Annotated in this window: 37 protein-coding genes, 1 tRNA gene and 1 pseudogene (2 of these 39 cut by a window edge); 22 read left to right on the top strand and 17 right to left on the bottom strand. The window is 71.0% G+C overall.

The annotated features are described in order from the left end of the window. A protein-coding gene (locus CHAN_RS07525; RefSeq protein ID WP_290288143.1) for a peptide MFS transporter crosses the window boundary here: on the bottom strand, positions 1-1,040 show its 5' portion. It extends 577 nt beyond the left edge of the window; only the first 1,040 of its 1,617 coding nucleotides appear in the window; the start codon lies at positions 1,038-1,040; the stop codon falls past the left edge of the window. A 98-nt stretch (positions 1,041-1,138) separates the two neighbouring features. Here CHAN_RS07525 and CHAN_RS07520 point away from each other — a divergent pair, with 98 nt between their 5' ends. The 5 genes from CHAN_RS07520 (at position 1,139) to CHAN_RS07500 (ending at position 8,450) form a co-directional block, all read left to right on the top strand. Beyond that, the gene (locus tag CHAN_RS07520) at positions 1,139-2,554 is read left to right on the top strand and encodes an adenosylmethionine--8-amino-7-oxononanoate transaminase (protein WP_290288141.1); all 1,416 of its coding nucleotides are present in this window, start codon (positions 1,139-1,141) and stop codon (positions 2,552-2,554) included. Beyond that, positions 2,551-3,300, top strand: a complete 750-nt coding sequence (gene bioD, locus CHAN_RS07515; protein ID WP_290288139.1) for an ATP-dependent dethiobiotin synthetase BioD — start codon at positions 2,551-2,553, stop codon at positions 3,298-3,300. The genes CHAN_RS07520 and bioD overlap by 4 nt, the downstream gene beginning before the upstream one ends. A gap of 163 nt (positions 3,301-3,463) precedes the next feature. Continuing rightward, complete coding sequence (locus CHAN_RS07510) at positions 3,464-4,360, top strand: pseudouridine synthase (protein WP_290288136.1); 897 nt, start codon at positions 3,464-3,466, stop codon at positions 4,358-4,360. Between the two features lie 50 nt (positions 4,361-4,410). Beyond that, a complete protein-coding gene (gene der, locus CHAN_RS07505) occupies positions 4,411-6,732 on the top strand; it encodes a bifunctional cytidylate kinase/GTPase Der (RefSeq protein ID WP_290293413.1) in 2,322 nt (773 codons plus the stop codon). A gap of 674 nt (positions 6,733-7,406) precedes the next feature. Then, the gene (locus tag CHAN_RS07500; protein ID WP_290288133.1) at positions 7,407-8,450 is read left to right on the top strand and encodes a PASTA domain-containing protein; all 1,044 of its coding nucleotides are present in this window, start codon (positions 7,407-7,409) and stop codon (positions 8,448-8,450) included. Positions 8,451-8,515: 65 nt separating this feature from the next. On the opposite strand, the gene amrS is transcribed toward CHAN_RS07500, so the two are convergent. Beyond that, positions 8,516-9,649: an AmmeMemoRadiSam system radical SAM enzyme gene (gene amrS, locus CHAN_RS07495; RefSeq protein ID WP_290288130.1), complete on the bottom strand. Its 1,134-nt coding sequence runs from the start codon at positions 9,647-9,649 to the stop codon at positions 8,516-8,518. Then, positions 9,646-11,178, bottom strand: coding sequence for an AmmeMemoRadiSam system protein B (gene amrB / locus CHAN_RS07490; RefSeq protein ID WP_290288128.1), 1,533 nt, complete (start codon positions 11,176-11,178; stop codon positions 9,646-9,648). The genes amrS and amrB overlap by 4 nt, the downstream gene beginning before the upstream one ends. Before the next feature lie 53 nt (positions 11,179-11,231). Between amrB and CHAN_RS07485 the strand changes: the two genes are divergently transcribed. From CHAN_RS07485 to CHAN_RS07475, 3 genes are all read left to right on the top strand, one after another. Next, positions 11,232-14,030 carry a DEAD/DEAH box helicase gene (locus CHAN_RS07485; RefSeq protein ID WP_290288126.1) on the top strand — a complete coding sequence of 933 codons (2,799 nt, stop codon included), beginning with the start codon at positions 11,232-11,234 and terminating at the stop codon, positions 14,028-14,030. A 54-nt stretch (positions 14,031-14,084) separates the two neighbouring features. Further along, positions 14,085-14,161, top strand: a tRNA-Pro gene (locus CHAN_RS07480). A 286-nt stretch (positions 14,162-14,447) separates the two neighbouring features. After that, a complete protein-coding gene (locus CHAN_RS07475; protein ID WP_290288124.1) occupies positions 14,448-15,023 on the top strand; it encodes a maleylpyruvate isomerase N-terminal domain-containing protein in 576 nt (191 codons plus the stop codon). A 64-nt stretch (positions 15,024-15,087) separates the two neighbouring features. Here the strand turns inward: CHAN_RS07475 and CHAN_RS07470 are convergent, their stop codons facing one another. Then, on the bottom strand, positions 15,088-15,768 hold the full coding sequence (locus tag CHAN_RS07470) for a glycoside hydrolase family 25 protein (protein WP_290293410.1): 681 nt from the start codon (positions 15,766-15,768) through the stop codon (positions 15,088-15,090). 19 nt (positions 15,769-15,787) lie between these two features. Continuing rightward, positions 15,788-16,264 (bottom strand): ribonuclease E activity regulator RraA, encoded by a 477-nt coding sequence (gene rraA / locus CHAN_RS07465; RefSeq protein WP_048743097.1) that lies wholly within the window; start codon positions 16,262-16,264, stop codon positions 15,788-15,790. A 208-nt stretch (positions 16,265-16,472) separates the two neighbouring features. Here rraA and secA2 point away from each other — a divergent pair, with 208 nt between their 5' ends. The 5 genes from secA2 (at position 16,473) to CHAN_RS07440 (ending at position 21,585) form a co-directional block, all read left to right on the top strand. Next, positions 16,473-18,749 (top strand): accessory Sec system translocase SecA2, encoded by a 2,277-nt coding sequence (secA2, locus tag CHAN_RS07460; protein ID WP_290288120.1) that lies wholly within the window; start codon positions 16,473-16,475, stop codon positions 18,747-18,749. Positions 18,750-18,896: 147 nt separating this feature from the next. Beyond that, the gene (gene odhI, locus CHAN_RS07455) at positions 18,897-19,325 is read left to right on the top strand and encodes an oxoglutarate dehydrogenase inhibitor Odhl (protein WP_048743101.1); all 429 of its coding nucleotides are present in this window, start codon (positions 18,897-18,899) and stop codon (positions 19,323-19,325) included. Between the two features lie 21 nt (positions 19,326-19,346). Beyond that, the gene (gene ftsR / locus CHAN_RS07450) at positions 19,347-20,096 is read left to right on the top strand and encodes a transcriptional regulator FtsR (RefSeq protein WP_048743103.1); all 750 of its coding nucleotides are present in this window, start codon (positions 19,347-19,349) and stop codon (positions 20,094-20,096) included. A 16-nt stretch (positions 20,097-20,112) separates the two neighbouring features. Further along, complete coding sequence (locus CHAN_RS07445) at positions 20,113-20,721, top strand: bifunctional nuclease family protein (RefSeq protein WP_290288113.1); 609 nt, start codon at positions 20,113-20,115, stop codon at positions 20,719-20,721. Between the two features lie 285 nt (positions 20,722-21,006). Then, entirely contained in the window at positions 21,007-21,585 is a 579-nt protein-coding gene (locus CHAN_RS07440) for a MerR family transcriptional regulator (protein ID WP_048743107.1), read from the top strand. A gap of 60 nt (positions 21,586-21,645) precedes the next feature. Here the strand turns inward: CHAN_RS07440 and CHAN_RS07435 are convergent, their stop codons facing one another. The 6 genes and pseudogenes from CHAN_RS07435 to gnd all read right to left on the bottom strand — a co-directional run bounded on the left by CHAN_RS07435 (position 21,646) and on the right by gnd (position 29,925). Further along, positions 21,646-23,322 carry a vWA domain-containing protein gene (locus CHAN_RS07435; RefSeq protein WP_290288107.1) on the bottom strand — a complete coding sequence of 559 codons (1,677 nt, stop codon included), beginning with the start codon at positions 23,320-23,322 and terminating at the stop codon, positions 21,646-21,648. Between the two features lie 52 nt (positions 23,323-23,374). After that, positions 23,375-24,319: a 3-methyladenine DNA glycosylase gene (locus CHAN_RS07430; RefSeq protein ID WP_290288105.1), complete on the bottom strand. Its 945-nt coding sequence runs from the start codon at positions 24,317-24,319 to the stop codon at positions 23,375-23,377. 296 nt (positions 24,320-24,615) lie between these two features. After that, positions 24,616-25,662, bottom strand: a pseudogene (locus CHAN_RS07425) (hemolysin family protein); the annotation flags it as partial. Beyond that, complete coding sequence (locus CHAN_RS07420; protein ID WP_290288102.1) at positions 25,659-27,044, bottom strand: hemolysin family protein; 1,386 nt, start codon at positions 27,042-27,044, stop codon at positions 25,659-25,661. The gene CHAN_RS07420 and the pseudogene CHAN_RS07425, both read right to left, overlap by 4 nt. A gap of 101 nt (positions 27,045-27,145) precedes the next feature. Further along, positions 27,146-28,408 carry a DEAD/DEAH box helicase gene (locus CHAN_RS07415; RefSeq protein ID WP_290288100.1) on the bottom strand — a complete coding sequence of 421 codons (1,263 nt, stop codon included), beginning with the start codon at positions 28,406-28,408 and terminating at the stop codon, positions 27,146-27,148. A 74-nt stretch (positions 28,409-28,482) separates the two neighbouring features. Further along, complete coding sequence (gnd, locus tag CHAN_RS07410) at positions 28,483-29,925, bottom strand: NADP-dependent phosphogluconate dehydrogenase (protein ID WP_048743115.1); 1,443 nt, start codon at positions 29,923-29,925, stop codon at positions 28,483-28,485. Positions 29,926-29,977: 52 nt separating this feature from the next. Between gnd and CHAN_RS07405 the strand changes: the two genes are divergently transcribed. From CHAN_RS07405 to CHAN_RS07375, 7 genes are all read left to right on the top strand, one after another. Next, the gene (locus CHAN_RS07405; RefSeq protein ID WP_290288094.1) at positions 29,978-31,081 is read left to right on the top strand and encodes an ATP-binding protein; all 1,104 of its coding nucleotides are present in this window, start codon (positions 29,978-29,980) and stop codon (positions 31,079-31,081) included. Between the two features lie 14 nt (positions 31,082-31,095). Beyond that, positions 31,096-34,551 carry a DUF5682 family protein gene (locus CHAN_RS07400; RefSeq protein ID WP_290288092.1) on the top strand — a complete coding sequence of 1,152 codons (3,456 nt, stop codon included), beginning with the start codon at positions 31,096-31,098 and terminating at the stop codon, positions 34,549-34,551. Next, positions 34,548-36,149 carry a hypothetical protein gene (locus CHAN_RS07395; RefSeq protein ID WP_290288089.1) on the top strand — a complete coding sequence of 534 codons (1,602 nt, stop codon included), beginning with the start codon at positions 34,548-34,550 and terminating at the stop codon, positions 36,147-36,149. The genes CHAN_RS07400 and CHAN_RS07395 overlap by 4 nt, the downstream gene beginning before the upstream one ends. Before the next feature lie 98 nt (positions 36,150-36,247). Further along, positions 36,248-37,135, top strand: a complete 888-nt coding sequence (locus tag CHAN_RS07390; protein WP_290288088.1) for a DUF4132 domain-containing protein — start codon at positions 36,248-36,250, stop codon at positions 37,133-37,135. Beyond that, complete coding sequence (locus tag CHAN_RS07385) at positions 37,132-41,622, top strand: ATP-binding protein (RefSeq protein ID WP_290288086.1); 4,491 nt, start codon at positions 37,132-37,134, stop codon at positions 41,620-41,622. The genes CHAN_RS07390 and CHAN_RS07385 overlap by 4 nt, the downstream gene beginning before the upstream one ends. A 163-nt stretch (positions 41,623-41,785) precedes the next feature. Further along, positions 41,786-46,333, top strand: a complete 4,548-nt coding sequence (locus CHAN_RS07380) for a hypothetical protein (protein ID WP_290288083.1) — start codon at positions 41,786-41,788, stop codon at positions 46,331-46,333. Positions 46,334-46,450: 117 nt separating this feature from the next. Beyond that, positions 46,451-46,963: a PaaI family thioesterase gene (locus CHAN_RS07375; RefSeq protein ID WP_053088149.1), complete on the top strand. Its 513-nt coding sequence runs from the start codon at positions 46,451-46,453 to the stop codon at positions 46,961-46,963. 57 nt (positions 46,964-47,020) lie between these two features. Here CHAN_RS07375 and pflA read toward each other — a convergent pair whose 3' ends face one another. The 5 genes from pflA to CHAN_RS07350 all read right to left on the bottom strand — a co-directional run bounded on the left by pflA (position 47,021) and on the right by CHAN_RS07350 (position 53,882). Beyond that, complete coding sequence (gene pflA / locus CHAN_RS07370; protein ID WP_290288076.1) at positions 47,021-47,911, bottom strand: pyruvate formate-lyase-activating protein; 891 nt, start codon at positions 47,909-47,911, stop codon at positions 47,021-47,023. A 6-nt stretch (positions 47,912-47,917) separates the two neighbouring features. Beyond that, complete coding sequence (gene grcA2 / locus CHAN_RS07365) at positions 47,918-48,169, bottom strand: autonomous glycyl radical cofactor GrcA2 (RefSeq protein WP_048743521.1); 252 nt, start codon at positions 48,167-48,169, stop codon at positions 47,918-47,920. Between the two features lie 103 nt (positions 48,170-48,272). Further along, the gene (locus CHAN_RS07360; RefSeq protein ID WP_377748513.1) at positions 48,273-50,384 is read right to left on the bottom strand and encodes a pyruvate formate lyase family protein; all 2,112 of its coding nucleotides are present in this window, start codon (positions 50,382-50,384) and stop codon (positions 48,273-48,275) included. 266 nt (positions 50,385-50,650) lie between these two features. Further along, positions 50,651-52,432 carry an ABC transporter ATP-binding protein gene (locus CHAN_RS07355; protein WP_290288072.1) on the bottom strand — a complete coding sequence of 594 codons (1,782 nt, stop codon included), beginning with the start codon at positions 52,430-52,432 and terminating at the stop codon, positions 50,651-50,653. A 25-nt stretch (positions 52,433-52,457) separates the two neighbouring features. Continuing rightward, positions 52,458-53,882: an NAD(P)/FAD-dependent oxidoreductase gene (locus CHAN_RS07350; RefSeq protein WP_290288070.1), complete on the bottom strand. Its 1,425-nt coding sequence runs from the start codon at positions 53,880-53,882 to the stop codon at positions 52,458-52,460. 105 nt (positions 53,883-53,987) lie between these two features. On the opposite strand from CHAN_RS07350, the gene CHAN_RS07345 reads away from it, so the two are divergent. Further along, on the top strand, positions 53,988-55,349 hold the full coding sequence (locus CHAN_RS07345; protein ID WP_290288068.1) for a class I SAM-dependent methyltransferase: 1,362 nt from the start codon (positions 53,988-53,990) through the stop codon (positions 55,347-55,349). Between the two features lie 141 nt (positions 55,350-55,490). Here the strand turns inward: CHAN_RS07345 and CHAN_RS07340 are convergent, their stop codons facing one another. Continuing rightward, positions 55,491-56,885, bottom strand: coding sequence for an MFS transporter (locus tag CHAN_RS07340; protein WP_290288066.1), 1,395 nt, complete (start codon positions 56,883-56,885; stop codon positions 55,491-55,493). A 304-nt stretch (positions 56,886-57,189) separates the two neighbouring features. Between CHAN_RS07340 and CHAN_RS07335 the strand changes: the two genes are divergently transcribed. Continuing rightward, a protein-coding gene (locus CHAN_RS07335) for an FAD-binding dehydrogenase (RefSeq protein WP_290288056.1) crosses the window boundary here: on the top strand, positions 57,190-57,671 show its start. It continues 1,693 nt past the right edge of the window; only the first 482 of its 2,175 coding nucleotides appear in the window; it begins with the start codon at positions 57,190-57,192; its stop codon lies beyond the right edge, outside the window.

The following is a 57,671-nucleotide window of genomic DNA, read 5'->3' as shown; positions in this document are numbered from 1 at the left end:
GCGGCGGGGGCGGACCAGTCGCCGATGGTGCGGTCGATGCGCAGGTCGGAGTAGACCGCCAGCGCGCCGAAGGCCTGGTTGTGGATGGCCCAGAACGCCACGGCCGCGATGAACAGGGGGATGAACGCCACCACGCGCGAACGCTCGGCGGCGCCGATCTTCGGGTCGAGGATCATCTGCGCGAACAGCGCGACGGTGGCCGCGACGGTGGCGGCGAGCATGACCGTCGGCAAGCGGTGCAGCGGCAGCGCACCCGAGATCGTGAGCCCGGCGACCGTGCCGGCCGCACCCGCCACGGCGAGAAGGGCCAGGGCCAGGCCCCGGCGGCCGATGGGGGACGTCGGCTTTTCGACGGCCACGCGGGCGTCGTCCCGCCACGAGCCGGAGAGACGGCGCCGGTGCCAGTGGTAGTGGACGAGGCCGATGATCATGAGGATCGCCGCGGCCGCGAAGCCGGCGTCATAGCCGTAGGCGACGGACAGCGCGCCGGTGAGCACGGGGCCGAGCAGCCCGCCGACGTTGATGCCGAAGTAGAAGAACTGGAAATCGTTGTCGCGGCGAGGGTCGCCGGATCGGCGGACGCGGCCGAGCATGGTGATGGCGGATGTCTTCAGTGCGCCCGAGCCGGTCGCGACGAGGACCATGCCGACGGCCACGCCCGGCGCGCCGGGGACCAGGGACAGCGTGAGGTGGCCGGCGACGAGCGTCCACGCGCCGGCGAGCAGGGTGCGTTCGGCGCCGAGGATGCGGTCGCCGATCCAGCCGCCGGCGATGGTGCACAGGTACACGAGGCTGCCGTAGGCGCCCATCAGGGCGGTGGCGGTGGTGGTGGGCAGGCCGAGGCCGCCGTCTGTGACGGTGTCGTACAGGTAGTACGCCATGATCGCCTGCATGCCGTAGAAGCTGAACCGCTCCCACGATTCGACGCCGATGATGGCGGGCAGGGCGACGCGGGCCTTCCCGGGTGGCCGGGGAGTGGCGGAGGGGCCCTCCGGTGCGGCCGGAATCGGCCCACTTGAACGCTGTCCAATGCTGGTCATGGACTTATCGTGCTCATCGACGCGTTCCATGGCAAATCATCCCCCAACCTACCCCTGAACGGTGTTCGACAATATCGCCCGGACTAACGTTTCCTTCCATGGCCAACGTCCCCGACACCCCGAACACCACGCCCGCATCCGCCGACATCGCCGCGTTCGACATCGCCGCGTTCGACGCCGCCCACGTGTGGCACCCCTACGGCCCCATGCCCAGCCCCGTCCCGGCGCTGCCGGTGGCGTCGGCGTCCGGGACGAGGCTGACGCTGGCCGACGGACGCGAGCTCATCGACGGCATGAGCAGCTGGTGGGCGGCGTGCCACGGCCATTCGCACCCGCGGTTGGTCGCGGCGGCGCAGCGGCAGGCGGCGACGATGTCGCACGTGATGTTCGGCGGCCTCACCCACGCCCCGGCCGTTGACCTGGCGCGGCGCCTGCTGGAGATGACCGATCCGGTCCTCGATGCGGTGTTCTTCTCCGACTCCGGGTCGGTGTCGGTGGAAGTGGCCGTCAAGATGGCGCTGCAGTACCAGCGCGCCGTCGGCCATCCCGAGCGCAATCGCCTGATGACCTGGCGGGGCGGCTACCACGGCGACACGCGCGCCCCGATGAGCGTCTGCGACCCCGACGGCGGCATGCACTCGCTGTGGGCCGGCGCATGGACGCCGCAGGTGTTCGCCCCGGTACCGCCGCCGCGCGGATCGTCGGAGCGGACGAGGGCCGAGTACCTGGCCGCTTTCGAGGAGCTCGTCGACGACTCCGTCGCCGCGGTCATCGTCGAACCCGTCGTGCAGGGCGCCGGCGGGATGCGGTTCCACGACCATGAGCTGCTCGTCGGCCTGCGCGAGATCTGCGATCGGCATGGGCTGCTGCTCATCGCCGACGAGATCGCCACCGGCTTCGGGCGCACCGGGGATCTCTTCGCCACCGCGGCGGCTGGGGTGACGCCGGATGTGCTGTGCGTGGGCAAGGCGCTCACCGGCGGCTTCCTCTCGCTGGCGGCGACCCTGACCACCCGTGAGGTGGCTTCGGCGATCTCCGGGGGCGAGGGCGGGGGCCTGATGCACGGGCCCACCTTCATGGCCAACCCGCTGGCTTGCGCCATCGCCGCGGAAAACCTGGACATCATCGCCGAGGGGCGGTGGCGCCGCGATGTGCCCCGCATCGAAGCCGGCCTGCGCGCCGGGCTGGAACCGTTGCGCGGCGCTCCCGGAGTCGCCGACGTCCGCGTGCTCGGCGCGATCGGCGTGGTGGAGATGGACCAACCCGTCGACATGGCCCGCGCCACCGCGGCGTGCGTGGCCGAAGGAGTGTGGCTCAGGCCCTTCGGGAAGCTCGTCTACGCCATGCCCATGTACGTCTGCGACGACGCCGAGGTCGCCGCGATCTGCCGCGCCATCGCCGCCATCGTCGAAGCGGAGGGGAAGGCGGAGGCGCAGGTGCACGCCAAGGCCGCCGACGGCGAGACCTCCCCCGATCCCGAAACCACCGACAACCGCGAAGGAGAATCCGCATGACCATCCTGTGCATCACGGGAACGGGCACCGACATCGGCAAGACCATCGCCACCGCCGCCATCGCCGGGCTGTTGCGCTCCTGCGGGAGGCACGTGGTCGTCGTCAAGCCCGCGCAAACGGGATTCCCCGGGACCGGCAACGTGCTGGGGAGGGGCGGGGACCTCGACGACGTCGCCCGGCTGACCGGCGTCGGCGACCTGCACGGATTCGCCCGCTACCCCGAACCGATGGCGCCGCTGGCCGCCGCGCGCCGGGCCGGGCTGCCGCCGCTGCGGCTCGCCGACGCCGCGGAGGGCATTCGCGCGCTCGACGGGCCGGACCGCACCGTGCTCGTCGAAGGCGCGGGCGGGCTGCTGGTCAGGCTCGGCAGCGACCCGACCGAGGGGGACGGGGCCACGAATGACGGAGCCACCCGCGAATGGGGCCTGCCCGAGCTCTCCGCCGAACTTCCCGGCGCGAAGACGGTGGTGGTGACGTCGCTGGGGCTCGGCAGCCTGAACACCGCGGAGCTGACCGTCGAGGTTGCGCGCGGCCGGGGGATGGACGTCATCGGGCTCGTCGGCGGTTCGCTTCCCGAAGGCGACGACCCGATCGTCGCCACCAACCTCGAGGATCTGCCGCACCTGACCGGAACCGACGTGCTCGGGTGCGTGCCCGCCGGATCCGGGGCCCTGGAACGCGATGAATTCCTGGCGGCCGCGCCGGGCTGGTTCACCGAGTCGGGGCGAAGCGCCCTGGTGGGGTAGGCTGGCCCGCGGACATCGCCGTGGGGCGCCCCGACACCGAGTCCCATCCGCCAGGCAACCCGCCGACCGTGATGGGACGCTCGTTCTCCAGAGCCCCGCGACGCACGCCGGCGGCGATCCGCCGGACGCGAAATCCGCACCGCTCAACAGAATGAGGACACCCGTGTCACCCACCGCTCGCCGAGACGGCACACCGGACAAGAACAACAGGGACGGAAACCGCGCCAAGAGGGCCGGGGACTACTACGTCTCCCAGGCCCGCCCCGCACGGCACCAGCACGTCGACCGCAAGCGCGGCGGCAAGAACGCCGGCGGAGCGTCGGACGGAGAGGGCGTGCGCCTGCAGAAGGTGCTGGCCCAGGCCGGCGTCGCCTCCCGCCGCATGGCCGAACGCCTCATCGACGAGGGGCGCGTGGAGGTCGACGGGAAGATCGTCACCCGCCAGGGCGTGCGCGTCGACCCGAACACCGCGATCATCCGCGTCGACGGTTCCCGCGTGGTGGTCAACGAGGACATGCAGTACTTCGTGCTGAACAAGCCCCGCGGCGTGCAGTGCACCATGAGCGACGACCAGGGCCGCCCCTGCGTCGGCGACATCATCGGCGAGAAGGTCTCCGCCGGCCAGCGCCTGTTCCACGTTGGTCGCCTCGACGCGGCGACGGAGGGCCTGCTGCTGCTGACCAACGACGGCGAGCTGGCCAACCGGCTGATGCACCCCAGCTACAACGTGACCAAGACCTACCTGGCCACGGTCAAGGGCGAGGCGGACAACAAGCTCATCCGCGCGCTCACCGAGGGCATCGAGCTTGACGACGGGCCCGCCAAGGCCGATTTCGCCCAGATCATCGATGTGTGGCAGGGGCGTTCCATCGTCCGCGTGGAGCTGCACGAGGGCCGCAAGCACATCGTGCGCCGCATGCTCAAGCACCTGGAATACCCGGTCGAGCGCCTGGTGCGCACGAAGATCCACACCGTCCAGCTGGGCGAGCAGACCCCGGGCGCCCTGCGCGCGCTCAACCGTTCCGAGCTGGCCTCGCTGTACAAGGCGGTGGGGCTGTAGTGGCCGGATACGACGACAACGACCAGACGATCAACGAGGACGGGCGCACCATGAACGATTCCACCGCCGCCGGGGCCCTGCTGCTGGCCATCGACGGCCCGTCCGGCACCGGCAAGTCGACCGTGTCGCGGGCCGTCGCCGAACGACTCGGCGCGAAGTACCTGGACACCGGAGCGATGTACCGCGTGGCCACCCTGTGGGTGCTGCGCGAGGGCATCGACCCCGCCGACGAGGACGCCGTGGTCGCGGCGACCGCCGATCTGCCTTTGACCATCAGCGATGATCCGCGGTCGACGGAGGTGCTCCTCGACGGCGAGGACGTTTCCGGCGAGATCCGCGGCGCCGAGGTCACCCGCAACGTCTCCGCAGTGTCGGCCATCCCGGCGGTGCGCGAAAACCTCGTGGACCTGCAGCGCCGCCTGGCCGCCGAGGCCGGGCGCTGCGTCGTCGAGGGCCGCGACATCGGCACCGTGGTGCTGCCCGACGTGCCGGCGAAGGTCTTCATGACCGCCGCCGCCGAGGTCCGCGCCCGCCGCCGGTACGACCAGGACATCGCCGCCGGCCGCGAAGCGGACTACGACGAGGTCCTCGCCGACGTCGTGCGCCGCGACGAGCTGGACAGCTCCCGCAAAACCTCGCCCCTGCGCCCGGCCGACGACGCCGTGGTGCTGGACACCTCCGAGATGGGCATCGACGAGGTCATCGAGCACATCCTCGACGTCGTCGAAGCCGGCTACCCCGGATCCGTCGACGATGACCCGTTCGACGATGACGGCCACGGTGGTAGCGGCGCCGCTGCCACCGAGTTCGACGGCGACGGCAAGTCCGGCGGCGATTTCGACGGCCACGGTGCCGCCACCGAATTCATCCAGGCCACCGGCGAAGGCGCCCACGAGGACCCCGACGCCGGCCTCGACCGCGCCATCGCCGACCACGAAACGGTCATCGCCGACGCCATCGCCCGCGCCGAAGCCGGCGAACTCGGCGACGACGACGAGGATTGGGACGACCTCGAGGAAGCGTTCGCCGCTCTCGGCGCCGCCGCCGACGAAGACGAGGCGCTGCCGACCGTCGCCATCGTGGGGCGCCCCAACGTGGGCAAATCCACGATGGTCAACCGGTTCATCGGCCGTCGTGAAGCAGTCGTGGAGGACTTCCCCGGAGTCACCCGCGACCGCATCAGCTACCTCGGCGACTGGGCCGGCCGCCGATTCTGGGTGCAGGACACCGGCGGCTGGGACCCCGACGCGAAGGGCCTGCACGCGTCCATCGCGCGGCAGGCCGAAGCGGCGATGGAAACCGCCGACGTGATCATCATGGTCGTCGACACCACCGTCGGCGTCACCGCCACCGACGAGATGATGGCCCGCCGCCTCCAGCGCGCCGAGCAGCCCGTCATCCTCGCGGCCAACAAGTTCGAGTCGGACTCGCAGCTCGGCGACGTCGCGGAGTTCTGGTCGCTCGGCCTGGGCGAACCGCACCCGACGTCCGCGCTGCACGGGCGCGGCAACGCCGACGTGATGGACGAGGTCGTCCGCCTGTTCCCGGAGGTGCCCCGCGCGAAGGCGCAGCCGCAGGGCCCGCGGCGAGTGGCGATCGTCGGCAAGCCGAACGTGGGCAAGTCCTCGCTGCTGAACAAGATCTCCGGCGAGGAACGCGCCGTCGTGTCGGACGTCGCCGGCACCACCGTCGACCCGGTCGACTCGCTGGTGCAGCTGGAGGATTCGGTGTGGCGCTTCGTCGACACCGCCGGCATCCGCAAGAAGACCCGGCAGGCGCAGGGCCATGAGTTCTACGCGTCGCTGCGGACCCGGTCGGCGATCGACAATTCCGAGGTGGTCATCTTCCTCGTGGATTCGTCCGAGCCGATCGCCGAGCAGGACCAGCGCGTGCTGCGCATGATCCTCGACTCCGGCCGCGCCCTGGTGGTCGCGTACAACAAGTGGGACCTCATGGACGAGGACCGCCGCGACCTGCTCGAGCGCGAAATCGACCTGCAGCTGTCGCACGTGCCGTGGGCGCGGCGCGTGAACATTTCGGCGAAGACGGGGCGTGCGCTGCAGAAGCTGGAGCCGGCGATGCTCGAGGCGCTGGATTCGTGGGATCGCCGCATCCCGACCGGCCGCCTGAACACGTGGCTGCGGACCGTGCTGCAGGAGGTGCCGCCGCCGATGCGCGGTGGCCGTCTGCCGCGGGTGCTGTTCGCGACGCAGGCGTCGACGCGGCCGCCGGTGATCGTGCTGTTCACGACCGGTTTCCTCGAGCACGGTTACCGCCGGTTCCTGGAGCGCCGTCTTCGCGAGGAGTTCGGTTTCGAGGGTTCGCCCGTGCGCATCGCCGTGCGCGTGCGCGAGAAGAGGAAGCGCAAGTAGCGCGCGGTTGGGCGCGGGGAGCGGGCGTTGGCTCGTTCCCCGCGCCTTTTCGCTTAACGACGCCCGGCGCCCCGCCCGTTCACCCGCCCGCGCTGGCTCGTCCCCGCGCCTTTTCGCTTTACGACGGTCGGCGCCGAGCCGTTCGCCCGCCCGGCCCGGCCACGTGGGAGCGAGCTTTTGCCCATAATGGCCCTTTTCCGGCGTTGGCCCGGGCCGACCACCGGACTGGCCGCGCCAAGGCTTCTCGTCGCTTTCCCTCGCGCAACATGGGCACCATAAATTCCGTTCATCGTTGATTTTGAAACATGGGGTGGGGGTGCGACCTGGACTTTTGCGTTTCGCGTTGTTTCAAAATGAACGCAAACCGGCGGCGTTGTTGCTGGTGTGACGAAAGCCGGCGGGGTGACCGGGGAACAGGGGCGATCCGTGGCCTAGGGAGGCAGTTGTCGGGCTCGAGCCGATGTGACGGACACATTCGGATCTCAGGCCGCAACGTTGCAGCCCGAACGTGGGGTGTTCGCCGAACCGGCGAAGATTTCCGTCAAGCGCGCGGCCTGCAGGAACGGAGCAGTCGGCGTGCCCGTCAATTGCGCGCGGCCGGGTCGGGCGTGCATTGTGGTGCAACGACCGATGGGGCGCGACCGGCGCTCCGCATGACCAGGAGGCGACCAACGATGGCCGGCAATCGCCACGGGCGAGATCCCTTCGACGATGACCGCACCGAATTCATCGGACGCGATGAACCCACCCAGCGCGCGTGGGGGAGCCGCGACGGTGGCGCGCGTGGCGGCGCCGGCCGCGATGACCAGCCGACGGAGTACATCGGCGGCGCGGGCCGCGGCGATCAGCCGACCGAATTCATCGGGGGTTCCGGTGGCGGCGCGGGCCACGGCTACGGGCCCGGCGAAGACTACGACCCGGACGCCGATTTCGGCGGCACGCAGGGCCGCACCGGCGGTTTCGGCGAAACCCGCCAGACCGGCCGCCCCGACCAGACCGGGCAGACGGGACGGGCAGGGCAGACCGACTCGGGCCAGTATTGGGCGCCGCTGACGCCGGAGGAACGGGGCATCGATCCGCGCGAGGCCCGCGACGCGAACGCCGGCGCCTCCTACGGCGATGCGCGCTACGACGATGGCGCCCGCCGCGACGCCCACGCCGACCGCGATCCGCGCGCCGCCCGCGATTACCGGGACGACGACGATGGCGGCCGCCGCGGCGGTGCCGGCCGGAGCGCGACGATCATCGGCGTGACGGCGATCATCGCGGTCGTCGTGCTGGTGGCGCTGATGTTCCGCTTCCTCTCCGGCGGCGACGACGACAACAAGACCACGGCGACGACCCCGCCGCCGGAGCCGTCGACCTCCTCGGAGACGGTGACGTCGGAGGAACCGACGACGGAGACTTCCGACCCGATGCGCGATGAGCTCGATCGCCTGCGCGACGAGGTCAGCAGCCTGCGCGAAACCCCGCCGGCCATCCCGGGCTTCGGCGGCGGCGAGGCCGTGCAGGCGACGGTGCCGGAGGCGGTGGGCAAGTCCCCGGCGGAGGTCGAGCTTGCTTTGCGACGCGCCGGTTTCGGCAACATCACCATTCTCGACGCCGCCGGAAACCCGACGAACTCGCTGTCGTCGCTGACGGGAAGGGTCGCCACCATCGATCCGCCGGCGGGCACGGCGGTGATGACGGACCAGCCGATCACCATCACGCTGGAGTAGTCGCCGGCTGCCAGGGCCCGACAGCGCACAGTGTCCGACCCCAGAGGCCGATCACGCCGTCACGCTCACCGGCGCCCGATCCGGATGGGGATCCGGCGGGCGCCGAAATCGCCGGGGCCGGCGGCGTCGTAAAGCCCGGGGATCGTCGTGCCGCATTGCGGGCACGACCCGCGGCCCGAGGCATCGGCGACGAGCTGGTAATCGACCATGCGGTACCAGTCGCGGACGATGACGGGCGCGTCGCAGCCGGGGCAGAAGGTGGTGTCGCCGTCCTTGTCGTGGACGTTGCCGGTGTAGACGTGGCGCTCGCCGGCGTCGAGGGCGATCTCGCGCGCCCGGCGCAGCGTGGTCGGCGGGGTCGGGGGCACGTCGCGCATGCGGTTGTCGGGGTGGAATGCGCTGAAGTGGTGGGGGACGTCGGGGCCGAGGTTGTCGACGATCCACTCGGCCATGGCGCGGATTTCGTCGTCGGAGTCGTTGTGGCCGGGGATGAGCAGGGTGGTGATCTCCACCCACGTGTCGGTCCCCGCGAGCCAGATGAGGTTGTCCAGCACGACGTCGAGGTCGGCGCCGGTCAGCCGCTTGTAGAACTCGGGCGTGAAGCCCTTGAGGTCGACGTTGACGGCGTCCATGGCGCCGAAGAATTCCTCGCGGGCGTTGCCGTCGGCGTCTTCGGCGTTGGGGGAGATGTACCCGGCGGTGACGCCGATGGTGCGCACGCCGCGGTCGCGGCAGGCGGCGGCGATGTCGATGGCGTATTCGGCGAAGATCACGGGGTCGTTGTAGGTGAACGCCACGGAGGCGGCGCCGCCCGCGACGGCGGCGTCGGCGATGTCCTCGGGCAGCGCGGCGTCGGTGAGGGTGTCCACCTCGCGCGACGTGGAGATCTCGTGGTTTTGGCAGAACCGGCACCCGAGGTTGCAGCCGGCGGTGCCGAAGCTGAGCACGGACGTGCCGGGCAGGTAGTGGTTGAGGGGCTTCTTCTCGATCGGGTCGAGGCAGAACCCCGACGACCGCCCCCACGTGTCCAGCACCAGCCGCCCGCCGTTGTTGGCGCGGACGAAGCAGAAGCCGCGCTGCCCGTCGCGCATGCGGCAGTGCCGCGGGCACAGCAGGCATTGCACGCGGCCGTCGTCGAGCACGCGGCCCCAGCGGGCGGGGTGGGTGCCCAGGGTTTCGCTTTGCGACGTCGATGTCATCGCGGTTCGCCCTCCTCATGGGGAAGAACGTCCTCTTCCCACGATTGAACGGTGTACCGGCTCAGTCGCCAGTCGTCGCCCCAGGCGGGGGAGCGGGGGCCGTCGGCGAGGCCGGCTTTGGCTTTGAGGTGTCGGATGAATTCGGTGGGGTCGGGCAGCTGCTCCCACACCTGCGGCAGGAAGGTGCCGCGGCGGGTTGTGGTGGGGCGGGTTGTGCCGGGGCGCAGCCGGTTTCGGGGGACGTCCGGGCCCGGGGTGCCCGAGAGGATCGCGCCGTCGACGTGCGGGCGCAGCGCGGCGATGGCCTCGGTTTCCGAAGCGGCCGCGACTGGTTCGGGGGCGGACAGCACCGACACCTCGATGCGGATGCCGGGCAGTTCGTCGGCGGTGACGGCGGGGAAGCGGGGATCGTGCAGCGCGGCGTCGATGGCGTGGGCGGCGATGTCGGCGCCGAGGGGCCGGGTGGCCTCCAGTGACCCGATGCAGCCGCGCAGGCGGCCGTCGACGGTGAGCGTGACGAAGGACGCGCCCGGCGCGGCGAGCCACGGATGGTCGAGAAACCGGGCGGGGTCGGGCGATGCGGCGTGGCCCGGCCCTGCGGCAAAGGCGGCGGCGGGGTCGGGCCCGCCCGCCAGACGGTGCTCCAGGACGGCGCGGGCGTAGCCGGGCAGGCGGGGGCCGACGGGGTCGAAGCGCACGGCCGGGTAGCCGACCACGCTGTGCGAACCGCCGTGGGGAGCGTCGGCCGACGTCGCCCGGGCCACCACCGTCGCCGACCAGCCCGCGCGGCGGGCGAAGCCGAGCAGCCCGTTGACGGGGATCGCCCCGCACGCCGAGCGCGTGGGCAGCGGCGGCTCGAGGGCGACGATGCGGTCCAGGGTGGCGGAGTCGACGGCGATGGCGTCGTCGACGGGCAGGAAGTGGGACAGGTCGGAGCTGACGATCAACAGCGTGTCGTCGTCGGCCATGACCGCGGCGACCAATTCGGTCATCTCGGCCACCGTCGCGTCGCCGGCGACCAGCGGCAGGACGGGCAGCCCCGGGAAGAGCACCTGCAGGAAGGGAAGGTGCACTTCGACGGAATGCTCGCGGGCGTGGACGCCGGGCGAGGTGACCAGGAGATCGGGGAAGGTGCCCGCCAGACGCCCGCGCAGCGCGTCGAGCAGTCCTTCGGGAACCTCGACCGTGCCCAGCGGGGTGTCGAATGCGGGCACCCCGGCGTCGGCCACGCCGCGCACCGGGACGCGGTGGGCGGGGCCGATGACCACGGCGCGGGCGAAGGACGCCCCTTCGAGCAGCGAGTACCCGGCCGCCGCCACGCCGCCGGAATAGACGTAGCCGGCATGGGGGAGGATGAGCGCGCGGGGCGGCGGGCCGTCGTCACGCGGATGCCGGTGGTCCGCGAGCAACCGTTCGACCTGCCCCCGCAACTCACCGGGGTCGGCGGGGTAGAACACCCCGGCGACCGCGGCGGGGCGGGTTTTGGGCCGGGACTTCTGCTTGGGATTCGGGTTCGGCTTGGAGAACATGGGAACCTCCGCTGCCCCCAGGGTACGTCGGGTCGGGCGATAACATCGTCGGCATGAATGCTCCCGCCGCACGCGAGTCGATCGATCTTGTCCGCCGCTGGTCCGGGCAGGCGGCGCGGGTGCTCGAGGGCAGGGCGCGGATCGCCGCGACGGCCGGGCAGGCGGCGTCCGAGCTGATCGCGCGAACCGTCGCGGTGAAGATCGACGGCGACGTCGCGTGGCGCGTGCTGCCCGTCGACGGCGCGGCGCTGCTGCGGGCGGGGGAGACCGTACGGCACCGGTGGCTGACGGGCCTCGGCGCGGAGGAGGCGCGGCTCGTGGAGGAACTCGCGGGGCCCGCCGCCACCGCCGTGCGCGAGACGTGGGCCGCCGAAGGCTGGCGCCGGTTCTTCTCCCGGGCGGAGGCGCGCGCCAACGCGGATCGGGCGGTGGCGTATCTGGGCGACGTCGTCGATCGCGTGCGGCGGCGCGACCTGCCGGCGCTGCTCGATCGCCTCGAGCTCGAGGCCGGCAGCGCGGCGCCGCAGCTGGTGCCCACGGACCTGATGTACCCCGATGTCGGGGTCCTGGGTCTGCTTTCCGACGGCCTGCCGCCCGGAGTCGGCACCCCGGAGTTGGTGTCCGGCGCCGACGTCGCCGCGCTGCCCGGAGCCCTGTCCGCGTTGTCCGGCGCATTGGAGACCGAGCGCACGACCCGGCTGGCGGCGATCGCGGCGGGCGAGCGGTTGCGCGCCAAGGCCGTCGACGCGCTCCTGGCCGGGCTCGGCGTGGAGGCGCTGCGCGACGTCACCCGCGACCGCCTGCGGATCGCCCCCATCGAGGACGCGGGCCTGCGGACGGTCGGGTCGGTGCTCGCGGCGGGGGCGCGGCTCGCCGACGTGCCCGGGATCGGCCCGGATTCGGCGCGCAAGCTGCTCGGCGCCGCGCAGACCCTGCGGCAGCAGACGATGGACGATGAGCCGGTGCGCATCGACCCCTCGCAGCGCACTCCCGAGGCCACCGACGTGCTGAGGCAGCTGCGGCGCTGGGAGATCGCCCGGGGCCCGTTGCGCGGCCCCGACGGTTCGACGGCGGCGGTGGCACTGGCGTCGCTGGCGCCGGTCATGGCCCCGGGCGTCGGCGACGTGCTGGTGTTCCCCACCTCCGGCCGGGGGATCCCCGAATTCCGCGGGGCCGTCGCCGGTGTGCTGCGGCTGGCGGAGGCTCTGCGCGGGTCCGTCGGCAAGCTCATCGACGCCGATCCCGCGCCCGCCGACGGCGGCGCGCCCCCGAACGCCCCCGACGACCGGCTGTGGGAGGACTTCCGCGCCCGCCCGGCGGATTACCAGGCCCTCGCGGCGCAGTTGGGCCTGCTTCCCGACGACGGCGACCGCGTCCACGGCGACCTGCCCGAGGAGATCGTCGCGGCGATCCGCGGGATGGACCTGGACACGCGGTACCTGAAGGCGTCGCTGCGCGGCTACCAGGATTTCGCGGCGCGGTTCGCGCTGGTGCAGAAGAAGGTGCTCATCGGCGACGAGATGGGCCTGGGCAAGACCATCGAGGCGCTCGCCGCGCTGACGCACCTGCATGCGCTGGACCGGACGCATTTCCTGGTCGTGTGCCCCGCGGCGGTGGTGTCGAACTGGGTGCGCGAGATCGAGTCGAAGTCGCGGCTGGAGGCGCACCGCCTGCACGGCCAGGCCCGCGACCTCGCCGTCGACGAGTGGCTGACGCGCGGGGGAGTCGCCGTGACCACCTACGGGACGTTGGGCGCGGTCCGCGAACGGGTGCTGTCGTGTCCCGGCCTGGCCTGCGTCGTCGTCGACGAGGCCCACTACATCAAGAACCCCGGCGCGAAGCGGTCGCAGCTGCTCGCCGGGGTGATCGAACGGGCCGAGGGCGCGATCCTGCTGACGGGCACCGCGCTGGAGAACCGCATCGACGAATTCCGGACGCTGGTGCGCTACCTGCGTCCGGACCTGCTGGAAGGGGAAAAGGACGTGCCGGTGGCGGCGTTCCGCGAGCTGGTGGCCCCGGTGTACCTGCGGCGCAACCAGGCCGACGTACTCGATGAGCTGCCGGCGCTCGTCGAGGTCGATGACTGGGTGGAGGCCACCGACGCCGACGACGCCGCGTACCGGCGGGCCGTGGACGACGGCAAATTCATGGCCATGAGGCGGGCCGCGTTCGCCGCCGGCGCTGGGGCGGCGAAGATGGAGCGCCTGCTGGACATCGCGGGGGAGGCGCGCGACAACGGCCGCCGGGTGATCGTCTTCTCGCACTTCCGCGACGTGCTCGACGCCGTGATGGCCGCCCTCGGCGACGTCGCCGTGGGGCCGTTGACCGGCGACGTGCCCGCCGCGCGCCGCCAGGAACTGGTCGACGAATTCTCCTCCGCCGAGGGCGGGGCGGTGCTGGTGTCGCAGATCGTGGCCGGCGGCGTGGGCCTGAACATCCAGGCGGCGTCGGTGGTGGTCATCTGCGAACCGCAGCTCAAGCCGACCACCGAGTGGCAGGCCATCGCGCGGGCGCACCGCATGGGCCAGCTGGAGTCCGTGCAGGTGCACAGGCTGCTGTTGGAGGATTCCGTCGATGCGCGGATCCTCGAGATCCTCGCGCGGAAGAAGCAGCTTTTCGACGAGCTGGTGCGCGTGTCCACCACGGCCGACGCGGCGCCCGAGGCGTACGACGTGTCCGAGGCGGAACTCGCCCGCGAGATCATCGCGGCGGAGCGGGAGCGATTGGCGGGCGAGGGGCAACTGTCGGGCGAAGGGCATTTGTCGGGCGAGGGCCGATCGGCGGGCGACGGCGGACTGGCGGACGAAGCCGCGTCCGCGGGTGCGCCAAACCCGCTTCCACCTGCGGATTAGCTCACCATGGCGACAATGTTGTAATCTGTGGCAGTTGCCGATGAACGGCAGCGGCGGACTGTGGCGCAGCTTGGTAGCGCACCTCACTGGGGGTGAGGGGGTCGCAGGTTCAAATCCTGTCAGTCCGACCAGGTTTCAATTGCAGCACGTCACGGCTGCGGCCCGGTGAAGACGATGTCTTCACCGGGTTTTCGCTTTTCGGCGAATTGGCGGGGTGCGCTCCCCGCGACCCTCCATGTGCGGCGGTGCCTTCCCCACCGTCGTGAGATTGCTTTACAGGAGCCGTGTTTCGGTAAAAGTTGCGGAAATCGCTATCCTTAGCGCTATTCTTCATGGCCATCTCCCGCCGACCGGCGGGGCATGCGCTGCACCGGGGCGTCGCCGACGCTCCCGGTCCCGCGAATTGAGGAGGCAAGAATGTCCGAGATTTCGAACCGCCACGAGAAGTTCGCCCGCGACTTCGCGGCCGTCGCCGACCGCGTCACCAAGTGGGACGCGCCCACCCCGGTTCCCGAATGGAGCGCCGGCGACATCGTCGAGCACCTGCTCGGCTGGTTCCCCGCCGTGCTCGAATCCTGGGGCGGCCCCGTGCTGCGGGACATCCCGGCCCGCGGTCTCGCCGAGCGCTGGCGCCTGCGCACCGTCGAGGTGCAGGCGATCCTCGACGACCGGGAGCAGTCCTCGAAGATCATCGAGTCCGGCGACTTCGCCGGAATGCGCCTGGACGAGGCCATCGGCCGCCTGTACTGCGCGGACATCTTCATGCACACGTGGGATCTGGCGAAGTCCGCCGACATCGAGATCCACCTGTCCGGCAATTACGCCGCCGCCCTGCACGGGGGACTGGCCGCGATGGAGGAGAACCTCCGCGCCTCCGGCCACTTCGGCCCGGCCGCGGAGACCGACTCCGACGACCCGCTCGACCGCCTCATGGCGTTCGTCGGCCGCGACACGAACTGGAAGGTCCCGTCGCTGGCGTCGGTGAGCGCCTAGTTTCCCGGGCGCACCGTCACGCGGCCATTTCGCGATCCGGCCGCACCGGCATTCGGCAGCACCGTCACCCGCCGGATGGCTCTGTGCCGGGCCCCCGACCGGCGAGCAGCGCGGCGAGCTCGCCCTCGTCCCCGCGGAATGCGTCGACGTCGACGGTGAAGCCCGCAACCGACCCCCGATCCGTGAATTGCCACAGGTCGGGGGTTCGGCCGCGGAAGGGGCGCCACGCCCGGTGATCGTCGCCGGGGTAGTCGGCGCCCGCCGGCCCGGCCGTGCCCGGCCACTGCGCCAGCCACAGCCCGCCGGGCATTTCGTCGGCTCCGTCCCCGAAGGCGGGGAATCGGCGCAACCGCCAATAGGACCGCGTCGTGTACGTTCCGGCGCAGGCGACGCCGGCGTCCTCCAGTGCCCGCGCCGCCGCGACCAGGTCATCGGCGCTCAGGCGGTGGGCCACGGTCTCGGCGTCCAGCCAGACGGCCGGGGCGTCGTCAAGCGAAGGCCCCCATGCCGCGCGGAGCTGCCGCGCGACGACCCCCGCCTGCTCCCGCAGCGACGTGCCCTCCAGGGGATGGCGCACGTACCAATAGGCGCCGACCCGCAGGCCGGCGCCGCGGGCATCGGCGACGTGCGAGGCGAACACGGGGTCCGCGTACGTGCCGTCGCAGGCGCGGACGATGGCGAAGCGGTGGCCCGCCGCGGCCGCGGCCGACAGCGGCAGGCCGTCCTGCCACTCGCTGACGTCGATGCCGGTGAGGATGGCGCGCCTAGCGGACCACGATGCCGTCGGAATCGGCGTAGACCATGTCGCCCGGCACGAAGTCGACGCCGCCGAAGCTGACCACGACGTCGCGCTCGCCCGACCCGGTCTTGGTGGACTTGCGCGGGTTGGTGCCCAGCGCCTTGCAGCCGAACTCCATCTCGCCGATGAGCTTCGAGTCGCGCACCGCGCCGTGGACGATGACGCCCGACCAGCCGTGGTCGCGGCCCAGCCCGGCGATGACGTCGCCGACCAGGGCGGTGTGCAGGGACCCGGAACCGTCGATGACCAGGACGCCGCCGTCGGAATCCTCCGACAGCACGGCCTTGAGCAGGGCATTGTCCTGGAAGCAGCGGACCGTGGAAATGCGGCCGCAGAACTCGCGCTTGCCGCCGATGTCGCGGAACTGGGTGTCGCAGCTGCGCACGTGCGAGCCGATTTCGTCGACCAGGTCGGCGGTGGGGATGAACTGGGCGTCGCCCATGGTGGCCTCCGGTATTCGTCGCTGTCGGGGGCGCCCGCGGATGCGCGCGGCCCCGCTCGGGAGGCCCGCCGCGGCCATCGCGGAAACGCCGTGTTTCCCCCAGATTGCCAGACCGCCCGGAAGGGGTGGTGCGTTAGGGTGGATCGACGTAAGGACCCGCGCCGGCAGAGCCGGACGCGCGGTCGTCGCCGAGCGGATGGAGGCTCATGTGGCCGGAATGAATTGGTTTTGGAAGGCCCTCGGCGGCAAGGAAAGCCGCGACCAGAAGCGCAGCGTGACGCTGGTGGCCCGGGCCGCGGAGCTCGAGCCCGAGCTGGAGGAGCTTTCCGACGCCGACCTGGCCGCCCGAGCCCGCGACAACCGCGACGACGCCCCGGAACTGCTGGCCTGCCTGCGCGAGGTCGCGCGCCGCGCCATCGGGCTGCGCCCCTTCGACGTCCAGCTGCAGGGCGCGCTGCGCCTTCTCGAGGGCGACGTGGTGCAGATGGCCACCGGCGAGGGCAAGACCCTGTCGGGCGCGCTGGCCGGCGCGGGGTTCGCGCTGCGCGGCGAGCGGGTGCATTCGGTGACGGTGAACTCGTACCTCGCGCGCCGCGACGCCGAGTGGATGGGGCCGATCTTCACGTTCCTGGGGCTGACCGCCGCGGCGGTCGATGAGGCCGACGACGCCGCCACCCGGCGCCGGGCCTACGCCGCCGACGTGGTCTTCGTCGCGGTCAACGAGCTCGGCTTCGACGTCCTGCGCGACCGCTGCGTCGTCGACGTCGCCGACCGCGTCCAGCGGCCCGCGCGCGTGGCCATCATCGACGAGGCCGATTCGGTGCTGGTCGACGAGGCGCTGGTGCCGCTGGTCCTGGCGGGTTCCGCGGAGGGGGAGGCGCCCGCGGGGCGCATCACGGACATCGTCCGCCGGCTGGTCAAGGGCGACGACTTCACCGTCGACGCGGGCCGCCGCAACGTCTTCCTCACGGAAATCGGGGCCCGGCGGGTTGAGCGTCTGCTGGGCATCGGTTCGCTTTACGACGAGGACCACGTCTCCACCACCCTCGTCCAGGTCAACGTCGCCCTGCACGCCCGCGAGCTGCTGCGCCGCGACGTGGACTACATCGTGCGCGACGGCAAGGTGGCCCTGGTCGATTCCTCCCGCGGGCGCATCGCCGATCTGCAGCGCTGGCCGGATGGGCTGCAGGCCGCGGTGGAGGCCAAGGAGGGCCTCGACGTTTCCGGCGGTGGCCGGGTTCTGGACACGCTGACCATCCAGCAGCTGGTGGGCCGGTACGAGATCACCTGCGGCATGACCGGCACCGCCGTCGCCGCGGGCGACCAGTTCCGCGAGTTCTACGGCATGCGCGTGTCGGTCGTCGAACCCAACGAGCCCTGCATCCGCGACGACGAGCCCGATCGGATCTACGCGACGCACGAGGACGCGTTTTCGGCGGTCGTGGAGGAGGTCATCGAGGTCAATTCCACGGGCCGCCCCGTGCTGGTGGGCACCGGCGACGTGGCGGAGTCCGAGCGGCTGGCCGAGGCGCTCGCCGAACGCGGCGTCGAGGCGGCGGTGCTCAACGCCAAGAACGACGAGGCCGAAGCCGCCGTGATCGCCGAAGCCGGCGCCCCCGGCCGCGTCACCGTGTCCACCCAGATGGCCGGCCGCGGCACCGACATCCGCCTGGGCGGCCGGGACGAGGAGGACCGCGACGAAGTCGTGGAGCTGGGCGGCCTGTGCGTCATCGGCGTCGCCCGCCACCGCACCGGCCGCCTGGACGGGCAGCTGCGCGGGCGCGCGGGACGACAGGGCGATCCCGGCTCCAGCGTCTTCTTCGTCGCGCTCGACGACGAGATGGTCGTCGAGGGCGGAGCGGGGGAGGAGCTCACCGTCACGCCGGAGCCCGACGGGCGCATCCGCGACGCCCGCGCCGCCGCCCACGTCGACCGCGCCCAGCGCGTCACCGAGGCGACCATGCTGTCGATCCACGCCACGACGTGGAAGTACAACAAGCTCATCGGCGACCAGCGCGCGATCCTCGACGATCGCCGCGAGCGCCTGCTGACCACCGATCTGGCGTGGCGCGAGCTGTCCGAGCGCGAGCCGGAGCGGGCGGAGGAGATCCTGGCCGAGGTGCCCGATGACGTCGCCGCCGCGGCCGCGCGCGAGATCGCGCTGCATCACCTGGACATGGGCTGGTCCCGGCACCTGGCCGACCTCGACGACCTGCGGGAGTCCGTGCACCTGCGGGCGCTGGCCAAGGAGAGCCCCATCGACGAGTTCCACCGGGCGGCGATTTCGGCGTTCAAGAACCTCGCGGCGGAGGCCGTCGATGAGGCGGCGAAGAGTTTCCGCGAGGTCACCATCACCGCCGACGGCGTCGATCTGGACGCCGAGGGCATGGGGCGGCCGAGCTCCACGTGGACGTACATGGTCAACGACAATCCGTTGTCCGGCGGCGATTCGGTCGTCGGCGCCGTGGCCGCCATGTTCCGCTGAGCGGAGGCGGTTTCGGCCCGCGCGGGAATGTCGCGCGCGGGCCCGCCGGGCGCGGCGGGCGATGAGTGAGTCGCCCCCACCGGTCCGCGCCAACGGCTATGATTTAGAGCGTTACAGGAAATCGGACGATTATCCGGAGGATGTGCAATGACGAACAACACCGGCAAGCCTGAGGCCTCGGTGGAGACCACCTCGGTCTTCCGCGCCGACCTGCTCAAGGAGATGGAGTCCGGCGCCGGCCAGGATCCCGCGGTGCCCGGCGTCGAGGGGCTGCCCGCCGGTTCGGCGCTCCTCGTGGTGAAGCGCGGCCCGAACGCCGGCTCGCGTTTCCTGCTCGACCAGCCGGTGACCACTTCCGGTCGCCACCCCGACAGCGACATTTTCCTCGACGACGTCACCGTCTCGCGCCGTCACGCGGAGTTCCGCATGGAGGGCGACAAGTTCGAGGTCGTCGACGTGGGATCGCTGAACGGCACCTACGTCAACCGCGAGCCGAAGAACTCGGCCGACCTGTCCAACGGTGACGAGGTCCAGATCGGCAAGTTCCGCCTGGTCTTCCTCACCTCCCCGAAGTAAAAACCAGGAAGTCCCAGCGCCGTGGCAGCCGTTCCAGCTTCCGCCCCCGACTCCGGGGCATCTTCCCCGAGGACCAGGTCCGCGGGGAAGATGTCCATCGGCGCCGTGCTGTCGGAGCTCCAGCAGGAGTTCCCCGACGTCACGGTGTCGAAGATCCGTTTCCTCGAGTCCGAGGGGCTCATTTCGCCGTCCCGCAGCCAGTCCGGGTACCGCCGATTCGCCCGTGCCGACGTCGACCGTCTCCGCTACATCCTCACCGTCCAGCGCGACAATTACCTGCCGCTGAAGGTCATCAAGGAGCAGCTGGACAACATCGACGCCGGCAACGTCGCCGCGGTCGGCGAGGGCCTGGCTTCGGTGACCCCGCTGGTCACGGCGGACCAGTTCCGCGAGTCCGCGGTGGTCCACCTGACGCGCGCGGAGCTGGCCGAGCGGGCGGGCATCGACGAGGAGTTCCTGGGCAGCCTGGTGCGCGCCCGGCTGCTGTCCCCGGATGCGATGGACTGCTTCGACGGCGATGATCTCGCGCTGGCCACCACGGCCGGCAAGCTGCGCGAGTTCGGCCTGGACGCGCGCCACATGAAGACGGTGCGCACGGCGGCCTCGCGCGAGGCCGACCTGATCGGCCAGGCGGCCGCCCCGATGGCGCGGTCGAAGGGCGACGGAGCCCGCCAGAAGGCGGAGGAAATGGCCCGGGAGATGACCGCGCTGCTGGTCACCCTGCACGGCACGCTGCTCAAGCGCCAGGTCAACGATGACCTCGGGCGCTGAGGGAGCGGGCGCCGGCATGGATGAATTCGTCGAGGTCGAATCCCGCGGGATCCTGGTGCACGAGCCGGAGGACCATCCGGTCCTGCTGCTGTCGTGGCCGGGCAGCGGTCGTGTCGTACCGGTGTGGATCGGGGCCGCGGAGGCCGCGTACCTGGCCGCCCGCGAAGCGGGCATGACGCAGAACCGACCCTGCGCGCAGGACGTCATCGTCGAGATGGCCGAGTCGACGGGCAATTCCATCGACCGCGCGGAAGTCACCGGTTTCCACGAGGGCGTGTACATCGCGGCGCTCGTGCTTTCCGACGGAGGCCGCGTCGATTGCCGCGTGTCCGATGCCGTCGCCGTCTGCGAGATCGCCGAAGCCCCGCTGGTCTTCGCGCGGGAGATCCTCGAAGCCACGTCGGTGCCCGCGGGTTCGCTTTTCGACGGCGCCGCCCACGACGGGGAAGAGGAAGAGGAGTCGGTCGAGGAGTTCGCGCGGTTCCTCGACGAGATCGACGCCGCCGATTTCCTCGGAGAGTCGGGCGGCGCGGACGGCTCGGGTGAGTCAGGCGGATCGGGCGAGCCGGGTGGCTCGGGCGGCTCCGGCGAGTCGGATGGTTCCGGCGGGGCCGGCCCGTCGTAAAGCGGGCCGAAAGGCGCGCAAAGCTGTTGTTCGTGTGAATGGTGTGACTCGAGTGTCTTGAGTGGCACCCCCGTTCACCCCCGAAGTCTGATCCTTGACTTGAGTGGCAAAAGTCCACGTCGTTCTTTGTGTCACACTGTTGAGCTGGGGTTTTGTAATTCGCAAACTCTGAACCTGAACTTTAGGTTTAGACATGCGGCGTGTCGGCCCGAATCCTGTTGACAGTGCCCTAACCTTGGCGAAAGATGAACGACAACAGTGGAACTACCAGGGGAGAACACGAACATGGCCGACGATCGCATCGCTGATCGCCAGGGCTCCGAAAAGGATGCCGTCGATGCCGGCGTCCAGGAGTCGCTGTTCGACATGGGACCGGACGAGGAAGTGGGCTACCGCGTGCCCATCGCCTGCCAGGCCGCGGGAATCACATACCGTCAACTCGACTACTGGGCCCGCACCGGGCTGGTCGAGCCGTCCATCCGCAACGCGCACGGCTCCGGCTCGCAGCGCCTCTACTCCTTCCGCGACATCCTCGTGCTGAAGATCGTCCGCGGACTGCTGGACACCGGCATTTCCCTGCAGAACATCCGCCTGGCCGTGGACAAGCTCCGCGACCTGGGCGTCGACGACCTGGCGACCATCACCCTGGTCTCCGACGGCCGCACCGTTTACCAGTGTCGCTCCAACGAGGAGGTCATCGACCTGCTCAACGGCGGCCAGGGCGTGTTCGGCATCGCCGTGCCGGGCATCATGAAGGAGCTCGCCGGCTCCATCGCCAGCTTCCCGTCGGAGCGCGTCGACGGCACTCCGGTCGAGGCCCCCGTCGACGAGCTGGCCGCCCGCCGCCGTCGCCGCATCGGCTGACGATCCGATGACGCCCCGCATCTCCCCGCGGGGCGTTTTCGCGTAAGTGGGTGCCGCGCCCTAGAGCCCCATGGCCGCGACGAAGGCTCCGTGCAGGTCGGCCCCGGCGACGTGCACCGCACCACCGGTTTCGTCGGCCAGCCGCTGCAACGCACCGCCCGTGGCGTCCTCGCCGATGATGACCACGTCGACGCGCACCGCCCGGTCCGTGGTCGCGGCCGCCCTGATGCCGTCGATCGCCGCCCGGGCATCGTCTTCCGTGGCGTCCCTTCCAGTTGTCACCAGCACCACGCGGTTGGCTACGCCGGGCGCCCACGCTTCGGCGGCGTACTCGACGGCCGGCCCGATCGACCGCCACAGCCACGGGTCGCCGCCCGTGCCGAACTGACCCAGCATTTCGATGGACCGGTCCTTCGCGCCCGGCCCGAACAGGACGTTCGGGCGGACCGGGCTGGTCACGCCCGGCGACATGGGGGAGGAGTAATTCCACAGCGCCACCCGGCGGCCCTCGCCCTCGGCGGCCTGGCCGAGCAGCGGGGTCAACGTCGCGCGCACGGGCTCCAGATCGACGCCTGCGGACGTGTCCAGCAGCACCAGAGTCGATCCCGCGGGCTCGATGGCCGGAGCGGGCGGGGCGGCGCCGGGGTCTCCGCCGGGCGCGCCCTCGGGTGCCGGGGCGGGGGAGTCGATCGGCGCGCCGGCCCCGGGATCGGTCTTCCGGGCGGCGACCCCGGGCACGATTTCGCCGGCGGGCCCCGCGAGCGGTCCGGCCGCGCCTTCACCGCCCCCGTCCGGCCCGTCGGCGTCGACGCCGTTCTTGCGGGCGAACTTGACCAGGTCCGCCGCCGCGCGCGCATTCGTCTCGTCGATGGGTCCGCCGGAGGTGAAGGCGACCATCGGCGCGGACAGCGACGGCGATCCTTCCGGCGAGAGGAAGGTCAAGCCCTGCGCCCCCGATTTCGCGGCCGCGTCGACCATGGATTTCGTGGCCGCCACGGCGGCGTATCCCTCGGCCGTGCCATTGGCCAGCTGACCGAGCAACGCTTCGGAGGTGAAGCGGCCGCCAGCGGCCAACCGCGGCTCGGAGACCCCGATGAGATCGCCGGGTGCGGCGTCGGGCGCGAGCCGGGCATTGACGATCGACGACGTCACCGCGTCGGAACCGCCGGGCGTGGCGATGATCAGGCCCTCGGTTCCTGCGAGGTCCGTCCAGGACTTGCCCTCCAGCTCCGGGGCCCGGTCGGAGCGGACCGCCAGGCCGACGGGCTCAGGGGCGAAGCGGGCGATGTCGCCGTCGGCGCCGACGGTGCCGGCACCCCGGGCGGCGTCGACGAAGGAGTCGTCGGCGGGGACCCACACCGCCGGCAGGACCGGCTTGAAGCCCCCGGCACCGCCGGCGCCCCCGTCGTCCCCCTGTTCGCGGATTACGTCGAGGATCTGCTGCGAACCGTTGACGGTCACCTGCGGGCGCACGCAGTAGTCGCGGACGACGGGCTCGGTCGCGGCCCATTCGTTCACCTTGTCGCGCACGGCTCCGGCCACGGCGGGGTCGGCGGTGACCACGAGCGTCAGGTCGCCCTTGACGCACTTGCCGCCGGCGCCGAGCTCCTCGCGCTCGGAGGCCCGCAGGGCGAACCAGGCGAAGATCATGGCTCCCACGAGGATCGCCACGAGCACCACGATCAACGGCCCCTTGGCCACGCGATAGTTCGGCTTGCCGTCGGAATGCCTGCCCACGGTTGCTCAGCTCCTCATGGATGCGACTGATGTACGCCGTTCGCTGACCACTTTAGCCGTGAAATGACCTCGCCAATCGGAGCAACTCCGTGCGAATCGGCGCGGCGCGCCCCGCCAAATCCCGCTGCCTGGCTACGTACTCGGCCTTGCCCTCGGGAGTTTCTATCCGGACGGGCTCGAATCCGTGATCGGCCAAGTCGTAGGGAGACGCCTCCATGTCCAGGCGCCGCACGTCGCGGGCCAGTTCGAACGCGTCGAGCCACAGCTCGCCGGGGACGAGGGGGCCGAGCTTCGTGGCCCACTTGTACAGGTCCATGTTCGCGTGCAGGCAGCCGCCCTGTTCGCAGGCCGGTTGCGTGGCGCGAGTCGGCCGGTTCTCGTTCAGCGGCACCGCGTCGGGAGTGAAGAACCGGTAGGCGTCGTAATGCGTGCACCGCACCCTGTTGGCCTCCACGACGCGATCCGTCGCCGCGCGCCCGAGGCGCAGGGGAACGGCGTGGCGGGTTTCGTCGGCGCGGTAGACCATCGCCCATTCGTGCAGCCCGAAGCAGTCGAAGTGGGCGTCGTTGGCCATGGTCCCCGCGAGCAGATCTGCGACGTAGGAAATCGCCTTCCCGCGGCGGGCGGCGAGGGCGGCGCGATCAAGCCGCGCGATGCCGTCGGCGCCGACGCGGAAATCGCGCATGTGCGACACGTGTTCGGCGGCACGGGGGTCGTCGGCGCCGGCCAGGGCGACGCCGAGGCCGGGCGTCCACCGGCGCAGCACGCCCGGCCGCACGGGGTAGTACTCGAAGAGGAAGTCCCAAACCGGGTGCTTCAGACCGCGCGAGCGACGCTCCAGGTGGCCGGCGCACAGTTCATCGGCGCGGCGGGCATGGGCGCGGGCGCGGTGCAGCCATTCGTCGAGCGGCAGCACCACGTCGGCGGTGGAGTGGTCGCGAGGGCCGGAGCCGAGTCCGGAGTCGACGCGGGTGCCGGAGGTCTCGCCGGCCGTCATGCGCCGCGGGGGCCGCCGTGCTTCGGCGGGTTGTGGGACTGGATCTCGGCCGGATTCTGCGCGGGGCCGGGTGCCGGATGCTGCGCGGGGCCGTGCGTCGACTTATGTTCCGTACTCTGCCCCGGGTTCTGCCCCGGGTTCTGGGCCGGCTTCGGTGCGGGTTTCGGTGCCGCCTTCGACGCGGGTGCCTTGGTCCCCGCCTTGGCCGCCGCGCGCACCGCCGCGGTCCTCGCCTGGGCGGCCTTCGCCGCGGTGCCCTGGGCGGTGGCGCGCCCGGGGCGCGTCGCCATGGCGCGGTTGGTTTCGTGGGTCCAGTCTCGGACGACGCCGATGTGCTCCTCGATGAGGTCCTCCAGCGCCACGATGCCCACCGGCTCGACGCCCTCGACGGCCATGGCCATGTGCGCCGAACGGCGGCGCATCTCGCGCATGGTGCGGTCGAGGGCGCCGTCGGCGTCGACGGCGATGAGCTCGCGGATTTCCTCGTCGGGGATCGGGGTCTCGGGCCCGGATGCAGGGTCCAGGACGCGGTCGAGCACGTCCTTGACGTGGACGTACCCGCGGTAACCGCCGTCTGCGTCGGCGACGGGGAACCGGGAGAAGCCCGTTTCGGTCACCGCCGCCTCCAGGTCGCCGACCGTCGGGGAGGTCGGCACCGTGCGGATCTTCGACGGCACGATCAGCACCTCGCGGATCGAGCGGTTCTCCGAGGACAGCGCGCGGTTGAGGCGGAAGTGCTCCTCGTCGTCGAGCAGGCCCTCCTGCCGCGACTCCGCGATCATCGACGCGAGTTCGTCGGTGTTGACCGTCGAGTCCAGCTCGTCCTTCTGGGTGATGCCGAACAGCGCCAACGTGTGGCGGGCGACCCAGTTGAAGAACAGCAGCAGGGGCTTGGTCACCTTGTAGAACGCCAGGTGCACCGGCGTCAGCCACATGGCCATCGTCTCCGGGCCGGCCAGGGCGATGTTCTTGGGCACCATTTCGCCGAGCAGGATGTGCAGGATCGACACGAGCATCAGCGCGATGGCGAAGCTGATCGGGTGGAGCAGCGACTCCGGGACGCCCAGGGAGCCGAACGGCTCCTCCAGCAGGTGGGCGATCGCCGGCTCGGAGACCTTGCCCAGCAGCAGCGAGCACACGGTGATGCCCAGCTGGGCGGCGGCGAGCATCATCGACAGGTGCTCGGTGGCGCCGAGCACGGTTTTCGCGCGCTTCTTGCCCTGGGCGATCAGCGCCTCCAGGCGGTCGCGGCGCGCGGCGATCAGCGCGAATTCCGCGCCGACGAAGAAGGCGTTGAACGCCAGCAGCAGGAACGTGAGGGCGATGCCGAACCAGTCGCTCATCGGTCGAACATCTCCTTCGCGCGCTCCCGGGTCACGGGGATCAGCAGGGCCCGGTCGACGCGGCGGCCGTCCATCGCCAGAATGCGGGCGTACCAGCGGCCCGCGATGCCGGATTCGAACTCGTCGAGCATGTCGCGGTCGGTCTCCGGCAGCAGCACCACGTCGCCTTCGGCGGGGATGCGGCCGAGCGCCAGCATGATCACGCCGCCCAGGGTCTCGTGGTCGCCGTCGGGCGCGAAGTACCCGACCTTCTGGGGCAGGTCGTCGACGCGCACCAGACCGGAGCAGTCCCAGCCTTCGGTGACGCGGCGGACTTCCTGCTCGGCTTCGGCGTCGTCGTACTCGTCGTAGACCTCGCCGAGGATCTCCTCGACGACGTCCTCGATGGTGACGATGCCCGCCGTGCCCCCGTATTCGTCGGCGACCAGGGCGATCTGCGAACCCGCCGACCGGACCGCCTCGAGCACGGCGTCGCCGTCGAGGGATTGCGGAAGCACCGGAACCTGCCGGGCCAGTTCGGCGACGCGGGTCGTCGTGCGGCGGGCGGCGGGCACGGTGAACGCGTCCTTGACGTGGACGACGCCGACGGTGGCGTCGAGGTCGCCGTCGGTGACGGGGAAGCGGGAGCGGCCGGATTCCAGGGCGGTGGCCAGCAGGTCGGCGACGGTGTCGTCGACGTCGAGCGAAATGATGGTCGACCGCGGCGTCATCAGGTCCTCGGCGGTGGTTTCGCCGAATTCCAGGGAGCTCTGCAGCACCTGCGCCTTCGACTTGTCCAGCGCGCCGTGCCGGGCGGAGTTCCGCACGAGCGCGCCGAGCTCCTGCGGCGAGCGCGCCGACGCCAGTTCGTCGGCGGGTTCGATGCCCAGCTTGCGCACCATCCAGTTGGCGGTGAGGTTCATCGACTGGATGAACATGTGGAACGCCCAGTTGAACCACATCACGGGCCGGGCGGTGAAGCGGGCGACGGCCAGCGGCTCGGTGATGGCGATGTTCTTGGGCACCAGTTCGCCGTAGATCATCGACAGCCCGGTGGCCACGATCAGCGCCAGCACCAGCGCGGTCGGTCCGGTCGCGGTTTCCGGAAGTCCGACCCATCCGAGCATCGGGCCGAAGTAGCGGGCGAGCACCGGCTCCGCCAAAAAGCCGGTGGCCAGCGTGGTCAGCGTGATGCCCAGCTGCGCCCCGGAAAGGTGGAACGACAGGCGGTTGTGGGCCTTGCGCACGGAATGCGCCTGCCCGTCGCCGCGCTTGCGCACGTCATTGTCGATCGACGAGCGCTCCACGCCGGTCAGCGCGAACTCGAAGGCGACGAACAGCCCCGTGCCCGCGGTCAGCGCGATGAAGCCGAGGACCGCGACGATGTTGAGGAATATGTCCATGATTAGGGAAAGATCCTACTCCGCCGCGGCCGTGGGGGCCCGCCGACCCGGCCGTTCCCGCCGGTGCCGTGCCCCTCCCGTTTTGCGCCTGCTTCTTGCCGCTACTTCTTGCCGCGCTTGCGCTTGGGCCGGTGGGGGCGCGAGGCGCGCGCCGGACCCCGGCCGGGCTTCCCCCGTCCGGTTCCCGCTTGACGACGGCCCGCGCCCTGCCCCGAGCCGCGTGCCTCCCGGCCGGCTCCCGACCCGCTCCGCCCGCGTGCGGGGCCCGGGGGTTTGCGGGCGCCGGTCCACTTCTTCAGCGCCTTCGAACCGGGGGAGACGTCGATGATCTCGGGGTCCACGCCGGCGGCGCGCAGCATGTCCGCGACGGCGTCGGCCTGCCGGTCGCGGACGATGGTCACCACCGTGCCCGTCGCGCCGGCGCGCGCCGTGCGGCCGGAACGGTGGACGTAGGTGGCGGCCTCCGGCGGTGGGTCGACGTGGACGACCAGGTCGAGGGAATCGACGTCGATGCCGCGGGCGGCGACGTCGGTGGCCACAAGGACGGGGATCTCGCCCGAGGCGAAATCGGCCAGCGCCTTGCGGCGGGCGGTTTGGCCGCGGTCGCCGTGCAGCGCCTCGGCTCGGATGCCCTGGCCGGCCAGGAACTCGGCCAGGCCGGTGACGCGGTGGCGGGTGTTGCCGAAGAGCACCACCCGGCCCTCGCGGGCGGCGATCCATGCGGTGACGGCGTCGGCGGCGTCGTTGTCGGGCACCCGGAAGACCAGGTGCTTCATCGTCTCCACCGACACGACGGCCTCGGACACCTCGTGGCGGGCCGGGGACCGCCCCTCCATGAGCGCCTCGGCGGCGGCGTCGAGCGTCGCGGAAAACAGCATGCGCACCGCCCCCGCCGGAGTGGCGCGAAGGAGGCCGAGGACGTCGGGCAGGAACCCCAGCGCCGCCAACTCGTCGGCCTCGTCGATGACCGCGACGGCGACGTCGTCAAGCGAAAGCCATCCCTTCCGGCGCAAATCGTGCGCGCGGCCCGGGGTGACCACGGCGATGTCGACGGGCGCGGCGAGCGTGAGCTTCTGCCGCGCGATGTTCTCGCCGCCGACGAAGGCCCGCACCCGCAGGCCGGCCGCCGCACCGAGATCGCCGAGGACGTCGGCGATCTGGTCGGCGAGCTCGCGGGTCGGGGCGATGACCAGGCCACGCGGGCGGCCCGGCCGCGATGCCGACCCCGCCAGCGCCTGGACCAGCGGGATGCCGAACGCCAGCGTCTTGCCGGACCCCGTGGGGGCGCGGCCGAGGATGTCGCGGCCGGCGAGGGCGTCGGGCAGGACGGCCGCCTGGATCGGCGTCGGCTCGGTGACGCGCATGGATCGCAGGGTGCGGCGCACGGCCTCCGACGCCCCGAGCTCCCCGAAGGAAGGGGAGGAGATGCCGGTGATGTCTACGCCTCCACCTCGGAGCGGTCGCCCGACCACAGCGTGTGGAAGGAGCCCTCCTTGTCCGTGCGCCGGTAGGTGTGGGCGCCGAAGAAGTCGCGCTGGCCCTGGATCAGGGCAGCCGGGAGGCGCTCGGCGCGCAGGGCGTCGTAGTAGGCCAGCGAGGACGAGAACACCGGGGCCGGCAGGCCCATGCGGGTGGCGGTGACCACGACGTCGCGCCACGCATCCAGGCACTCGGTGACCTGGTCGCGGAAGTACGGGTCCAGCAGCAGGGCCGGCAGTTCCGGATCGCGGTCGTAGGCCTCCTTGATGCGGTCGAGGAAGCGGGCGCGGATGATGCAGCCGCCGCGCCAGATGGTGGCCAGCGCGCCGCGGTCGATGTCCCAGCCGTATTCGGCGGCGCCGGCGTTGATCTCGTCGAAGCCCTGCGAGTACGCCACGATCTTCGAGGCGTAGAGCGCGCGGCGGACCTTCTCGATGAACTCGTCGCGGTCGGCGGGACGGCCGGTGAGCTCGCCGGAGGGCAGGTCGCGGGCGGCGGCGCGCTGGTCCAGGGACGACGACAGCGCGCGGGCGAAGACGGCCTCGCCGATGCCGGTGACCGGGATGCCCAGGTCCAGGGCGGCCTTGACCGTCCAGCGGCCCGTGCCCTTCTGGCCGGCGGCGTCCACGATGACGTCGACCAGCGGCTGCCCGGTGGCGGCGTCGACCTGCGACAGCACCTCGGCGGTGATCTCCACCAGGTAGGAGTCGAGGTCGCCGGCGTTCCACTCGCGGAACACGTCGGCGATCTCCGCCGGGGACAGGCCCGCGGCGTCGCGCAGCAGCTGGTACGCCTCGCCGATGACCTGCATGTCGGCGTACTCGATGCCGTTGTGGACCATCTTGACGAAGTGCCCGGCGCCGTCGGTGGAGATGTGGGTGCAGCAGGGCACGCCGTCGACGTGCGCGGACACGGATTCCAGCAGCGGGCCGAGGGACTCGTAGGACTCGGCGGTGCCGCCCGGCATGATCGACGGGCCGTTGAGCGCGCCCTCCTCGCCGCCGGAGATGCCGGCGCCGACGTAGTGCAGGCCGCGGGCGCGGATCTCCTTTTCGCGGCGGATGGTGTCGGTGTACAGCGAGTTGCCGCCGTCGATGATGATGTCGCCCTCCTCCATCGCGTCGGCGAGCTGCTCGATGACGGCGTCGGTGGCGGGGCCGGCCTGCACCATGATCAGGGCGCGGCGCGGGCGCTCCAGCGAGGCCACGAAATCCCCGATGGTCTCCGAGGGCACGAAGGACCCCTCGTCGCCGTGGTCGGCGATGAGGGCGCGGGTCTTCTCCGGGCTGCGGTTGTACACCGCGACGGTGTGGCCGTTGCGGGCGAAGTTGCGGGCGATGTTCGAGCCCATGACTGCGAGACCGACGACGCCGATCTGTGCTTGCTGCTTCTCGTTGTCCATGCCCGTCAGTTTAAGCGCACGGGTCCGCGGCGTGCCGGTAGCATCGGGCGCCATGGAAACGCGGGCGCAGGTCACCCTTCCGGAAGAACGCTTCGCCGGGGAATTGGATTTCCTCTGCTCGGTGGACGATGGCGCGCGCCCGCCGGGATGGGCGATGACCCCCGCGCGGGTCGTCGACTTCATCTGCGGTGCCGAGGGGCTTCGCGACGGCCGCAAGCGCCGTGACATCAGCCGCAAGTTCGTGGGCGACCGCGCGCTCGTGGAGAGGTGCGTGGTCACCCTGGCGGGCTCGCGGGCGCTGATGCTGGTCGGCGAGCCGGGCACGGCGAAGTCGATGCTGTCGGAGCTGCTGTCCGCCGCGATCTGCGGCACCTCGGGTTTGACGGTGCAGGGCAGCGCGGGCACGACGGAGGACCAGCTGCGCTACGGCTGGAACTACGGCCTGCTGCTCACCGGCGGCCCCTCGAGGGAAGCGCTGGTGCCGTCGCCGGTGATGCAGGCGATGGAATCCGGGCGCATCGCCCGCGTCGAGGAGATCACCCGCTGCCTGCCCGAGGTCCAGGACGCGCTGGTGCCCGTGCTGTCGGAGCGGCGCATCGCCGTGCCCGAGCTCGGCGAGCATTCGGTGGCCGCGGTGGAGGGCTTCGGCGTCATCGCCACCGCCAACCTGCGGGACAAGGGCGTCAGCGAAATGAGCGCCGCGCTCAAGCGCCGCTTCAACTTCGAGCTGGTCGAACCCATCGCCGACGCCGGCGCCGAAATGGCGCTCGTCGCCGAGCAGACCAAGGCCGCGCTCGAGCGGGCCGACGTCCTCGCCGAGGTGGACGAGGAGGTCGTGTCCACGCTGGTCACGATCTTCCGCGATCTGAGGGTCGGGCGGACGCGCGAGGGATGGGCCGTCGAAAAGCCGGGGTCCGTGCTGTCCACCGCGGAGGCCGTGGCCATTTCCTCGTCCATCGCGCTGGCCGAAGCGTATTTCCCCGGCACCGCCGGCACCGAGTCGATCCCGGGGCACCTGCTCGGTGCGGTGCGCAAGGACGACGACCGCGACGCCGACCGGCTGCGCGCCTACTGGGACTCCGCCGTGCACCGGCGCGCCGAGTCCGACCCCGAGGGCCCGTGGGCGCGGTTGTGGGGGCGGCGGGGGCTGCTGTGAACGGGCCCGCGGACGTGAACGGCCCCGCGGAGATCGTCGACGCGCTCGTGGCCGGGCCGTCGCCGGAGGTCATGCTCTTCGGGGTGCGGCACCATTCGCCGGCCTGCGCCCGCGCGATCGTCGCCGCTGCGGAGGAATGGCGGCCGGAGGCGATCGCCATCGAAATGCCCGCCGAATTGGCGCCGATGCTGCCGTGGGTCGCCGACCCCGGCACCGTCGCGCCGGTGGCCATCGCGGTCGGGGGCGGGGCCGGGCCGGGCCTGTACCCCTTCGCCGACTTCTCGCCGGAGCTTGCGATCCTCCGCTGGGCGCACCGCGAGGGCGTCGACGTCCACTGCATCGACCTGCCGGCGGGGGCGGTTATCGGTGAAGGGGGAAACGACGAGCAAGGAAACGGCGAGGGCGACGGGGGCCGTACCGCCGGTGACGGAGCCGGCGATGGGGAGGGCAGCGAGGCGACCGCGATCGTGGACACCGCCGACCTCATCGACCAGGAGGCGTGGGACACGCGGGTCGAGGCCCGGTCGGTGGGCGCGCAGTGGCGGCGGGTGCGGCGCGCGGCGCTGGCCGTCGGAGTCGGCGCGCGTTTGGCGGAAACCCGGGTCGACGCCCGCACCCGCGCACGCGAAGCCAACATGCGCGCCTGCCTGGAGGACCTGCGCGGGCGCAGGGTCATGGCGGTCGTCGGATCCTTCCACTGCCTGGCCCTCATGGACGGGGAACCGGCCCGGCCCGCCGAGGTCGCCGATGCGCCGGTGTCGCTGGTTCCCTACGGCTTCGCCGAATTGGACTCGCGGTCGGGTTACGCCTCGGGCATCCGGGATCCGCGGTGGCAGCAGGGAATCGTCGAAGCGTCGGGGTCGGGGGACGTCGAAAAGCTCGCGACCCGCGTGATCACCGAGGTCGCCCGGGAGATGCGCAAGGGCGGGGAACCCGCCGGCACCGGTGAAGTGGTCGAGGCGGTGCGCATCGCGGGCGACCTCGCGAGGCTGCGGGGCATCCCCGCGCCGGGCCGCCGCGAAGTGATGGAAGCGCTGACGTCCGTGTTCGCCCACGGATCGGTGATCGGACGGGGGCGCACCGTGGCCCGGGCGCTGCAGAAGGTCATGATCGGCGACAGGCGCGGAAAGCTCGTCGACGGCGCACCCGAACCCGCGCTGGAGGTCCACGCCCGCGAGCTGCTCGCGTCGGTGGGGCTGCCCGCGTCGCCGACCGACGGTGTGGTGCGCAGGCGCATCGACCCGTTCAAGGGAGGCCGCGACCTGCGGCGACATGTCGCGCTGGCGCGGCTCGCGGTGCTGGATGTCCCATACGAGAAGGAACGCACCTCGGGACAGGTCCGGGGCCTGGAGACCCGCGGGTACACAGTCACCTGCGAATACCGGTCCAGCACGGCCGGGGCGCTCGGCGTGTGCACCGCGGGCGCGACGCTGGAGCAGGCGGCGGCGAACACGTTGAACCGGCGGGTCGCGGGGTGGGCCGGCGACCCGGATGTGCTCCTCGGGGTCGCAGGGGATGCGGCCGCCGCGGCGCTGCCGGAACCGCTCGGGCGGGCGCTGGAGAAGATCGCCGCCGACGTCGCGCCGCGCGCCGGGTTCGCCACGGCGCTGCGGGCGTCGGAGATGCTGGTCGGCATGGGCGGCGGCCGCGAACCGGCGGCCACGCTGTTGCCGCAGCGGCTGGTGGACCGGGCGGCGGAGGTCGCGGAGTCGCTTTCCGACGCCGTCGTGCGCGAAATGCCCGGCGTCGCCGGATCGGACGACGACGCCGATGCCGCGCTGCTGGCGGGAGTGGCCGGATTGCTGCCGGATCATCGCGTCCGCGCGATGGCGTCGCTGGAGCAGATGTCGCGCTCCGGATCCGATCTCATGCGCGGCGCGGCGACGGCCGTGCTGGCGATGTACGGGGAACACGAGCCGACGGGTGCTCCGGGGGAATCGGTGGCGTCGGGCGAACCGGACGACGCCGGCATGGACGCGGAAGAATCCGGCATGGACGCGGAAAGCTCTGACGAGGTGTCCGCGCTGCTCGGCAGCTGGGTGGACGGTGCGATGGCGGCGCCCGGCCCGGCGCGATCGTTGACCGGCTTCCTGCTCGCCTCTCGGGGCACATGGGCGGACGGCGAGTTGTTGGACGGCGTCGAGGAGCGCGTGGAATCCATGCCCGATGCGTCGTTCGTCGCGGCGCTGCCGCGGTTGCGCGGCGCCTTCGATCCGGTGGCGCCCGCCGAGCGCGAGCGTTTCCTGGACCACGTCGCACGGCGCGTGGGGAAGGCGGCGCCGCAGGCGGCGAGTCCGGCGACGCTCGCCGCGAACGCGGAAGCCGACGCCGCCGCAGCCGCGAGACTGCGGGCGTTGGGGCTGCGGGACATGTCGTTCACCCCGGCGATGCGGTGGCGGCTGGTCCTCGGCGCGGAACCCGATGCGCTCGCGGGGAAGGCGGCGGCGATGGCCGGGGCACTCGACGAACTGTACGGAGACCCTCGGTCGGACCCCTCGGGCGAATCCGACGGGCGCATCGGCGCCGGCGGCGGAACGGGGCAGGTGTCGGCGCGCCAATGGGCGGAGGACATCGAAGCGCTGTTCGGCGGCGAGCACGTCCACGAAATCGCGGGCCGCGCCGCCGAACGGGGGCGCGCCGACATGGTCGAGCATCTGCGCCCGGATGACGTGCGCCCCAGCGTCGAACTGCTGACGACGATGCTCAACCTCCGGGGCGCGCTGCCGGAGGCGCGGCTGCGCAAGATCCGCCCGATCATCGCGAAGGTCATCGCCGAGCTGTCCGCGGCGCTGGCCCGCGATCTCGCCCCGGCGCTGCGGGGCGCGGCGTCGTCGGTGCCCTCCCGGCGATCGTCGCCGGAGCTGGACGTCCCGGCGACGATCCGGAGGAACCTGCGCCACGTCGTCGACGTCGATGGAACGCCGCGCGTCGTGCCGGTCACGCCCTATTTCCGCACCCCGGAGAAGCGGATCAGCCCGTGGCACATCATCGTCCTGGTCGATGTTTCCGGATCCATGGAGGCATCGACCGTCTACGCGGCCATGACCGCCGCGATCCTCGCGGGCGTGCCCACGTACCGGATCAGTTTCGTCACCTTCGACACCGCGATCGCCGATCTCAGCGACCACGTCGAGGACCCGCTGCAGCTCCTGCTGGAGATCTCCGTCGGCGGCGGCACGGACATCGCCTCGGCCGTCGCCTACGCGGCGACGCTGGTGAAGGTGCCCAACCGCACCGCGCTGATCCTCATCAGCGATTTCGAGGAAGGCGGCAACGTGGGTGGCCTGCTGCACCAGGTGGGCGCTCTGGCGGATTCGGGGGTGCACCTCATCGGGTGCGCGGCGCTCGATGATTCGGGAAACGCCGTCTACAACGTCGGCATCGCCGAGGCGGTCGCCGCCGCGGGCATGCGGGTGGCTTCGCTCAGCCCGCTGCAGTTGGCCCGGTGGGTGGGGCAGGTGCTCGCATGAGCCTCCCCGCGCTGCCCCCGGACGTCGCCGCCGCGCTCATCGACGCCCTGCCGTCCCGACTGAAGAGGCGGGCGGGGGCGCTCGCCGCCGAATGCTCCGCATGGCCCGTCGACGGCGACCGGATCACGGTCGGCGATCACGTGGTCACGGTGTCCGACACGCTGACCTGCGATTGCCTGCTTTCCCCGAAATGCGCGCACGTCGGCGCGGTGGCGCTGGCGGCACCGGTGGCGGATGCACCGGCGGCGGACACACCGGCGGCGGGAGAATCGGCGGTGGCGCCGCCGGAAACCGTGCCCGCGGAGACTGCGGGAGCGCCGGCGGAGGACGCTAGTTCCACACTTTCTCCCGCCGATGCTCCGGTCGCCGACCCACCGGGCGCCGACGCCCCCGCGACTCCCGACCGCGTCATCGCCGCGGCGGAACTCGAGCATCGCCGCGATCTGGCGGAGCGGTCCCGGCGCATCGTCGACGTCATTCTCGAACGGGGCATCGGCGCACTCGGCGTCGCCGATCATGCCGCCGGCCTGGCCCTGCTCCAGTCGGCGCGTGCGGCGGCGTTGCCGAGGTTGGAGAGGGCGCTCACCGGCGTGGTCGGGGCGTCGCGAAGCATGCGGACCCTGGCTCCGCCCGGCCGCGACGATCTCGCGCGGCGCGTCGGGGCCCTGGCCACAGCGGCGCACGCGCTGGCCGAAAACCCCGGCTCCGACGACGCGGTCGGGCAGGCGCGGCGCACGTACTCCGCACTCGACGGCCGCGGCACCGGCACGTTCGTGCCCGTCTGCGCCGAACCCGTCGTCGCGGCATCCGGCTTCGCCGGAGTCGTGCTGACGTTCGCCGACGCGCGCGGCGAACTGCTCGAGTTCGCCCACACCCCACCCGGCGACGCCTCCGACGTGCCGGCGGCGTGGCTGGGCCGGGCGGCGCTGGGCGATCTGCACTGCTCCCATGCGGAACTCGCGCGGCACCGCCTGCTCATCTCCGGCGGGCGGACGAGCGCCGACGGCCGGCTCGGCCGGGGCCGCGGGGTGCGGGCCGCGCTCGGGGCTCCGGTGACGCCCGACGATCTGCGCGGCATCGACGCGTATCGGGTTTTCGAGGGCACGGTCGAGTCCGCCGACCGACGTGGGTTCGCCGTGACGGAACCGTCCGGGGGCACCCGTGAACTCCGATTCTCGACAGACGCCCGACGCGCCGGGCTGGGCGGCGTGGTCGCGTGGCTTCGTTCGCAGACCTCCGTGACCGTCGTCGCAGACGGGGGCAAGGCCGTGCGCCTGTGGGGCGACGGCGGGGAGCAGGTGTTCCCCGGGCTCGACCGGCCGACGGTCAATGACGCCGTGGTCGGCGCCGTGGTCGGCCCCGTGGAACGTGGTCTCGTCGTCCCCGCGGCCGGTGTCGCGCAGATGCTCGCCGACTGGTCGGGGCTCGCCGTCGCGGGCGGTGCGACGGCCATCCGCGCCCGCGAGCGCAGGGTCCTCGCCGACGCCGCGAGGCTCGACGATCTCGCCGCCCCGGTCGCGGCCGAATTGCTCCGGGGCCTGCTCGAGTCGACCGATGCGACGGCCATCGCACGCATTCACGTTTATCTGGGGCGCTGATCCGGCCGCGCCCGTAAACTCGCGGCGAAGATAACAGGGCGGCGGATTCCACGCATCCGCCCGCTTGACGACGGACGACGGGAAGGGAACCGGCGCGCATGACGGCTTCGGCGGCGGAATGGATCGACGCGGGGGACTATCAGTTCCTCCTGGACGGCGAAGAGATCCTCGCCAGGAACGCGAAGGGGCAGCTGCTCAAGACGGTGCCCGCGAAGGCCCGCAAGCTTCCCGAATACGACCGGCTCGATGCGCTGCGCACGTCGCTCGCTCAGCATCGGGTCGAATGCTCCGACACGGTGCGGGAGTGGTTCCTGTCCGGCTCGCCGATCCCGTCCCGGCTGATCGCGGCGGTGTGGCCGGATCCTTCCTGGCGGGCCATGTTCGCCGATGCCGTCGTGGAGTACGACGGCTCGGAGGGGCTTCTGCGCGCCGCCGACGATGACGGCCTGAGCCTGGTGGATCTGGACGGCGAGACCGTGACGGTCCCCGTCGACGACGACACCATGGTCATCCTGCCGCATCCGGTCCTGATGGAGGACCTCGCGGATTGGCGGGAGTTTTCCGTGGAGCTCGGAATCCTCCAGGGCTTCGATCAGCTCTTCCGCGACACCCACCGCAAGCCCGCCGACGCCGCCGGCCGTCGTGCCGCGATGGAGAAGTACCGCGACGCGAAGTACGCGAGGGCCAACGCCCTGGTCGGGCGCAGCCGCGGCGGCGGATTCTCGGTCGAGTTCTCGGAGGGCGTCACCGGCATCTACCTCCGAGTCGTGGAAGACATCGGGGGCCGGCGCGTGGAGACCACCGCCACGTTGCAGGTGGACGACGATTACGAGGGCGGGGCGACGCTGCGGGACCTGTACTTCTCGCGCAACGGGATCGCGATCAAACCCGAGGACGTGGGCCCGGTGACCTGGTCCGAAGGCGTGCGCATGGCGGAGTTCGTCTACGGCGGGCGCACCATCGGCGACGACGCGGCGCAGGCATGAGCGTCGGTGTGGTCCGGCCCTTGTCCGCGCCGGGCGACGATCCGGTGCTCGCGGCCGCGACGTTCACGGGCAATGGGCGGGTCGTCGTCAAGCTGGTGCCGGAGGCGCTGGTGGAGGCGGAAACCCTCGCACAGGCGACCGTTGGCCTGGAACCGGATGGCGCGCGACCCGTGGGGCGGACGCGGCAGCGGGCGGTTGGGTTCCCGGCGTGGCCGATCATCACGGATCCCCCCAATGCCCGGCACGCGCTGAACCTCGTCGGCGACCTTGAGTGGGCGCGGCGGCATGCGGGCAATCAGGCGAAGAAGGTCAAGGAACGCTTCGACGCCCTCGTCGGTGACCTGACCCGCTCGGCGCCGCATTTCGTGCCGACGCTGTTGGAGGAGCTCGCGCGCATCTACGCCGACGCCGGCAACGACGCGTTCGCCCGCCAGTATTTCGGCCGCGCCCGGGAGGTGGAGCGGGCCCACGGCATCGACGTCGACCCGGTGCGGCACGAGGCCGTGTTCCTGGAGTTCGCGGACCGCGGCATCGTGGGCGCCAAGGATCTCACCCGTGAGGCCGGTGACGCGATGGGGCGTTTCGGCGATCCGTCCGAGGCGTTCGAGTACGTGCTGCGCCTGAACTGCTCGCGCATGCGCTCGGGCAAGGAGCCGTATGCGCACTGCTTGCGGGATCTGCGCAAGGTCGGCAAGGCCGCGGGTTTGACGCCGGCGGAGGTCGACGTGCGGCTTTACGACGAAGCCGTCGGCCTCGCCGCCTTCGACGCGGCGCCCGGGGGCTTCTGGAAGGCCACGCGGGCTTCCCTGGTCGCGTGGCTGAAGGAGCATCCGGAACGCGCCGACCACTACCTGGACAGCATCCCCGATGAACTGAGCATCGAAGGTTGGCTGCGGTTCCTCGAGGACATCGGCGCATGGGAACGGCTCATCGCCGATGACGCCGCGTACCTGCGATGGACGCGGGCGGCGCTCGGGCGCGACGCCTACCACAAACTGCGGGAGTTCAGCCCGCGGTTCCTCGCCGCCATCGAGGCACAGGGCGACGCGCTCGCCGCAACGCCCATCACGGCCGATTTCGCGTGGTTGCCCATCGAATACGTCGATGCCCTGACCGCCGCGCGCGTGTGGTGGGTCGAACCACGGTACCGGCATGCGTCCACGCGCATGCCCTGGAGGGAGTGGGCGAACCAGGAGCGGCGGGCCCGCGATCTCCGCGCGATATTCGACCACCCGCAACTGCGGATCCGTGCTCATGACAGCCTGTCGTCGGCGTTCATCGGCGAAAACCTGGGCCTTCTCCTGGAACACGAAGGCGGACGCCGGTTGGTGGAGATGCGCCTGATCGGCCAGGCGGCCGGGGTGGCCGACGCAGGCGGGTCGCTGCCCAACCTCGCCCACCGCCTCGAGAACCACCTGCGGCACCTCACGGACCCCCGCCTGGAGTCGGTCAACGCCGCCGCCGTGAAGGCCATGCGCCGCCTCGACCCGGGCGAGACGCTGGCGAAGGCCCTGCGGGCCGGCCTACTGGCCGAGATGACCGTTCCCGCCGTCGAGGAATCGGCGGCCCGGCTTAACGCTGAGTCGGACAAACCGCGGCCGGTGAAGGTGTTCGATTCGTACCCGCAGCTCATCATCGTCTGCGGTGACCGGTTCGAGGTCATCGACGAAGGCGAGACGACGGTATCGGGCCAATTGCCCGTCGACGCGTACTACGTCGAGTTCGCCGTGACCGTCGGCGACGACGTCGTGTTCTTCCACCGCACCGGGAGCAGCTGGTCGCCCCACGTGTATTGGCACGGCGCCACGTCGGCGAAATCGACGGGGTACTTGGGTGCCCGCAACGGCACCATGAGCCTGCCCGTCGACGGCGGCCGCCTGACGGGCGCCGGCATGATCGCCCCCGGCCAGACGGACGTCATCGGCTTCGGAGCGGACTTCGCCTGCACCGCCGACGGCTCGCGCATCTTCGCCAAGGTTCACGGGAGATTCCTCGAGTGGGACGCCGACGCCGCGGAATTCACCGGCGACGGCGTCGACGTGGCGGATCTGCCGGGTATCCTCGGCATCGGACCGTTGCCGATGCACGGCGGCATCCGCGGCGTGGAGTCGTATCCGGCCTTCCCGGCCACCGCGGACAGCCCGGCCGGAGCAACGGACGGCCGGCACTTCGCGGTCACCTACGCCATCGACGACCAATGGGGGGCGACGACGCCGCTGGGGGACTTTCAGTCGCCGCGGGCTTTTGACGCGGTCATTTCGCGCCCCGGCGGCGGGCGGTGGTTCGTGAACGGCATGCGCCTCGTCGACGCCTCCGACGGTGGGCTGCTGATCCGTCACGGCGGGGTCCTCGACGACTTGCCGCCGTCGGCGATCCACCTCCTGCGAACGAGATCGGAGGAAGCGAGCGCCGCGATGCGTTCCTTCACCGCCGAGGACGCGGAAGAACTTCTGGCCGCCATGTCGGTGGAGCCGGATCGCGAGGTGGACTTCGAGGGCGTCGAAGACCCCATCGCCACCGAGTGGCGGAACAGGGGGCGTCGCAAAGCAGCGGCCCGGTCGGTCGACGCCGAGCCGGGTACCGACGCGTGGGAGATCGCGCGGCGGCTGCTGGGCACCTCCGACCCGATGCTGGTCGGGGCGGTGATCGAGGTCGCCGCCGACGTCGCGGCGCTGTCCCGCGGATTCCGTGCGCTGGCCTCCTCCGACGAAGAGACGGTGGATCGGTTCGCCATGTCCGCGGGCGCCCACTTTTTGCTCGGGGACCTGTCCGGGACGCGGTACCTCGCCGGGGCCGACAAGGAAGTCCCCGTCGCGTTGGCGGCGCTCGCCGCCGAACTGGCGGAGCCGGGATGCTCTGCGGGGCACGGCGGCGAGGGGACGAAAGGATTCGTCCGGTACATCGGCCACGAGCGGAGTCTGCTCGCAATGTTGTCCGCCCCCGCCCTGGACCGGGCGCTCGTCCGCGAGATCACCGGGCTCCTGCGGGAACTCGTCGACGCGGGGGTGTTGTGCTCCGGGTGGACGACGCGCCGAGAGGAAGTGCCGTTGGTCCTCGAGGACGGATCGCCGCATTGGGAAGACGGCGCCTTCTACGCCGAGGTGATCGGGGACGACGAAGGCCGGTGGTGGCTGGTCGTCGCCCCGGACGACTCCGTGGCCTCCGAGGACCGGATGTCCGCGGAGGAGTTCCTGGCGGGGCTCGACGCGCTCGACGCACGCGGGGACGGGGTCCCCGACTTCGCCGCGCAGGCGGAGGCGGTGGCCGCCGGGACGAACCTCACCGCCGACGTCGCCCGATTCCTCGTCGGCGGCGCCTCCGCGACGAGGGCCCACTTGTGGGGCGACGTGCAGGACCGGCGCAAGGAGGCGCACAGGGAAGCGCTCGGCATGACGGCCGCCGCGTTCAACCGCGCACAGGGGGCCGTGCACGATATGCCGTGGCGCGTCATCGCCGCGATGGCATTGGCGGGATTGCCCGGCGGTGACGTGTCCCGGGCCATCGACGAGGGGCCGGACGCCGATGCGATGGTGGAGGCTTGGCGGCGAGAGACCGGTGACCTGGGCTTCCGGGTCACCGACTCCGAACGCGCCGCCATCGGTCGCACCGTCCGCGTCAACGCCGACAGGTACATCGATGACATCCTCCATCCGTTGCAGCTGGACGGGCGGAACCCGCACGACGTGAACTTTTACGTGGCTCCTCTGTTGACGCTCGCCTCGATGCGGGGCGAGGGTGACCCGATCCGGCCGTTCCTGCGGGAACAGTTCCGGCGGTTGTCGGCCGGAATAGAGCAGTCGCTCCAGGTGCCCCGGTTCGTCCAATCGGTCAAGGGCGAGCTCGGCGGGGATTACTCGACCGTGGAGAACGAGACGGGGCTGCAAATCCATCGCGTGCTCACCGAGGGGATCCTCGACGAACTGTTGGCGGATCTGGAATCCGACGAGGCTCATGCCGGGTCCGGTGAAGCTGAAGAAGCGCATGCGGGATCCGGGGAAGCCGGTGGCGTCCCCGACGGGCACCCGATGGATCCGCTCGTGTCGGCGCCGGAGACGGTGTCGGCGGTGATGGAGTCCCTCGGCCTCGACGAAGACGCCGCCCGGTACTTCCTGCAGGTCCTGGCGCTGGCCACACCGACGGACGCGAATATCCGAGAGTGGAACGGGTGGCGGAAGAAGAACATCGATGCCGCCGCGTCGATGTTGGTGGACAAGGGGCTGCTCGTCGAGGCGAAGCGTGCCGGCGCGGGCCGCTCCAGGTTCTTGCCGGGTGGGTGGCTTGATCCGTCGCCGGGCGAGAAGGGCATGGAGGTGTGGAAAGCGCCGCTGTATTTGCTGTGGCGGGACACCAAGATGCGCCCGGTGGTGCCGACGTGTCCTCCGTTGGTGCCGGTGGGGCGGTTGTTCGCCGATGCGTGGGAGCGCTATGGCTCGGGTGATGTGCCGGGTTATGAGGAATTGACGACGACCCGCTACCGGCGTCGGTAGCGTGCGACTGCCGCCGTCGGTGGGCGTCGGCGGAGGGATGAGGTGTTTTCGGATCATGGGGATCGGACCGGTTTACGCGGTGAACGACGCGACGGGCGGGAGCGATGGCCGCCTTCATGCGGTGAACGACGCGACGGATGGGGGCGATGGACTCCTTCATGCGGTGACCTTTACGAGGGAAGGGCGGGTCGTCGTCAAGCTGGTGCCGGAGGCGCTGGTGGAGGCGGAAACCGTCGCGCAGGCGACGGTGGGCTTCGAGGCGGGGTCGTCGCGGCCGGTTGGTCGGGTTCGCCAGCGGGCGATCGGATTCCCGGCGTGGCCGATCATCACGGATCCCGGCAATGCCCGGCACGCGCTGAATTTGGTGGGTGATTTGGAGTGGGCGCGGCGGCATGCGCGGGCGAACCCGAAGAAGGTCCAGGAGCGCTTCGAGGGCCTTGTCGAAGGGCTGCGGGGGTCGGCCCCGCATTTCGTGCCGACCCTGCTGGAAGAACTCGCGCGCATTTTCGTCGCGGCCGACCGTGAGAAGCACGCTCGGCGATGGTTCGCCCTGGCCCGCGACATCGAACGCGCGCATGGGCTGCCGGTCGACGCCGCACGGCATGAGGCGGCGTTCCTCGAATTCGCGGCCAACGGCGTCGTCGGCGCGTCCGAGCTGACCCGGGAAGCCGGCGACGCGATGGAACGTTTCGACGATCCGTCCGAGGCGTTCGAGCACGTGCTGCGCCTCAACTGCGCCCGCATCCGCGCCGGACAGCCGCCGCACGCGAACTGCGCCCGGGACCTGCGGAAGGTCGGCGCCGCCGCGGGTATTTCGGCCGACGACGCCGACGACCGGCTTTTCGACGCCATCGTCGGCATGTCCGCCGTGGATTCGGCCCCACCCGGATTCTGGAAGACCACGCAGACGTCGCTGGCGAGGTGGCTGCGCGCGAACCCCGGGCGCGCCGACCATTTCGTCGAGGTCAAGGCGGACTCATGGTCGCTGGACGAGTGGATCGGATTCCTCGAAGAATCAGGAGAGTGGGCACGGCTCGCGGCCGATCCGGATGCGCTCCAGGCGTGGATCCGGAAAGTGGTCGACTGCGGTGGCTTCCCTCTGTTGGCGATCGTCAGTCCGCGATTCGTGGCCGCGATCGAAAGCCTGGGCACCAAGCTGCGCGGCACCCGCGTGTCCGCAAGATTCAGCGATTTGGCGGTCGATCACGTCGACGTCCTGACCGCGGCCGGCGTCGAGTGGGACGGCGAATCTCAATTGAGGTTTGATCGCAGTCTGCGGTGGCGGGATTGGGCGAGATCCGGGGTCCGCACCCGGACCCTGGAGACGCTGCTCCACGATCCGGTGCTCGCAGATCTCGTCGACGATGTGGTGCCGTCGTGGATCCTCGGCACGGATCCGGATCATTTCCTCGCGACCGAGGGAGGGCGCCGGACCATCGGCCGGAAGCTTCGCGAGGTCGCGGACGCGCACGCGGCCAACATGGCTTCGCCGACGACTCTGGCGTACATCCACGAACATCACGTCCGCCATCTCCTGGATCCGCGCCTGGCCGGGGTCGACCCCGAGGCGGCGGCTGCGCTGCGCTCGTACGATCCGGCCGAGACGCTGGCGGGGGCGATCAGGGTCGGCGTACTCGCCGAATTGGCTCTGCCCGCGGTCGAGGAATCGGCGCGCCGAATGGTGCCCCCGGGGAATACGGAATGGTGGAAGGGGGCGGGCACCGTCAGGGTGTTCGACTCGTACCCGCGTTTGATCGTCGTCGTCGGCGACCGTTTCGCGGCCGTCGACGGCGATTCGGTCGTCGTCGAAGGGCAAATCCCGCCCGGCGCCGGGCACGTGACCGGGGCCTTGACCGTGGGCGATGAACTGGCGTTTTTCAACGGGGCGCCAGGTGGGTGGACCAATCACGTGCACTGGTATCGCGGTCCGACTGCGGCCATGCAGGATCCGTACATCAGCTTCGTCGGAATGACCGTGGAAAATGCCGAGGGCCGAATCACCGTTGGCGGTCTGCTCACCGCGCTGGACGTGACGGTTGCGGGCCTCTCCTTCCAGAAGCTGGCGTGCACCGCCGACACATCCAGGGTGTTCGCCCACATCGACGGTGCGATGAGGGAATGGCTTCCCGCAGAGCGAGGGTTTTCGTCGGAACCCGTCGACGTCGGCGCCATCCCGGGGATCCTGGGCATCGGGCCGCTCCCCGCCAACGACGGAATCTCGTACTGCCAGGCGTATCCCGCTCAGCCGGACACCGTCGACGGGCCCGCGGGCAGCGCCGGAGGGCTCCACTTCGCCATCGGGTACCGGCTCGGCGACGAGTGGGGAGTGACCACGCCGCTCGGTGATTTCCGCGCCCGCGAACCGATTGCATCGGTGGTGCGGAGGCCTGGCGGCGGGCATTGGCTGATGGGCGCGGACATGCGGCTGCGCAATCCCGACACGGGGGCGTATCTGGCCGGCCGGAACGGGCTGCTCGATGGGCTGCCCCCGTCCGCGGTGCACCGGATGCGTCCGCGATCGCCGTGGGTCAGCGAATTGATGCGTGCGTTCACCCGCGAATCGGCGGCGGAATTGCTGTCGGCGATGACGGGGGACTCGGAACGCGGTTTCGATTTTCGGGACGTTCCGGCGGACCTGAAGCTCAGTGACGTCGAAAATCGGTACAGCACGGAGCGTTGGCGCCCGTCGGTGGACGCGCGGCCCGGCACTTCGGCGTGGGAGACGGCGTCCCGGCTGTTGGGTACGTCCGATCCACTGTTGTTGAATGCGGTGATCGAACTCGCCGCCGATGCCATCGAACTTGACCGCAGAGTGAAGGTCCTGCTTCCGGCAGCCGAGCGGGCGGCCGAGCGGTTCACGGTGTCGGCGAAGGCGATGCACCTGGTCGGCTGTCTTTCCGGCGACCTGGTGGTGATGGGGGGATCGAAGGAATTCGCGGAGTCGTTGGGCGCGATCGCCGACGAGTTGGCCTCGCCCGGAACGACCGACGGCCGGATCATCGACACCCCGGGGCTCGTGCGGCACATCGGCCACGAGCGGGGGCTCGTGGCCCTGCTCGCGGCCCCCGCGCTCGATCGGGCCCTGGTTCGAGAAGCCGTCGGGTTGCTCCGCGAACTGGTCGAAACCGGGGTGCTGTGTTCGGGGTGGCGCGCTCACCTTCTTGAGGCTCCGAAGGGGAACCGCCGCCCGAACATGCGGAAGATGCGATGGGAAGATGACGCGCTTTTCGTCGGATTCATGGTTGACGACGCCGGCGCTTGGCGCTGCTACCTGGCCCGCGATGATTCGCGGTGGGCTGCCGCGCATGCGGCGACGACCCGAGCAACCGATGGAGCCGGGAATGCCGACGACGACGGAATGAACGCGGACGACTTTCTCGCGGACTTGGCGGTTCTGGAGGAACGGGCGGCGCACGCGAACCACGACGCGTCCGGTTCCGGCTCCGGTGAGGCGAAGCGCGAGGCTCCGTGGTCGGTGCGTGGAAAGGCGGCGGAGCTGGCTTCCGCGACGGATTTGTCGGAGGATGCGGCCGCGTACCTGGTCGGCGGCATCGCATCTCGTTCGAGTGCGCACGGTGCGTTGGAGGAGGAGCAGCGGGAACGGACCGATGCGGTTCGCGAAGCGCTGGGCATGACGGCCGCCGCCTTCACGAGGGCACGCGACCGGGTGCGGGCGCTGCCCTGGGCGACCATCCGGAACATGGCCATCGCGGGGTTGCCCGGCGGCGATGTCCGCCGCATGGCCGAAGAGGGCCCCGATGTCTCCGCGATGGCCGCGGTCTGGGCCCGGGAGACCGGTGATCTTGGATTCCGGTTGTCCGAATTCGAGCGAGCGGCGATACGGCGGCCCCTGGACAAGGAACGGATCGTGAGGTACCCGGACGAAGTGCTCGATGAGCTGCTCCGGCCGTTCGACTTCAAGACCACCGACCCAGACTCGGTTGATCATTACGTTGCACCGTTGCTGATCCTGGCATCGCTGCGCCCGCCCGGCGATCCGATCCGCCCCTTCATCGGGGAGCAGCTCCGCGCGATCGCCGAGCAGGCGCCGGCGTGCCGGGAACGACGGGCGCGGTACCTCTCCGGCGTTGAGCTCGGCGGTGATTTCGAGGACATCAACGGCCACCCTTCGCTGCAGACGCATCGGGTGCTGTTGGAGGGGCACCTGGACGAGTTGCTCGCGGACCTCGAACGCGATCCGGCGGCCGCACCCGCCTCGCCCGCCAAACGCGGCGCCGCGCCGAACCCGATGGACCCCGCGAACTCGGCCCCGGACACGGTGGCTGCGGCGATGGAGTCCCTCGGCATCGACGAGAATGCGACCCGCTACTTCCTGCAGATCCTGGCGTTGGCGGACCCGTCCGACGCGAACGTCCGCGCGTGGAACGGGTGGCGCAAGAAGGACATCGACGCAGCCGCCGGCGTGCTCGTGGACAAGGGCCTGCTCATCGAGGGCAGGCGCGCGGGCGCGGGCCGCACCCGCTTCCTGCCGGGTGGGTGGATGGAGCCGGGCCCGGGGGAGAAGACGATGGAGACGTGGAAGGCGCCCCTGCACCTGTTGTGGCGCGACGCCAAAGTCCGCCCCGTCGTGCCGACGTCCCCGCCCTTGGTGCCCCTGCCCAGCCTGTACGCCCGCGCATGGGAGCGGTTCGCCGGCGGTGACGTCCCCGGCTACGGGGAATTGTCCACCGAACGGTATCGGGGCCGGTAGCCTCGGGGAAAGGTCTTCGGCTTTCCGACGGACATGGCGCCGTCGTCAAGCCGGGGCCCGCTTGCCACCGCATGCGCCCGCCGCATGCACGCCACCGCCAGGAAAGAGGTACCGACGATGCTCATGCCCCCGGAGAAATTCCGCGTGTACGGAAAGCTGCTCAAGGCCGCCGGTGAGCGGGTGCTCACCGATGACGAGATCGCGGAGCTCAACGAGCTCATGGCGGGCGACGTGCGCGCCGGGGGCCTGGACGTGCACCTGGGTGCGTCGTACGTGGCCGTCGGCCCGCGCCTGATGAGCATGCGCGTGGAGATCGGTCCCGAGCATCTCCAACCATGGGGCGTCGCAAATGGTGGGGTGTACGCAACCATGGGTGAGTCCTGCGGTTCCATCGCCGGCTTCATCGCCGCGGGCGCCGACCGGCCCGTCGTCGGCGTGAACAACTCGACCGATTTCTACCGCTCCGCCGTCGCGGGGGATGCGATCATCTCCACGGCGTCGCCGGTGCATCTGGGCCGGACCTCGCAGGTGTGGGAGATCCGCCACACCCGCGAGGCCGACGGCAAGCTGCTGTCGCGGACCAACCTGCGGCTGGCGGTTCTGCCCGCGGGCCAGAACCCGGGGGAGTAGGGGCCGGGGAGAGGCGCGCGGAGCTGCGCACGGGGAAGGGCGCTTGGCGACGGCCCCTCAGTACGTGGTCAGCCCGCGCGCCCGGAACACGTCGCGGACCCGCTCCAGCGATTCCTTCGTCGGCGGGCGGACGTCGCCGAGCTCGTAGGTCATGCCCAGGTTCGCCCACTTGTCGGCGCCCATGTTGTGGAAGGGCAGGACCTCCACCCGTTCGACGCAGTCGGCCCAGCGGGCGACGATGTCGGCGGTCGCCTCGACGTTCGCGGGATCATCGGTGAGCCCGGGGACCAGCACGAACCGGACCCACATCTTCTTCCCGTGCGCGACCAGGCGCTCGCCGAACTCCAGCGTCGGTTTGAGCTGCCGGCCGGTCACGTTCTCGTAGGTCCCCGGCAGCCCCGATTTCACGTCGAGCAGGAACAGGTCGACGAGGTCCAGTTCCCCGTCGCTGAGCCTGTGGCCGAGGTTGCCCGACGTATCCACTGCCGTGTGGATGCCGGCTTCCTTCGCCGCCGCCAGCACCCGCTTGACGAAGGCCGGCTGGAACAGCGGCTCGCCGCCGGAAATGGTCAGCCCGCCGCCCGAGGCGCGGAAGACCGTGCGGTAGCGCTTCACCCGGGCGATGACGTCCTCGACGCGCTCGAGCGTGCCCTCGCGCAACTCCATCGTGTCCGGGTTGTGGCAGTACTTGCAGCGCAGCGGGCAGCCCGACATGAACAGGGTCATGCGCGTGCCGGGACCGTCGACGGAGGTGACCAGCTCCCAGGAATGGACCAGACCGATGTCGCCGGTGCGGCGGGCGTCGAAAAGCGCCCTGCGATTGTGCTCGGCGACGTCGTCCCCGGGCGCGGCGGGGCCGGGCACGCCGCCCAACCCCTGCGCGGCGCCGCGCACCCGCGGGCCCCGCGAGGGGGCGACGGTGACTTTCCGATTCAGGCCGTCGGCCATGGGCGCCTACGCGCTTTCGTGGAAGGTGCGGTCCAGGACGTCGCGCTGCTGCTCGGCGGTGAGCTTGACGAAGTTCACCGCGTATCCCGACACGCGGACCGTCAGGTTCGGGTACTTCTCCGGGTTGGCCATCGCATCCTCGAGGGTGGACTTGTCCAGCACGTTGATGTTGGCGTGGTACAGGCCGGAACCGGCGTTGTTGGCGGTGCGCTGCGCCTTCATGTCGGCGAGGCGCTCGTCGAAGGTCTTGGCGGACATCGGGGTCTCCTTGTCGTGTCGTGCCCGGCGGGGTGGTGCGGGCATCGGTTGTTTCGGCGTCGGTTGCGTTCGGGGGCGTGGTGGTGGCCCGGGCGTGGCGCGGCTACTCGCCGTCCATGATGAAGCCCGCGTCGAGGATGCCGACCAGGTTCGCCACCTGCTCGTCCTTCGTGCGGCCCAGGCCCGACGGGGTGATGGTGTTGGTCAGCGAAATGCCGTCGAGCGCGTCCTCGTAATCGAGCTTGCCCACCGACAGCATGGACGCGACCATGCCGTGGGTGTCCATGCCGTTTTCGGGGTTGGCGCCCGGCGCGAACGGGGTGCCGGCGCGGTGGCCGGAGGGGAAGTTGCCGGTGGCGCGACCGTAGACCACGTTCGACGTGATGGTCAGCACCGACTGGGTGGGGATCGCGTCGCGGTAGAGCGGGATCTCCTTGATCTTCGCCATGACGGTGTGGACGATCGTCGCGGCGATGTCGTCGGCCAGGTCGTCGTCGTTGCCGTAGACGGGGAAGTCGCCCTCGGTGACGTAGTCGACGATCAGCCCGGTGTCGTCGCGCACCGGCGTGACCTTGGCGTACTTGATGGCGGACAGCGAGTCCGCGACGATCGACAGCCCGGCGATGCCGCAGCCCATTGAGCGGATGATGTCGGAGTCGTGCAGCGCCATCTCGATGGACTCGTAGGCGTACTTGTCGTGGCACCAGTGGATGATGTTCAGGGCCTCGACGTAGGTGCCGATCACCCAGTCCAGCATGTCCTCGTACTTCGCCCAGACTTCGTCGAAGTCCAGCGGGCCGTCGCCGGCGATGGGCTCGTGGCCCTCCACCACCTGGACGCCCGTGACCTCGTCGCGGCCGCCGTTGAGCGCGTAGAGCAGGGCCTTCGCCGCGTTGACGCGCGCGCCGAAGAACTGCATCTGCTTGCCGACGGTCATCGGGGAGACGCAGCAGGCGATCGCGGCGTCATCGCCCCATCGATCGCGGATCTGGGCGTCCGACTCGTACTGGATCGACGACGTTTCGATGGAGATGGCCGAGCAGAATTCCTTGTACCCGGCGGGCAGCTGCGGGTCCCAGAACACGGTGATGTTCGGCTCCGGGGCGGGGCCGAGGTTGCGCAGCGTCTGCAGCAGGCGGAACGCGGTCTTGGTGACCATGTGGCGGCCGTCGTCGGAGAAGCCGGCGTCGGACCACGTCGCCCAGTAGGGGTCGCCGGAGAAGATCTGGTCGTAGTCGATGGTGCGCAGGAAGCGGACGATGCGCAGCTTGATCACCAGCGCGTCCATGATCTCCTGGGCGTCCGTTTCGGTGATCCGGCCCGCGGCGAGATCGCGTTCGAAGTACGGGTCGAAGAACGCCGACAGGCGGCCGATGGACATGGCTGCGCCGTCCTGCGACTTCACCGACGCGAGGTAACCGAAGTAGGTCCACTGCACCGCTTCCTGCGCCGTGGTGGCGGGGCCGGAGATGTCGAAGCCGTAGGTCTCCGCCATCGCCTTGAGCTTCTTCAGCGCCCGGATCTGCTCGGCGTGCTCCTCGCGGTAGCGCGCCCAGTGCTCCGAGAAGCCTCGGCCGGAGACGGCGGACTTCGCGGCCTCCTTCTCCTCGATCAGCCGATCGACGCCGTAGAGCGCCACCCGGCGGTAGTCGCCGATGATGCGGCCGCGGCCGTAGGCGTCGGGCAGGCCCGTGATGATGTGCGACCTGCGGGCCGCGCGGATGCGGTCGGTGTAGACGTCGAAGACGGCCTCGTTGTGGGTCTTGCGGTATTTGGTGAAGATCTCCCTGACCCGCGGATCGACCTCCTTGCCGGCCTCCTTGATCGCGGTCTCCACCATGCGCCAGCCGCCGTTGGGCATCATGGCGCGCTTGAGGGGGACGTCCGTCTGCAGGCCGACGATGACGTCGTCGTCCTCGGAGATGTGCCCCGCCGGGAACGCGTCGATGTCCGCCGGGGTGGTGGTGTCGACGTCGTAGACGCGCTTCTCGCGCTCCACCGACAGGTAGTTCTTCTCCAGGTGATCCCACACGCGCAGCGTCTTGTCGGTGGGGCCGGACAGGAACGACGCGTCGCCGTCGTAAGGCGCGTAGTTGTGCTGGATGAAATTCCGGACGTCGATGGACTCACGCCACCGGTCGCCGGCGAACCCCTCCCACGGATCGCGCGGCGATCCTTCGGCCTGCGTGCGTGCGTTGGGCGCGGCAGTGCTCACCCGTGCCACCTTTCCGGGCCCCGTGGGGCCGCCTCTCGTCGGATGTTTTCTGACGGGCGGATCGCCCCGCACACGACATCCGCCCCCGGTGAGAGGCGATCGGCCTACGGCGCCTCCCCGCGTGGTGGGCGGGGCCGGCGCGACTGGCCCGAGGCGTTGATCCGCGCTTCACCGGCCACCATACGCCCGTCGATGCCCGAACGCAGGTCTCGGGAATGCCCGGTCGGTCACATCCGGGAGAATCGGGCATGGCGGTGTGGCGGCGGTCACGACAACAGCTGGTCGCGGGCCAAATCCCGGTACAGATCGGACTCCGCCATGAGCTCGGAGTGCGTGCCCGACGCCCGCACCGCGCCCGACTCCAGGACGATGATCCGGTCGGCGCCGGCGACCGTGGCCAGACGGTGGGCGACGATGATCACCGTGCGGCGGCGCGAGGCGGTGTCGATGGCGGCTTGCAGCGCCCGTTCGTTGCGGGAATCCAGCGAGGCCGTCGGCTCGTCGAGAAGCAGGATCGGCCGGTCCGCGAGCAGGGCGCGCGCGATGGCCAGGCGCTGGCGCTCGCCCCCGGACAGGCCGATGCCGCGGTCGCCGACCGTCGCGTCCAGGCCGTCTGCGTGTGCGTCGATGCGGTCCAGCAGGTTCACCGAGGCCAGCGCTTCGCGGCAGCGCTCGTCGGGGACGCCCTCGAGTCCGAGGGTGAGGTTCGAGCGGATGGTGCCTGCCAGCGCCGGCGCGGACTGCTCGACGTAGGCGATGTGGCGGCGCAGATCGGCGCGATCGAGGTCGCGCACGTCGACGCCGCCGACGCGGACCACGCCGCGGCCCGGATCGTGCAGGCGCTCGATGAGCGAGAGGATCGTCGACTTGCCCGCTCCGGACGGCCCCACGAGCGCCGTGGTGCGCCCGGCGTCGGCGGCGAAGGTGACGCCGTCCAGGACGAGTTCGTTCTCGCGTCCGTCGCTCGATTGGCCCTCGTGCGCGAATTCGACTCCGTCGAACTCCACGGCGGGCACGGCGCCGGACAAGTCGGGGAGGACGCCGGCGACGGGGGAGTCGCCGGCGTCCTCGGGCGGCAGCGACATGACCTCGTCGATGCGGGCGAGGGCGCCCAGGGCCTCGGCGACCGACGTGATCGCCGCGAACAACTGCGCGACGGGCATCATCAGCATGAACAGGAACATCAGGAAGGCCACCAGATTGGCCACCGACAGATCGCCGGCGGCCACGCGGGCGCCGCCGAGGCCGAGGACCACCAGAAACGCGACCTGGATGGCCAGGCCGCTCATCGGCCACAGGATCGCCTCCAGCCGCACCGAGCGCAGCGAGGCGCGCCAGGCCCGGTCGGCGTCGGACTTCAGCGCGGAGGCCTCCGCCGCAGTCGCCCCCGCCGCGCGGACCGCCACGATCGCCGACAGCGCCCGCTCGACGCCCGACGACATCGCGCCGGTCGATTCGCGCACGCGCCGCGCCAGCTCCTGGATCTTGCCGGAGGCCGCGACGACCGTGATGACCGCCGCCGCGAGCACGCCCAAGGCGACGGCGAAGAGCAGCGCGTCGAGCCAGATCATGGCGGCGGCCGAACCGATGATGATCAGCGCGCCGCCGAAGGCGTCGACGACGCCGCCGGTGATCGCGGTGCGCACCGAATCGGTGTCCGCGCCCACGCGGGAGACCAGATCGCCCGTGCGATGGCGCCCGTAGGTCGCCGCCGGCAGCCGGAGCAACCGGTCGAGCAGGGCATGGCGCAGGGAACGCACCATCGACTCCGCCGTGCGGCCGAGCAGGTACTGCTGCACCGAACCGACCGCCGACGACAGCAGGACGACGGCGAGAAGGCCGGTGACGAACGGCGCCAGCGCGGAGCCGGCGCCCACGGCCTCGATGATCCCGTTGACCAGCAACGGCTGCACCAGAGACGCGAATGCCCCGATCAGCGACAGGACCACCACCGCGACCAGCGCCGCCCGGGATTCGCGGACATGATCCCGGAGAATGCCCGCGCCCCGCCTCAGCGTGAGGCGGGGCGCGGAAGAGGTTTCGGTCATGTGGGCGGATCGTACCCGCGGGCGGCTACTTGTCGCCGCGCTCGATCTCGCTGATGCCCTTCTTGTCGCGGATGCCGGTGTCGTCGCCGGTCAGTTCCGTCAGGCGGTCGATGGCGGTGCGGGCGTACATCTGCTGGCGGGTGGACACCAGCTGGTAGCGATCGCGCGTGAGCACGTTGAGGCCCCAGCTGATCACCGACACCAGGCGGTTGCGGAAGCCGACCAGGAACATCAGGTGCACGGCCAGCCACAGGACCCAGCCCAGGAAGCCGGTGACCTCGACCTTGCCCATCTTCACCACGGCGGCGAAGCGGGACACGGTGGCCATCGAGCCCTTGTCGAAGTACTCGAACGGCTCGCGGCTGGCGGGCTGCTCGCCCTCGGCGTTCTCGAGCGTCTCGGTTTCCGAGATGACGAGGTCGGCGACGTACTCGCCGCCCTGGATGGCGACCTGGGCGACGCCCGGCAGGCCGTTGAGGGCCATCATGTCGCCGACGACGAAGACATTCTTGTGCTCGCCCACCGACAGGTCCGGGTTGACCTGGACGCGGCCGGCGCGGTCGCACTCGACGCCGCACTGGTCGGCGATCATCTTGCCCAGCGGCGACGCGGCGACGCCGGCGGACCAGATCTTGCAGTAGGACGGGATCGTCTCGACGGTGCCGTCCTCGGCGTTCTTGTAGGTGACGCCGTACTCGTCGACGTCGGTGACCATCGCGTTGAGCTTGACGATGACGCCGAGCTTCTCCAGCTGCTTCTGGGCGTTGCGGCCCAGGCGCTTGCCGAACGGCGGCAGCACCTGCGGGGCGCCGTCGAGCAGGATGACGCGCGCGGCGTGCGGGTTGTAGCTGCGGTAGGACGACTTCAGCGTGCGGTTGGCCAGCTCGGCCAGCTGTCCGGCGAGCTCCACGCCGGTCGGGCCGGCGCCGACGACCACGAAGGTCAGCAGGCGCTCGCGCTCGGCCGGGTCGTTGGCCAGCTCGGCGTGCTCGAACGAGGCGATGATGCGGGAGCGGATCTCCAGGGCGTCGTCGATGGTCTTCATGCCCGGGGCGTACTTGGCGAAGTGGTCGTTGCCGAAGTAGCCCTGGCCCGCGCCGGCGGCGACGAGCAGGTAGTCGTACTCCCAGTCCTGGACGCGGTTGCCCAGCTTGGAGGTGACGGTCCGCGCGTCGACGTTGATGTCCGTGACCTCGCCCTTGACGACGCGGATGTTCTGGTCGCCGTCGAAGATCTGGCGGGTCGGCGGGGCGATCTCGCCGGAGGAGAGGATGCCGGTGGCCACCTGGTACAGCAGCGGCTGGAAGAGGTGGTGGTTCGTACGGTCGATGAGGGTGACGTCGACGTTCTCGTCCTTGAGCTTGCGGGCGGCGAAGAGGCCGCCGAAACCCGAACCGACGATGACGACGTGGGGTCGTCCCGTTCGAGGACGGTAGGGAGTCTCGGTCATGAAAATTCTCCTCGAATTTCGTACGTGGGTGGGGGTACCGGCACATGATAGTGCTTGCGGTGCGCCGCCGCCTACTCGGTCGCGCCCGCCGGTAGCCTGACCCGCATGGCCGATAAAGAGGTGAGGAACGCTGCGCTGCCCGTGGAGCGCTTCGCCGTCGACGCCGACCGCTGGCCGGGTGTGGCCCGGGTGCCCGACGGCCGTCTGCTGGGCAGGCGGGCCGACCTGGCGCGGAAGTCGTTCCGCCGCGCCTGCGCCCGCCACGGCGTGGAGATCGATGGTCCGGGGTCGGCGACGATCGGCATCCGCGACCCGGAGGCCATGTTCCGCCGCATCGCGGAGGCCGACTGGGTCGGCCTCGGCGAGTCGTACCTCGCCGGCGAGTGGGAATCCGACACGTTGCCCCGCACCCTGGCTGCGCTTTTCGACGCCGGGCTCGACGTCGGCGCCGAGGGCCGCGTGGGCAGGGGGCTGCGCAAACTGTCCGGCCGCCGGCCCACGCCGCGCGGCACGGGTCCCGGCGGGGAACTGCCGGCGTCGCTGATCGAGCTGTTCGCCGGGCCGACGCTGACGGGCGGTTCGGCGCTGTTCGCCTCCGGGGCGAGGACGACGTCACTGGAGGAGATCCCCAACCAGGCGCCCGGCGCGGGCCGCGGCGGCGTGCCCGCCAACTGGAAGGTCGACGTCACCCGCATCGACCCGCCCGAGGGCGTCGCCCGCGCCGATCTGCCCGAAGCGCAGGCCCGCCGCGTCGAGCGCATGCTCGATCTGGCGCGGGTGCGCGCCGGCGATCGCGTCCTGGAGTGGCCGTCGTCGGGAGGCGAACTGGCGTTGCGCGCCGCCGACCGGGGCGCCTCCGCCGACGTGCTGGCCATTTCGGACGATCACGCGGAGGCCGTCGGAAAGCGCGCCGACGACGCCGGCCTGTCCGGGCCCGTCCGCGTCCTGCGGGCCGACCGGGTCATCCCGTCGCCGCGGGATTTCGACGGCGACTACGAGGCGATCTTCAACGTCGAGCGGCTGGAGACCTTCGGCCCCGACGGCATCCGCAGCTGGCTGCGCGGCGCGGAGCGGGTCCTGGCCGACCGGGGGACCATCGTCGTGCAGATGACCGTGGCCGCCGACGGCTTCGACGACTCCGCCGGCTCCGCGCTCGACCTGGCGCGATCCTACGTCTGGCCCGCGCTGCACCACCCGACCATGGACGAACTGCGGCGCATCGTCGACCGCGACACGGGGCTGCGCATCATCTCCGAAACGCACCTCGCCGGCCACCACGAACGCACCCTGGCGCTGTGGCGCGAGCTGTTCGCCGCGCACTCGCGCGAAGCCGCCGGACTCGGGTACGACCGCGTCTACCGCCGCCTGTGGGACTTCCACCTGGCGCTGCAACAGGCGCTCGTCGCCACCGGCCGCACCGACATGGTGCAGATCGAACTGATGGCCAAGCCGCGCAAACGGCGGTGAGCCGCGCCCCGTCGACGCGGACGTGCAGTGCCACGTACCCGCCGATGCGGGACGCCGCCGGTGTCCCGCCCCCTCGACGCCGAACGCCCCGCCTCCCGGGAAGACCGGGGACGGGGCGCGTGGGCGTCGTGAAGCGAAAGGCTAGAGCTCGGCCAGGTCGACGTAGCGGGTCTCCCGCATGATCAGGATGGCGACCAACGACAGGATCGCGGCCAGGGTCAGGTAAACGCCCACGGACGAGACGCCGTACGACGCGACCAGCGCGGTGGCGATGAACGGCGCGACCGCCGCGCCGAGGATCGACGCCACGTTGTAGGAGATGCCCGACCCCGTGTAGCGCACGTTGGTGGGGAACAGCTCCGGCAACACCGCCGACATCGGGCCGAAGACCAGACCCATCAGGAACATGCCGATGGTCAGGAACACCAGCACCGAGGCCAACGACGCCGTCTCCGGGTTCAGGAACACCGCGAACGTCAGGCCGAACACGATCAGGCCGACCGACACGATGGTCAGCAGGCGGCGGCGGCCCATGGCGTCACCGAGCTTGCCCGACAGCGGAACCGCGATGATGAACGCGAAGATGGAGATCAGCTGCAGCTTCAGGAAGTCGACGTAGGGAATGCCCAGGCCCAGCCCCCGTTCGGGGGCGCCGATGCCATAGGACAGCACCCACGTGGTGACCAGGTAAAACAGCGTGTAGCACGAGATCATGATCGCCGTGCCCAGAACCATCGGGCGCCACGACGTGCGGAACGCCTCCTTCGCCGGAGACTGCACCTTCTGGCCTCGGGCGACCGCATGCTGGAACACCGGGGTCTCCTCGAGCTTCAGGCGCATCCACAGTCCCAGGATCACCATCACGGCGCTGAGCAGGAACGGCAGGCGCCAGCCCCACTCCATGAACGGGCCCGTGGTGTCGCCGTTGGTGTGGCCCAGGACCGTCACGATGACCAGGAACAGGCCGTTGGCGAACAGGAAGCCCAGCGGTGCGCCGAGCTGCGGCCACATCGCCGCCCACCCGCGCTTGCCTTCTTCGGCGGTCTCCGTCGCCAGCAGCGCCGCGCCCGACCACTCGCCGCCGAGGCCAAGGCCCTGGCAGAAGCGCATCACGGCCAGCAGCGCCGGGGCGATGACGCCCGCCTGCGCGTACGTCGGCAGCAGGCCGATGAGGAAGGTGGCGATGCCCATCGTCAGCAGCGACGCGACCAGCGTCGCCTTGCGGCCGATGACGTCGCCGAAGTGGCCGAACAGCAGCGAGCCCACCGGGCGCGCGACGAAGGCCAGGCCGAACGTCGCGAACGACTTGAGCAGGCCGATCGTCGGGTCCTCGGATTCGGGGAAGAACAGGAGGGGGAACACGGCCACCGCGGCGGTGGCGTAGATGTAGAAGTCGTAGAACTCGATGGTCGTGCCTACGAGCGAGGAGAAGATGATCCGGCGCTTCTGCTTCGGATCGGTCACGCCCGCGACCGTGTGCGCCTCGGGGGCGGCGGTCTTCGTCGGGGCGTTGGCGGTGTAGTCGCCAGCGTTCATGTGGGTCGTCCTAGGGGTCTGGGGCGCGGCCGTTCCGTGTGAGGATGGCGAGCGCGTGGTCTCGGCGGCTCCGGCGCGGCGGGGTGGGCCGCGGACGAGGCAACCGAATGGCTCGGGGTCGCCGTCGCGGTAACACTAATAGGGCTTATGTAAGCCTGACAAGGGGTTTCTCGGCGGTTTTCCCCGCGCGGGTTGTTTTGGCATGGAAAATCCCCGGTGGCGGCGGGTGCGGCGGGCGCGGCGGGAGGAAAAATAGTTTCGCGGGAACGCGGCCCCGCCCCGGAAACCGGGATAACCTCTCCACATGGAAACCAATGGGGAGACCGCGAAGCAGCAGCCGCTCATCGTCGTCGGCGCCGGCCTGGCCGGGCTCGTCGCCGCGTACGAGGCGCAGCGCACCGGCCGGAAGGTCATCATCGTCGACCAGGAGAACGAGGCCAACATCGGCGGCCAGGCGTTCTGGTCGCTCGGCGGAATTTTCCTCATCGACTCACCGGAGCAGCGGCGCCTGAAGGTGAAGGATTCACGCGAGCTCGCCCGGTCCGACTGGTTCGGGTCGGCGGAGTTCGACCGCCCGGAGGATTTCTGGCCGGGGAAGTGGGCGGAGGCGTACCTCGATTTCGCGGCGGGGGAGAAGCGGGAGTACCTGCGCGATCTCGGCGTGAAGTTCGTGCCGGTCGTGGGCTGGGCCGAGCGCGGCGACGGGTCGGCGGACGGCCACGGCAATTCCGTGCCGCGGTTCCACCTGACGTGGGGCACCGGCCCGGAGATCGTCCGCGTTTTCGC

Origin of the sequence: Corynebacterium hansenii, assembly GCF_030408795.1 — a bacterium.
GTDB lineage: Bacteria > Actinomycetota > Actinomycetes > Mycobacteriales > Mycobacteriaceae > Corynebacterium > Corynebacterium hansenii.
This window is presented reverse-complemented; position numbering and strand designations above follow the sequence as displayed.

Bases quoted from the DNA above. Each gene is read 5' to 3' on its own strand.
- CHAN_RS07500 (WP_290288133.1), top strand. From the start codon at position 7,407: ATGGCCGGCAATCGCCACGGGCGAGATCCCTTCGACGATGACCGCACC.
- grcA2 (WP_048743521.1), bottom strand. From the start codon at position 48,169: ATGTCCGCCAAGACCTTCGACGAGCGCCTCGCCGACATGAAGGCGCAG.
- CHAN_RS07345 (WP_290288068.1), top strand. From the start codon at position 53,988: ATGGCCGATAAAGAGGTGAGGAACGCTGCGCTGCCCGTGGAGCGCTTC.
- bioD (WP_290288139.1), top strand. From the start codon at position 2,551: ATGACCATCCTGTGCATCACGGGAACGGGCACCGACATCGGCAAGACC.
- odhI (WP_048743101.1), top strand. From the start codon at position 18,897: ATGACGAACAACACCGGCAAGCCTGAGGCCTCGGTGGAGACCACCTCG.
- der (WP_290293413.1), top strand. From the start codon at position 4,411: ATGAACGATTCCACCGCCGCCGGGGCCCTGCTGCTGGCCATCGACGGC.
- CHAN_RS07445 (WP_290288113.1), top strand. From the start codon at position 20,113: ATGGATGAATTCGTCGAGGTCGAATCCCGCGGGATCCTGGTGCACGAG.
- CHAN_RS07350 (WP_290288070.1), bottom strand. From the start codon at position 53,882: ATGACCGAGACTCCCTACCGTCCTCGAACGGGACGACCCCACGTCGTC.
- CHAN_RS07415 (WP_290288100.1), bottom strand. From the start codon at position 28,408: ATGCGCGTCACCGAGCCGACGCCGATCCAGGCGGCCGTCCTGCCCGAC.
- CHAN_RS07405 (WP_290288094.1), top strand. From the start codon at position 29,978: ATGGAAACGCGGGCGCAGGTCACCCTTCCGGAAGAACGCTTCGCCGGG.
- CHAN_RS07475 (WP_290288124.1), top strand. From the start codon at position 14,448: ATGTCCGAGATTTCGAACCGCCACGAGAAGTTCGCCCGCGACTTCGCG.
- CHAN_RS07520 (WP_290288141.1), top strand. From the start codon at position 1,139: ATGGCCAACGTCCCCGACACCCCGAACACCACGCCCGCATCCGCCGAC.
- gnd (WP_048743115.1), bottom strand. From the start codon at position 29,925: ATGGACAACGAGAAGCAGCAAGCACAGATCGGCGTCGTCGGTCTCGCA.
- CHAN_RS07485 (WP_290288126.1), top strand. From the start codon at position 11,232: ATGAATGCTCCCGCCGCACGCGAGTCGATCGATCTTGTCCGCCGCTGG.
- CHAN_RS07420 (WP_290288102.1), bottom strand. From the start codon at position 27,044: ATGGACATATTCCTCAACATCGTCGCGGTCCTCGGCTTCATCGCGCTG.
- amrB (WP_290288128.1), bottom strand. From the start codon at position 11,178: ATGTTCTCCAAGCCGAACCCGAATCCCAAGCAGAAGTCCCGGCCCAAA.
- rraA (WP_048743097.1), bottom strand. From the start codon at position 16,264: ATGGGCGACGCCCAGTTCATCCCCACCGCCGACCTGGTCGACGAAATC.
- CHAN_RS07395 (WP_290288089.1), top strand. From the start codon at position 34,548: ATGAGCCTCCCCGCGCTGCCCCCGGACGTCGCCGCCGCGCTCATCGAC.
- CHAN_RS07340 (WP_290288066.1), bottom strand. From the start codon at position 56,885: ATGAACGCTGGCGACTACACCGCCAACGCCCCGACGAAGACCGCCGCC.
- CHAN_RS07430 (WP_290288105.1), bottom strand. From the start codon at position 24,319: ATGACGGCCGGCGAGACCTCCGGCACCCGCGTCGACTCCGGACTCGGC.
- CHAN_RS07385 (WP_290288086.1), top strand. From the start codon at position 37,132: ATGAGCGTCGGTGTGGTCCGGCCCTTGTCCGCGCCGGGCGACGATCCG.
- CHAN_RS07440 (WP_048743107.1), top strand. From the start codon at position 21,007: ATGGCCGACGATCGCATCGCTGATCGCCAGGGCTCCGAAAAGGATGCC.
- pflA (WP_290288076.1), bottom strand. From the start codon at position 47,911: ATGGCCGACGGCCTGAATCGGAAAGTCACCGTCGCCCCCTCGCGGGGC.
- CHAN_RS07375 (WP_053088149.1), top strand. From the start codon at position 46,451: ATGCTCATGCCCCCGGAGAAATTCCGCGTGTACGGAAAGCTGCTCAAG.
- CHAN_RS07355 (WP_290288072.1), bottom strand. From the start codon at position 52,432: ATGACCGAAACCTCTTCCGCGCCCCGCCTCACGCTGAGGCGGGGCGCG.
- amrS (WP_290288130.1), bottom strand. From the start codon at position 9,649: ATGACATCGACGTCGCAAAGCGAAACCCTGGGCACCCACCCCGCCCGC.
- CHAN_RS07390 (WP_290288088.1), top strand. From the start codon at position 36,248: ATGACGGCTTCGGCGGCGGAATGGATCGACGCGGGGGACTATCAGTTC.